Source organism: Streptomyces sp. NPDC030862, from assembly GCF_055571835.1.
In genome coordinates, this window is the sequence record NZ_JBVIEN010000002.1 from 573948 (window position 1) to 623417 (window position 49470).

Consider the following 49470-nt stretch of genomic DNA (forward strand, 5'->3'; position numbering starts at 1 on the left):
GACCTCGGAACCTCCACCCAGACCGGGCAGCCGGTGTGGAACGAGTTCATCCTGCGCTTCCCGGCCACGGTCGAACTCGGCTTGGCGGCGATGCTCATCGCTGTCGTCATAGGCATCCCGCTCGGCTATTTCGCGGCCCGCCGACGAGGAAGCTGGCTGGACGTCACGGCGGTTTCCGGCTCGCTGGTCGGCATCTGCATCCCGGTGTTCTTCCTCGCCCTGCTGCTCAAGGGTGTCTTCGCCGTGAACCTGGGCCTCTTCCCCAGCTACGGCCGGCTGTCGACCGGCATGGACGCCACCGAGGTCACCGGCTTCGCCGTCCTCGACGGGCTTCTGACCGGCGAGTTCGACGCCTCGTGGGACGCGCTCATGCACCTGGTGCTGCCGGCCGTCGCCCTCTCCTCCATCCCCCTGGCGGTCATCGTCCGCATGACCCGCGCCAGCGTCCTGGAGGTGCTCGGCGAGGACTACGTCCGCACCGCCGAGTCCAAGGGCCTGGAGAAGCGCGTCGTACGCGGCCGGCACGTGCTGCGCAACGCGCTGCTGCCGGTGGTCACCACGATCGGCCTGCTGACCGGATCGCTGCTGTCGGGCGCGGTGCTCACCGAGTCCGTCTTCTCCTTCGGCGGTATCGGCTCCTTCATCCGCACCGCAATCGATGCGCGCGATTACCCCGTGCTCGTCGGTTTCATCATGTTCATCGCCATCGTGTACGTCCTCATCAACCTGCTGGTCGACCTGGCGTACAGCCTCATCGACCCGAGAGTGCGGGTGCACTGACGTGAGCACAAAGACCGACAAGATCGACCGCCTCGCCCAGCTCACCATACGCAGCGAGGCCACCGCCGGCGGAAGCCTGTGGCGCGAGGCCTTCCGCCGCCTGAAGTCCAGCAAGATGGCCATCGTCGGCGCCGTCGTCATCGCGCTCTTCGTGGTCGTCGCCGTCATCGGGCCGTGGATCGCTCCGTACGGCCCCATCGCGCAGACCTGGCGCGGTGAGGTCTTCCCCAACCAGGGCAAGTTCATCGGGCCGCGCGGAGAGAACTGGTTCGGCCTGGACCACCTCGGCCGCGACCAGCTGTCCCGGTTCCTCGTCGGTGCCCGGCAGACCCTGCTGGTGGGTGTCGTGTCGATGCTCATCGGCCTGGTCGTGGGCGCGCTCATCGGCCTGCTCTCCGGCGCCGCGGCGACGCTCGGCGGCCCGGCGGGCCGCCGGATCGACACCGTCGTCATGCGCATCACCGACATCATGCTGTCGCTGCCGTCGCTGCTGCTCGCCGTCTCCATCGCCGCGGTGATGGGCCAGTCCCTCACCACCGTGATGATCGCAGTCGGTGTGGTGCAGGTGCCGATCTTCGCGCGGCTGCTGCGCGGTTCGATGCTCACCCAGGGCGGTTCCGACTACGTGCTCGCGGCCCGGGCGCTGGGCGTGCGCAAGCGGCGCATCGTCATGACCCAGATCCTGCCGAACTCCCTCAGCCCCGTGATCGTCCAGGCGACCCTCAGCCTCGCCACCGCGATCATCGAGGCGGCGGCCCTCTCCTACCTCGGTCTCGGCAACCCGGACCCGGCCGTCCCCGAGTGGGGCGTGATGCTCTCCCAGGCGCAGCGGTTCTTCGACAACGCGCCCATGATGTCGCTCTTCCCGGCGGTCGGGATCATCATCACCGCCCTCGGCTTCACGCTGCTCGGCGAGGCCATGCGCGAAGCACTCGACCCGAAGCTGCGAGGCTGAACTGCCATGCCACTGCTCTCTGTTGACGAACTCACCGTCACCTTCGGCGGGCGCGGCCGTACGCCCTCGACGGCCGTGGACGGCGTCTCCTTCGACGTCGACCAGGGCCAGGTCGTCGGCCTGGTCGGCGAGTCGGGCTGCGGCAAGTCCGTGACCTCGCTCGCGCTGATGGGCCTGCTGCCGCGCAAGGGCGTCACGGTCACCGGCCGCGCCGCGTTCGACGGCGCCGACCTGCTGACCATGAGCCCCAAGCAGCTGCGCGACATGCGCGGCAGCCAGCTGGCGATGATCTTCCAGGACCCGCTGTCGTCGCTGAACCCGGTCGTACCGGTCGGGGTCCAGGTCACCGAGATCCTGGAGCGCCACCGGGGCCTGAAGGGCGAGCCCGCCCGCAAGGAGGCCGCGTCCCTGCTCGACCGGGTCGGCATCCCGGACCCGGCCCGGCGCCTCAAGGAGTATCCGCACCAGCTGTCCGGCGGCATGCGCCAGCGCGCGCTCATCGCCATGGCGGTGGCGTGCGCCCCCCGCCTGCTCATCGCCGACGAGCCGACCACCGCCCTGGACGTCACCATCCAGGCTCAGATCCTGGAGCTGCTCAAGGAGCTGGTGGACCAGGAGGGCACCGCCCTGCTGATGATCACCCACGACCTGGGCGTCGTCGCGGGCCTGTGCGACCAGGTCAACGTCCTGTACGCGGGCAAGGTGGTGGAGTCCGCGGGCCGCCGCGAGCTGTTCGCGCACCCCACCCACCCGTACGCGCACGGCCTGCTCGGCTCCATCCCGCGCCTGGACGCGCCCCGCGGCGAGCCGCTCAACCCCATCCGCGGCTCCATCAACGACAAGATCGCCTGGGCCGACGGCTGCGCCTTTGCGCCCCGCTGCGACCACTACACGATGGAGTGCCTCACCGGCACCCCCGAACTGACCGAACCACGAGCGGCCGGACACCAGGTGCGCTGCGTCAACCCGGTCCTGCCCCCGGTCCTGCCCACGGCGGAGGTCTCGGCATGAGCCTGCTCGAACTCAACGACCTCAAGGTCCACTTCCCCATCCGCAAGGGCATGCTCTTCGACCGGACGGTCGGCCATGTGTACGCGGTCGACGGCGTCTCGCTGTCCGTCGAGGCGGGCCAGACATACGGGCTCGTCGGCGAGTCCGGCTGCGGCAAGACGACGCTGGGGCGCGCGGTGCTGCGCCTGGTCGACGTCACGGACGGCGAGGCCGTCTTCGACGGTACGGACCTGGCGAAGCTGCCGGACGAGGAGATGCGCCGCTTCCGGCGCCGCCTCCAGATGGTGTTCCAGGACCCGCTGGGCAGCCTGAACCCGCGCCAGAACATCGAGTCGATCCTCTCCGAGGGCATGGCCGCGCACGGGATCGGTGCCAACCAGGAGGAGCGCCGCGAGAAGATCAAGGCGATCCTCGCGCGGGTGGGCCTCCCGGACAACGCCCTGTCGCGCTATCCGCACGAGTTCTCCGGCGGCCAGCGCCAGCGCATCGGCATCGCCCGCGCGCTGGTCCTCGAACCGGACCTGATCATCTGCGACGAGCCCGTCTCCGCACTCGACGTGTCGATCCAGGCCCAGGTGATCAACCTCCTGGAGGAGCTCCAGGAGCAGCTCGGCCTGACGTACCTGGTCATCGCGCACGACCTGGCCGTGGTGCGCCACATCTCGGACGTCATCGGCGTGATGTACCTGGGGTCGCTCGTGGAGGAGGCGCCGAGCGACGCGCTGTACGCCGCGCCGAAGCACCCGTACACCAAGGCCCTGATGTCGGCGGTGCCGGTGCCGGACCCGGAGGTCGAGGACCGCCGCGAGCGGATCCTGCTCCACGGCGACCTGCCGTCGCCCGCGAACCCGCCCACCGGGTGCCGCTTCCACACGCGCTGCCCGTGGAAGCAGGACACGCGGTGCGCGACGGACCGGCCGGAGCTGCGGGACGTGGGCGGCGGGCACAAGGTGGCCTGCCACTTCGCGACGGAGATCGAGGCGGGCACGGTCGAGCGGACCCGCGCGACGGGCATCGAGGCGGTCACGGAGACGGCGGCGGTGGCGTCGGAGCCCGAGGCGCCGGCGTCCGGGGAGCCGGCCGCCAAGGTGGAGGACAAGGCCGACGAGGTCGTATGACGGTCCGGAGCACCGGACCATGTAGAACTGTCCGGTGCTCCAGGAACTCTTCACGCCCTCTGTCCAACACGCGCTCGAGCTCGTCGGGATCTTCGTCTTCGCGATTTCCGGCGCGCTGCTCGCCGTACGCAAGAACTTCGACGTGTTCGGCATCGCGGTCCTCGCGGAGGTCACCGCGCTGGGCGGGGGGCTGTTCCGGGACCTCGTCATCGGCGCCGTACCGCCCGCCGCCTTCACCGACCTCGGCTACTTCGTGATGCCGCTGGTCGCCACGGTCCTGGTCTTCTTCCTGCACCCGCAGGTGGAGCGCACCCAGACGGCCGTGAATGTCTTCGACGCCGCCGGCCTCGGCCTCTTCTGCGTGTCCGGCACGACGAAGGCGTACGAGCACGGCCTGGGTCTGACCTTCTCGGCCGTGCTCGGCCTCGCCACCGGCGTCGGGGGCGGCGTGCTGCGCGATGTGCTCGCGAACGAGGTGCCCTCGCTGCTGCGCTGGGACCGGGACCTGTACGCGGTGCCCGCGATCGTGGGCGCCACCATGGTCGCGCTCTGCATCCGCTTCGAGATGCTGAACCCCTTCACCAGCGGGCTCGCCGCCCTCACCACATTCGTCCTGCGCCTGCTCGCCCTGCGGTTCCACTGGCGTGCGCCGCGCGCCTGGAACCGGCGCTCGGCCCGGTCCGAGGACGAACTCCCGCAGAAAGCTACCGCTTAGTAGTTTCCTGCTGTACGGTTCCGTGCCATGAAGAGCGAGTTCGAGTCCGAGTTCGAGTACGAGTTCGACCGCGACACCGCGGTGACCCTGCGCGAGCCGGGCGTCTACGACGCCGAGCTCTCCGCCGGCTGGACGATCATCCACGCCGTCAACGGCGGCTACCTCCTCGCCCTGCTGGGCCGCGCCCTCGGGGAAGCCCTGCCGCACCCCGACCCGTTCACGATCTCGGCGCACTACCTCACGCCCTCGGTACCCGGACCCGCCGTCATCCGGACCGAGACCGTCCGCACCGGCCGGACCCTCTCCACCGGCCAGGCGTCCCTCTTCCAGTACGCGGACGACGGCTCCGAGGTCGAGCGCATCCGGGTCCTCGCCTCCTACGGCGACCTCGACGCCCTCCCCGACGACGTCCGCACCACCGCCAAGCCGCCCGCCATCCCGCCGCGCGAGCACTGCTTCGGCCCCTCCGACGGCCCGGCCCCGCAGATCCCGGGCTCGTCCGCGATCACCGAGCGCCTCGACATCAAGCTCGACCCGGCGACCCTCGGCTGGGCCCTCGGCGCCCCGTCCGGCAAGGGCGAGATGCGCGGCTGGTTCGGCCTCGCCGACGGCCGCGAGCCCGACCCGCTGTCCCTGCTCCTCACCGTCGACGCGCTGCCACCGACCTCCTTCGAGCTGGGCCTCAAGGGCTGGACCCCGACCGTCGAACTCACCACCCACATACGCTGCCGCCCCGCCCCCGGGCCGCTGCGGGTCGCCATCACCACGCGCAACCTCGCCGGCGGCTTCCTGGAGGAGGACGCCGAGGTCTGGGACAGCGCCGACCGCCTGGTCGCCCAGTCCCGCCAACTCGCCCGCGCGCCCAGGGGTTGATGCGATGAGCTCCGCACCGCTGGTGTGCCGTGATCGGGTCTGCCCGCGTGAACGCTTATCCGGCGGAAACCTGGACGCTCGCGACCCAGCGGATGGACCTCGGCGCCTCAATCCGAAAATGACCCTCACGCGCGGTCGCGAGGTCGAATTGGTTGGCGCTGATACGGATCTCGTCGCTTGTGCAATCGATGGGAAACGTCCCCAGTGTTCCTATCGTGAGCACGATAAGCGGAGAGCCTGACTCGGATACGCAATTTACGTCTATCCAGTTCACTCCTTTTCGGAGCTTCACGGTCCCGAAATCCCAGTTTCCCTCCGTCGGCCCTGCCGAAGCTATTTCGTTGAAACCTGGACGCACTTCCGGGCGGGTCAGGACGGCTGCGGCATCGGGCGACTTCGCCGTAGGCGATGAACCCGTCCCGTCTGAATCGGGCATTCCGTCCGCCTTCTCGGCGCCGGTGCATGCGGTGGTCGCGGCTGCCAGGGCCGCGACCGCCAGCACTGCTGCTATGGACCGCTTCAGCTTCTCGTCTCCCAGTACTTGTAGCCGACGGCGGTGTTGGCCACCTTCACCGAACCCGAGGTGCGCTGCGTCTTGCTGCAATTGGGAAGCTCGTAGTACTTCTCCCAGGTGGCGGTGTGCCCCCAGGATCCGTACCGCACGTTTCCGTACTTGCCGTTTGAGATTTTCCGTGAGTACGAGTGGTTCGAACCCCACGTTATGGAGGCTGTGGCGGCAATGCTGACCTCTGCCTTCGCCTCGGCGACGGCAAAGTCGACGGATACACCTCCGGTGCCGGTCACCGTGGTGCTCAAGGTTCCCGAGGCGTGTCGGCTGACCGTCAGGGTCCCCCCCGGCCCGTCCTTGTAGGTGGGCCCCTTGGCGAGATGGGTCGCCGAGTAGCCGTAGACGTTACTCCGCCAGCCCCCGCTGCACACTCCGAAGGTGGACGGCTCTCCCGTCTCTGCCGCATGTGCGGTTACCGGCATGCCGAATGCCGTCATCGCCATAGCGATAACCGCTATACGCGTAGGTGCCATTTCGAGCCCCTCCTGGTGGGAAGCGAGTTGAATTGCTCGCTTGGCCGTCACTCAATCATCACGGGCCCCCGGAATGTTGTCGTCCGTGGCCTCGTTATCGCATCGTGATTGCTTGAGCTTATCTTGAGGTTCCATCGAGGGCGCCGGGGTACGCCCGAAAGTGTCTACAGAAGGATGGTCTGAGTCCTCGGTGATCTTGAACGGGGTGGTTCATTAATTGCCTTGATTTCGTGTTGACATTCATATTCCGGAGCTGCGAATGCATGCGATCGAATGCTGTGTGAAGAGTGACGGGGAGGGGCGACATGGCGTGGCTTGGTGGCATCGACCGGGATGGAGGCGTGCGCGGACCTGCCGCGGCAGGCCGCCGCGGCACCCGCGCTGCTTGAGGGTGAACGTGGGTGCCGGGTGAGAGGTGAGGGGTGGCGGACCAGCCAGCGCCGCCGCCCCAGGGTGCCCCGGGAAACGGGTTGGACAGCCGGTTCGTGCCCATCTCTCGGAGCAGCAGGTCGAGTCAGCGCCCCGGACGCTGGCAGTACGGCCGAGGCCGCGTTCTTCGCCGGTCTTCTAAGCCCTTGGGGAGGAGCGTCCTCCTCGCGCCCCACGGCCATCGGTCTCGCTGCCCTCGCGCCGCGTTTGCGGGACCGCGCACAGCGGGCGTGCCCTGCCCGGTATGGGGATCGGCCTGCCGAACTGGTCGTCCATGCCGTCCCGGCTCGCTCGAAGGCACCATCTCCCGGAGCATCGCCTGGTGCAGCCCCGACCGCGTGCCGCGCCGCCTCGTAGAATCGAGGCACCATGGCCTACCTCGACCACGCCGCGACGACTCCGATGCTCCCGGAGGCGATCGAGGCGATGACCGCCCAGCTCCCCGTCACCGGCAACGCGTCCTCGCTGCACTCCGCCGGGCGCCGGGCCCGCCGTACCGTCGAGGAGGCCCGCGAGACCCTCGCCGAGGCGCTGGGGGCCCGCCCCAGCGAGGTCGTCCTCACCTCCGGCGGCACCGAGGCCGACAACCTCGCTATCAAGGGCCTCTTCTGGGCCCGCAGGGCCGCCGACCCGCGTCGTGTGCGGGTGCTCGCCAGCCCCGTCGAGCACCACGCCGTCCTGGACGCCGTGCACTGGCTCGGCGAGCAGGAGGGCGCCACGGTCGAGTACCTGCGCGTCGACGCGTACGGGCGCGTCCACCCGGACGCCCTGCGCGAGGCCATCGAGCGGGACCCGGACAGCGTCGCGCTCGCCACCGTGATGTGGGCCAACAACGAGATCGGCACCGTCATGCCGGTCGCCGAACTCGCCGCCGTCGCGCGGGAGTTCGGTGTCCCCCTGCACTCCGACGCCGTGCAGGCCCTCGGCCAGGTCCCGGTCTCCTTCGCCGACTCGGGCCTCGCCGCCATGACGGTCTCCGGCCACAAGATCGGCGGCCCGTACGGCATCGGCGCCCTGCTGCTGGGCCGCGAGTACACCCCCGTCCCGGTGCTGCACGGTGGCGGCCAGGAGCGCCACGTCCGCTCCGGCACCCTCGACGTGCCGGCCGTCGCCGCCTTCGCCGTCGCCGGGCGGCTCGCCGCCGAGCGCCGCGAGGCGTACGCCCGCGAGGTCGGCGCCCTGCGCGACGCGCTGATCGACGCCGTCCGCACGGCCGTCCCGGACGCCGTCCTCGGCGGCGACCCCGACCCGGCGGGCCGCCTGCCCGCCAACGCGCACTTCGCCTTCCCCGGCTGCGAGGGCGACTCGCTGCTGCTGCTCCTGGACGCCCAGGGCATCGAGTGCTCCACCGGCTCCGCCTGTACGGCCGGCATCGCCCAGCCCAGCCACGTCCTGCTCGCCACCGGCACCGACCCCGACCTGGCGCGCGGCACCCTGCGCTTCACGCTCGGCCACACGTCCACGTACGCGGACGTCGAGGCGGTCGCGAAGGCCATCGGCCCGGCGGTGGAACGGGCGCGGACGGCGGGCCTCAGCTAAGCGGAGGGCCTCAGCGAGCGGGGCCTCGGTCGGCAGACGGCCTGAGCGAGCCGGGCCTCGGCCAGCAGACCGCCTCAGCGAGCGGCCGAGGCCCCGGAACCCGCCCCGGCGGCCGCGGCGGCGCGCACCAGCTTCATGTACCGGTCCCAGTCCCAGTGCGGGCCCGGGTCGGTGTGGTCCGTGCCCTCCACCTCGACATGGCCGATGATGTGCTCCCGGTCGGCGGGTATGCCGTACCGCGCGCATATCCCGGCCGTCAGCCGCGCCGACGCTTCGTACATCGCCGCCGTGAAGTCCTTCGGGCGGTCGACGAAACCCTCGTGCTCGATGCCGATGCTGCGCTCGTTCATCTCCCGGTCGCCCGCGTGGAAGGCCACGTCGAGCTCGCGGATCATCTGGGCGATGTGCCCGTCCTTGCGGACGACGTAGTGGGTCGCGGCGCCGTGCCCCGGGTTCTTGAAGACCCTCAGGGCGGTCGGATAGCTGCCCTGGACGACATGGATCACGACCCGGTCGATGGTGTAGTCGTCCGGGCGGTCCGCGCGCCGCCAATTGGCCCGCGCGGCCGCCGTCCACTCCGCGCCCTGGTGGTCCAGCTCGCCCTCGACGCGCTTCTTCTCCATGCCGGGCAGCCGCCACCAGGCACGCTCCAGCTCGTCACGGGCCAGCACCGCCGCGCCCGCCACGGCCGCGCCGCCGCCGATCAGCACCGCGCGCCGGCCGACCCGCCGCTTCCCCGCCCCGTCCGTACGCCCCATGTGATCGTGAACGCACGCGCGTACGTATTCGGTTCCCGGACGCTCCACCCGGACCCGTACCCTGAGAGGGCTATGACTCAGACTCCGCAGCGGACCACCCCCCAGCGCCCCCTCCGTGTCCTCGCCGCCATGTCGGGCGGTGTGGACTCCGCCGTCGCCGCCGCCCGTGCCGCCGAGGCCGGCCACGACGTGACCGGGGTGCACCTGGCCCTCTCCGCGAACCCCCAGTCCTTCCGCACCGGCGCGCGCGGCTGCTGCACCATCGAGGACTCGCGGGACGCGCGCCGCGCGGCCGACGTCATCGGCATCCCGTTCTACGTGTGGGACCTGGCCGAGCGGTTCCGCGAGGACGTCGTCGAGGACTTCATCGCCGAGTACGAGGCGGGGCGCACGCCCAACCCCTGCCTGCGCTGCAACGAGAAGATCAAGTTCGCGGCGCTGCTGGACAAGGCGCTCGCGCTGGGCTTCGACGCGGTCTGCACCGGCCACTACGCGACCGTGGTCACCAAGGAGGACGGCACCCGGGAGCTCCACCGCGCCTCCGACATGGCCAAGGACCAGTCCTACGTCCTCGGCGTCCTCGACGAGAAGCAGCTCGCCCACGCCATGTTCCCGCTGGGCGACACGCTCACCACCAAGGACGAGATCCGCGCGGAGGCGGAGCGGCGCGGCCTCGCCGTCGCGAAGAAGCCCGACAGCCACGACATCTGCTTCATCGCCGACGGCGACACCCAGGGCTTCCTGGCCTCGCGCCTCGGCAAGGCGGAGGGCGACATCGTGGACGAGTCCGGGACCAAGCTCGGCACCCACGAGGGCGCGTACGGCTTCACCATCGGCCAGCGCAAGGGCCTGCGCATCGGCCACCCGGCGCCCGACGGCAAGCCCCGCTACGTCCTGGACATCTCCCCGGTGAACAACACCGTCACCGTCGGCCCCGCCGAGGCCCTCGACGTCACCGCCCTCACCGCGATCAAGCCCCGCTGGTGCGGCACGGCCCCCTCAGCCCCCGGCACCTACACGGCCCAGCTCCGCGCCCACGGCGGCGAGACCCCGGTGACGGCGGCCCTCGTCGGCGACGAGCTCCACGTCACCTTCGCCGAGCCGGTCCGGGGCGTGGCCCCGGGCCAGGCGATCGTCCTCTACGACGGCACCCGCGTGGTCGGCTCCGCGACGATCGCGACGACGACGCGCCGCGAGGCGCCGGAGCCGGCCACGACGGCCTGAGCCCCGCCCCGCCTCAGCCGGTGGCTTCCGCGAAGAAGCGCCCCAGCACCGGCGCCAGCACCTGCGGTGCCACCTCGTGCGTCTGGCCCGTCAGCGTGGTGTGACGGGCGCGCGGTACGGCGGCGGCCACCGCGCGGGCCGTGTCGCGCGTACGGGCCGGGCTCGCGCCGCCGTCGAGGACCAGCACGCGCGCGGTGACGGCGGCCAGCAGGGCGGAGGGCGGGGCCGGGTTCCCCGGCGCCGCGGCGCCCGCGCCCACGAGCGGGGGCAGCGGGGAGAGCGCGGCGCCGTACGGCGGCTCGTACACCGACAGCCGGCGGATGGGCAGCCCGGCAGCGGCCGCCTCCAGGGCGAGCACACCGCCCGAGGCGGTGCCGTGTACGTACGCGCTGCCGCCCGCCTCCGCGATGAGCGCCGCCAGGTCGCCGAGCTCGGCCGCGCCGCCGCGCCGGTCATAGGTGTACGTGGTGAAGCGCGGCGCCAGCAGCCGCGCGAGCGCCGCCTCACCCGCGCCCGCGTCCGTGCCCGGCGCACCGCCCACCAGGATCAACGGCGGCCCGTCGCCGCGCCGTTCGTACGCCGGCACCGTCCTGTTCAGTTTCTCCATACGGGGGCAGACCGGAGCCGGACGCGAAACTCATCGGCGCGGCGTCACACCACCTCTGTTTCGTAGAAACAGAGGTGGTCCTTGATCGGGGCGACCTCCGCCTTGGGGTCGGGATACGCCCAGACCGCGTCCTTCGCCCCGGCCAGTGACCAGTAGGACGCCGTCCCCTTGAACGGGCAGTACGTGTGCGTGTCGGAGGGGGACAGCAGATCCATCCGTACGTCCGCCGGCGGCAGGTAGTAGCGCACGGGGCAGCCCGTCTCGCGCAGCACCAGCGGCCGCCGGCTCTCGGCGATCACCCGGCCCCCGTGCAGGACCCGTACGTGCTCCGTGCCCGGCTCGACGGTGATGCGGTGTCCCTGCTCCTGTCCCTGCTCCTGTCCCTGTCCCTGTCCCTGTCCCTGTCTCTGTCCTTGTCCCTGTCCGTGACCTGTCGGTCCTGTCGTCGTCATGACCGGTCCAACGGCGGCACCCCGGCCCCGATTCCCCGTACCGTGGCGCCATGAACATCTGCGTCTTCCTCTCCGCCGCGGACCTCGACGACCGCTACACCGTGCCCGCCCGCGAATTCGCCGAGCTGCTCGCCAAGGGCGGCCACACGCTCGTCTGGGGCGGCTCCGACGCCGGTCTGATGAAGGTCGTGGCGGACGGGGTCCAGGAGGCGGGCGGGCGGCTGGTGGGGGTCTCCGTGGAGTTCCTGGTCCACAAGGCCAGGAGCGGAGTGGACGAGATGGTCGTCGCCAAGGACCTCGCCGAGCGCAAGGCGCTGATGCTCGCCAAGTCCGACGCGGTCGTCATCATGGTCGGCGGCACCGGCACCCTGGACGAGGCCACCGAGATCCTGGAGCTGAAGAAGCACGGCCTGCACACCAAGCCCGTGGTGCTGCTCAACACGGCGGGCTTCTACGACGGCCTGAAGGAGCAGTTCCGGCGGATGGACGCGGAGGGCTTCCTGCCCGTGCCCCTCACCGACCTGGTGTTCTTCGCGGAGGACGGCGTCGCGGCCCTCGCGTACCTGGAAGAGGCCGCCGGGATCCGCTGAGGCGCCGGGTGATGCGAGCATGGCCCGTATGGCTACACATCTGATCACCGGGGCAGGGTCCGGCATCGGCGCGGCGGTCGCGCGACGGCTGCACGCGCGGGGTGACGACCTCGTCCTGCTGGCCCGCGACGCCGGGCGCGCCAAGGAACTGGCCGAGACCTACCCCGGCGCCCGTACGCTCGTCGGCGACCTCGCGACCCCCGACCGCCTCTCCTGGGCCTTCTCACACCAGTCCCTCCCGGACCGGCTCGACTCGCTGCTGCACGTCGCGGGCGTCGTCGACCTCGGCCCGGTCGGCGACCTGACCCCCAAGACCTGGCGCCATCAGCTCGACGTGAACCTGCTCGCCCCCGCCGAGCTCACCCGGCTGCTCCTGCCCCAACTGCGGCTCTCCCAGGGGCACGTCGTCTTCGTCAACTCCGGCGCCGGGCTCAACGCCCACGCCGAGTGGGCCGCGTACGCCGCCTCCAAGCACGGCCTGAAGGCCCTGGCCGACGCGCTGCGCCACGAGGAGCACGCGAGCGGCGTACGCGTGACCTCGGTCTACCCGGGCCGTACGGCCAGCCCCATGCAGGCCAAGGTGCACCAGCAGGAGGGCAAGGAGTACGACGCCTCCCGCTGGATCGACCCGGAGTCCGTCGCCACCGCGATCCTCACCGCCATCGATCTGCCGCGCGACGCGGAGATCAACGACCTGTCGGTGCGACCGGGACGGTAGCGCCGACCGCGGGAGACGCCGGCCCTCATGCCGGCGCGTACGCTTCCCGGGTGAGCGAGAACAACGACTTCAGCTGGGGCCCGGCGACCGGGGTCGGGTCCATGCCGGGCGGCGACGCGCGTGAGGCCGTCAAGACCGTCACCGGGTCCTTCGAGACCTTCCCGCACCTCCCCGAACTCCCCGCGCGCGGCCCCGGCGCAGACATGGTCGGGCGCACCCTCGGGATGCTGGTCGAGATGTACGCGCACGTCGAGCCGAGCGGCTGGCGGATCAGCGACCGCCCCGGCCGTGACACCCGGCGGGCCAGGTCCTGGCTCGGGGAGGACCTCGACGCCCTGGAGGAGTTCACCCAGGGGTACGAGGGCGTGCTCAAGGTGCAGGTCGCCGGCCCGTGGACGCTGGCCGCCGCGCTGGAGCTGCGCGGCGGCGAGGCGGCGCTCGGCGACCCCGGCGCGTGCCGGGACCTGGCGGAGTCGCTGGCCGAGGGGCTGCGGGCCCATCTCGCGGAGGTACGGCGCCGGGTGCCGGGCGCGCGGGTGGTGCTGCAGCTGGACGAGCCGTCCCTCGCCGCCGTCCTGCGCGGGCAGGTGCGGACCGCGAGCGGCTACCGGACCTACCGGGCGGTGGACCGGCAGGTGGTGGAGGGCGCGCTGCGGGACGTCGTCGGGGTGAACGACGGTCCGGTGATCGTGCACTCCTGCGCCGCCGACGTGCCGTTCGCCCTGCTGCGCCGGGCGGGCGTCGCGGGCATCTCGTTCGATTTCTCCGCGCTCACCGAGCGTGACGACGACCAGATCGGTGAGGCGGTCGAGGGCGGCACGAAGCTCTTCGCGGGCGTCGTGGGGTCCACCGACGGCCCATTGTCGGACCCTGCCGGTAGCGTCATGGGTGTCAGGACGCTGTGGCGCAGGCTGGGGCTGCATCCGGGGGCTCTCGCGGAGTCGCTGGTGATCACCCCGTCGTGCGGGCTGGCGGGCGCCTCGCCCGCGTACGCCCGGGCGGCGCTCGCCCACTGCGTCAGGGCGGCGAGATCGCTCGCGGACAACCCTGAGTAACGTAGGCAACGGGAGGATTACGGTGGCTGTCGAACAGCAGGACGCGGTGCCGGCCGAGGCACGGGAGAAGCACGCGCAGCTGGCCGAGCAGGTGGAGGAGCACCGCTTCCGGTACTACGTGAAGGACCAGCCGGTCATCAGTGACGCGGAGTTCGACAAGCTGCTGCGCTCGCTGGAGGCGCTGGAGGAGGAGTACCCGGAGCTGCGGACGCCCGACTCGCCGACCCAGAAGGTCGCCGGGGCGTACGAGACGGAGTTCACCGCCGTCGAGCACCGCGAGCGCATGCTCTCGCTGGACAACGCCTTCGACGACGAGGAGCTGGCCGCCTGGGCGGACCGCGTCGCCAAGGAGGTCGGCACCTCCGCGTACCACTTCCTGTGCGAGCTCAAGGTCGACGGTCTCGCCGTGAACCTGACGTACGAGAAGGGGCGCCTGACGCGCGCCGCGACGCGCGGCGACGGGCGCACGGGCGAGGACATCACGCCGAACATCCGCACCATCGCGGACGTCCCGGACCGGCTGAGGGGCGACCGGATCCCGGACCTCGTCGAGATCCGCGGCGAGGTCTACTTCCCGATGGAGAAGTTCGAGGAGCTCAACGCCCGCCTGGTGGAGGCCGGCGACAAGCCCTTCGCCAACCCGCGCAACGCCGCGGCCGGTTCGCTGCGCCAGAAGGACCCGAAGATCACCGCGACGCGCCCGCTGCACATGGTGGTGCACGGCATCGGCGCCCGCGACGGCCTGGAGATCGGCCGGCTCTCGGAGGCGTACGGCCTGCTGCGCGAGTGGGGCCTGCCGACCGCCCGGCACAACAACGTCGTCGACGGCATCGAGGGCGTACGGGAGTTCATCGCGTACTTCGGCGAGCACCGCCACTCCGTGGAGCACGAGATCGACGGCGTGGTCGTCAAGCTCGACGAGATCCCCCTCCAGGGGCGCCTCGGCTCCACCTCGCGCGCGCCGCGCTGGGCGATCGCCTGGAAGTACGCGCCGGAGGAGGTCAACACCAAGCTGATCAACATCAGGGTGGGCGTGGGCCGCACGGGCCGGGTCACGCCCTACGCCCAGGTCGAGCCGATCACGGTCGCGGGCTCCGAGGTCGAGTTCGCCACCCTCCACAACCAGGACGTGGTCAAGGCCAAGGGCGTGCTCATCGGCGACACGGTGGTGCTGCGCAAGGCCGGTGACGTCATCCCGGAGATCCTCGGCCCCGTGGTGGACCTGCGGGACGGCACCGAGCGGGAGTTCGTGATGCCGTCCGAGTGCCCCGAGTGCGGCACGCCGCTGCGCCCGATGAAGGAGGGTGACGTCGACCTCCGCTGCCCCAACGGGCAGACCTGCCCCGCCCAGTTGCGCGAGCGGCTCTTCTACCTCGGCAGCCGCAAGGCCCTCGACATCGAGAACTTCGGCTATGTGGCGGCGGCCGCGCTGACCAGGCCCCTGGAGCCGGCCGAGCCGCCGCTGGTCGACGAGGGCGACCTGTTCGACCTGACGATCGAACAGCTGCTGCCCATCAAGGCGTACGTCCTGGACCAGGACAGCGGTCTGCCCAAGCGGGACCCCAAGACGGGCGAGGAGAAGATCGTCACCGTCTTCGCCAACCAGCAGGGCGAGCCTCGCAAGAACGCCCTGGCGATGCTGGAGAACATCGCGGCGGCCAAGCAGCGTCCGCTGGCCCGGATCATCACGGGCCTGTCGATCCGTCACGTCGGCCCGGTCGCGGCGGAGGCGCTGGCACGCGAGTTCCGCTCCCTCGACCGCATCGCGCAGGCGACCGAGGAGGAGTTGGCGGCCGTCGAGGGTGTCGCCGACACCATCGCCGCCTCGGTCAAGCAGTGGTTCGAGGTGGACTGGCACCGCGAGATCCTGCGCAAGTGGCGGGCCGCCGGGGTCCGGATGGAGGAGGAGAGCACCGGGGAGGACGAGGGGCCGCGCCCGCTGGAGGGACTGACGGTCGTCGTGACCGGCACCCTGCAGAACTACACCAGGGATGGCGCGAAAGAGGCGCTCCAGAGCCGCGGAGCGAAGGTGACGGGTTCCGTTTCGAAGAAGACGTCCTTCGTGGTGGTCGGCGACAATCCCGGTTCCAAGTACGACAAGGCCATGCAGCTGAAGCTTCCGGTTCTGGACGAGGACGGCTTCACCGTCCTGCTGGAGCAGGGTCCTGACGCAGCGAAGGACGCGGCGCTCCCGCTCGAGCAGTAGCCACGAAAGGGCGGGTTCCGGACACGGAACGATGGGAAATCATCACCCGTTCAGCGCATACCAGATGGATAAGGGTGGCCGGGTCGCATTCGGGCAAGAGCTGTAGAGCGGTGCCCGTCGAAGCCTTCCGCGGCCTACTGTTGAGACGTGCGCCTGTCGTGCACGGCCGCGGAGACCGGTTTCGGCCGTGGTGGCATGACAACAGGGCCATCACGTGGCAACGGCACAGCCGGCTGTGAGAGGGACGGAATGAAACCGACCGAGAGCGCCGCCCCGGTCTCACGGCCGTGTGTGTACGCGGCCTGCGAGGGCATCGCAGCAAGGCTCCCCGCCATGGTGGTGGTCCTGGCCGGGCTGCTGCTCGCGACCGGGCTCGTCAGCGCGGTCCGCGACGGTCACGCGCTCTTCCCCGGCGGCGCGGAGGGCTGGTCGCTCGCCGTGCTCACCGGCATCATCGTCGGCCACCTGGTGGCCCTGGGCCGCGACCGCTGGTGGGGCGGCACCGGCTCCGGCGCCGCGCTCACCCTCGCGGTGCTGCTGCTGTACGGATGGGTGCCCGCCGGACTGGTCAGCCTCGCCGTCGTCGTCCTGGTGGGCGTGGCCCGGCGTCACCGCTGGCGGCAGGGGCTGCTGCACGGCGCCGCGGACATCCTCGGCATCGGGGCTGCGGCCCTGGTGCTCGCCGCCTTCGGTGACGTACCGAGCGTCGAGCGCCCGTGGCGGCCCCTCGAATGGGGGATCGAGGCCGTACCGGAGGTGGCGCTGGCGGCCACCGCGTATCTGGTGGTGACCCGGCTCCTGCTGTGGTACACGCTCGCCCCGCCGAGCGGCGGACTGCCCACGGCCGCCCGCACGGCGCTGCTGCGCCAGGGGCTCGTGGCGGTCGCCCTGCTCGGCATCGCGCCGCTGATCTGCGTGGTCGCGGTCTCCCTGCCGGTGCTGCTGCCGTTGTTCGCCGTCCCGCTGATCGCGCTGGACTCCACGCTGTGGATCGCCCGCGCGCGGGCCGAGGAGCAGCTGCGCGACCCGCTGACCGGGCTGCCCAACCGCCAGTGGCTGCTGGAGCGGACCTGGACCGCCCTGGAGGACGCGGAGGGCGAGGGGGTCCGGGCCGCGCTGGTCCTGATCGACCTCGACCGTTTCCGGTCGGTCAACGACACGCTCGGCCACCTGGCGGGTGACCGGCTGCTGCTCCAGATCGCCGACCGGCTCCGGCTGGCGTTGCCGCGCGGCGCGGAGGCGGCCCGGCTCGGCGGCGACGAGTTCGCCGTCCTCCTGCCGACCGCCGACTCCACGACCAGCGCCCAGCGCGTGGCCCGCCAGCTCGCCGCCGAGCTCTCCTCGCCACTCGACCTCGACGGGCTCACGCTCGTCCTGGAGGCCAGCGCGGGCGTCGCGGTCTTCCCCGACCACGCGCGCGACGCCGAAGGGCTCCTCCAGCGCGCCGACGTCGCCATGTACCAGGCCAAGCGGGACCGCACGGGCGTGGAGGTGTACGAGTCCAAGCGCGACTCCAACACCCCGGACCGCCTCGGCCTCCTCGGCGACCTGCGCCGCGCCCTGGACGCCGGCGAGGTCGAGCTCCACTACCAGCCCAAGGTCGGCTTCGACGGGCACGTGGCCGGCCTGGAGGCCCTGGTCCGCTGGGTGCACCCGGAGCGCGGACGGGTCCCCCCGGACGAGTTCATCGCCATCGCCGAGTCCTCCGGCCTGATGCCCCACCTCACCGAGTACGTCCTGGAGACGGCCCTCGGCCAGGTCGCCAAGTGGCGCGCCCAGGGCCTGGAGGTCCCCGTCGCGGTGAACGTCTCCCCGCGCGACGTCCACAGCCCCGGCTTCGCCGGCGCCGTCGCCGCCCGGCTGGCCCGCCACGGGGTGCCCGCCGGATCCCTGCAACTGGAGATAACCGAGCACGTCCTCCTGGAGGACCCCCAGCGCGCCGCCGACACCCTGGCGGGCCTCACCGGCCACGGCGTCAAGATGTCGCTGGACGACTTCGGCACCGGCTACTCCTCCCTGGTCCACCTGCGCCGCCTCCCGGTGAGCGAGCTCAAGATCGACCGCTCCTTCGTGGCGCGCCTCGCCGTGGACAACGAGGACGCCGAGATCGTCCGCTGCACCGTCGACCTCGCCCACTCCCTCGGCCTCCTCGTCGTCGCCGAGGGCGTCGAGGACGACGAGACCTGGGAGCGCCTGCGGGACCTGGGCTGCGACGCCGTCCAGGGCTGGCTCGTCGCCGCCGCGATGCCCCCCGCCGAAACCACCGCCTGGCTCCGCGCCCGCGACCCCCAGACCCCCGCCCCGGCGCCCCTCGCCCCGGCCGAACTCCCGGCCGCCGCGCCCCCGTCCCCGCAGAACGCGGACCAGGTGGTCCAGTAGCCCCGCCCCGTGGGGCCCCCGTCGGGGGGCCGCCCGGCAAACCGTTTCACGGGCACGGGGCCCGGCCCCATAGGATTGGGCCAAAACCATCACACTCACCCCTGAGGATCGCTGCATGCCTGGCATCACGCGCGAGGAGGTCGCCCACCTCGCCCGGCTGGCGCGTCTGGAACTGAAGGGCGAAGAGCTCGACCACTTCGCCGGACAGCTCGACGACATCATCGGCGCGGTCGCCCGCGTCTCCGAGGTCGCCGACCAAGACGTACCGCCGACCTCCCACCCGCTGCCGCTGACCAACGTCATGCGCCCGGACGAGGTCCGTCCTTCGCTCACCCCCGAGCAGGCGCTCTCCGGCGCGCCCGCCCAGGAGCAGCAGCGTTTCAAGGTGCCGCAGATCCTGGGGGAGGACTAAGACCATGACGGACATCGTCAAGCTCACCGCCGCCGAGATCGCGGAGAAGATCGCCTCCGGCGAGCTCACCGCCGTCGAGGTCACCGAAGCCCACCTCGCCCGGATCGAGGCCGTCGACGAGAAGGTCCACGCCTTCCTGCACGTCGACCGCGAGGGCGCCCTGGCCCAGGCCCGCGCCGTCGACGAGAAGCGCGCCAAGGGCGAGAAGCTCGGCCCCCTCGCGGGCGTGCCCCTCGCCCTGAAGGACATCTTCACCACCCGGGACATGCCGACCACCGTCGGCTCCAAGATCCTGGAGGGCTGGATCCCGCCGTACGACGCGACGCTCGTGCAGAAGCTGCGCGCGGCCGACGTCGTCATCCTCGGCAAGACCAACATGGACGAGTTCGCCATGGGCTCCTCCACCGAGAACAGCGCGTACGGACCCACGGGCAACCCGTGGGACCTCACCCGCATCCCCGGCGGCTCCGGCGGCGGCTCCTCCGCCGCCCTCGCCTCGTACGAGGCCCCGCTCGCCATCGGCACGGACACCGGCGGCTCCATCCGCCAGCCCGCCGCCGTCACCGGCACGGTCGGCGTCAAGCCGACGTACGGCGGCGTCTCCCGCTACGGCATGGTGGCGTTCTCGTCCTCCCTCGACCAGGGCGGCCCCTGCGCCCGTACGGTCCTGGACGCGGCGCTGCTCCACGAGGTCGTCGCCGGCCACGACCCGCTCGACTCCACCTCCATCGACGCCCCGGTCCCGCCGGTCGTCGAGGCGGCCCGCAACGGCTCCGTGCAGGGCATGCGCGTCGGCGTGGTCAAGCAGTTCCGCGGCGAGGGCTACCAGGCCGGCGTGCTCCAGCGCTTCGACGAGTCCGTCGAGCTGCTGCGCGAGCTGGGTGCCGAGATCGTCGAGCTGGACTGCCCGTCCTTCGACCTCGCCCTCTCCGCGTACTACCTGATCGCCCCGTCCGAGTGCTCCTCGAACCTCGCGCGGTTCGACGGCCTGCGCTACGGCCTGCGGACCGGCGACGACGGCACGCGCTCCGCCGAGGACGTCACCGCCCTCACCCGCGAGGCCGGCTTCGGCCCCGAGGTCAAGCGCCGCATCATGCTGGGCACGTACGCGCTCAGCTCCGGCTACTACGACGCGTACTACGGCTCGGCGCAGAAGGTCCGCACGCTCATCACCCGGGACTTCGAGAAGGCCTTCGAGCAGGTCGACGTGATCGTCTCCCCGACGACCCCGACCACCGCCTTCCCGATCGGCGAGCGCGCCGACGACCCGATGGCGATGTACCTCGCCGACCTGTGCACCATCCCGACCAACCTGGCCGGCAACGCCGCCATGTCGCTGCCCTGCGGCCTCGCCCCGGAGGACAACCTCCCGGTCGGCCTGCAGATCATCGCCCCCGCCATGAAGGACGACCGCCTCTACAAGGTCGGTGCGGCCGTCGAGGCCGCCTTCGTGGAAAAGTGGGGGCACCCGCTGCTGGAGGAGGCTCCGTCGCTGTGAGCGCACTGACCAAGGCCAAGGGCTTCAAGAAGTCCAAGACCGGTACGTATCTGTCCATCGGCACCACCGCTTTCGGCGCCGTCAGCGTGGTCAAGCAGCTGCGCAAGGCCCGCGGTGAGAGCGACTCGCTCCTGCTGCTCGACGCCGTCGTGTCCGCCGCCGCCATCGCCACCGGCCTCGCCATCCTGCTGCGCGAGCTCAAGCGCGCCGGTGACGACGACGTCCTGCTGGGCTGAGAGGGAAAGTTTCACCGTGACCGTCATCACCGAACTGGTGCCGTACGAGGACGCCCTCGCCGCCTACGACCCCGTCATGGGCCTCGAGGTGCACGTCGAACTCGGCACCAGGACCAAGATGTTCTGCGGCTGCTCGACCGAGCTGGGCGCCGAGCCCAACGCGCAGACCTGCCCGACCTGCCTCGGCATGCCGGGCTCGCTGCCGGTGGTCAACGCGACCGCCGTCGAGTCCGCCATCAAGATCGGCCTCGCCCTCAACTGCGAGATCGCCGAATGGTGCCGCTTCGCCCGGAAGAACTACTTCTATCCGGACATGCCGAAGAACTTCCAGACCTCCCAGTACGACGAGCCGATCGCCTTCAACGGCTACCTGGACGTCCAGCTGGAGGACGGCGAGGTCTTCCGCGTGGAGATCGAGCGCGCCCACATGGAGGAGGACACCGGCAAGTCGACGCACGTCGGCGGCGCCACCGGCCGTATCCACGGCGCGTCCCACTCCCTGCTCGACTACAACCGCGCCGGCATCCCGCTGATCGAGATCGTCACCAAGCCGATCACCGGCGCCGGCGAGCGCGCCCCCGAGGTCGCTAAGGCGTACGTCGCCGAGCTGCGCGAGCTCATCAAGGCGCTCGGCGTCTCCGAGGCCCGCATGGAGATGGGCCAGATGCGCTGCGACGTGAACCTGTCGCTGCGCCCGCACGGCGTCGAGAAGTTCGGCACCCGCAGCGAGACCAAGAACGTCAACTCGCTGCGCTCCGTGGAGCGGGCCGTCCGCTTCGAGATCAGCCGCCACGCGGGCGTGCTGAACGCCGGCGGCACGGTCATCCAGGAGACCCGCCACTTCCACGAGGAGGACGGCTCCACGACCTCCGGCCGGGTGAAGGAGGAGGCCGAGGACTACCGGTACTTCCCGGAGCCGGACCTCGTCCCGGTCGCCCCGTCCCGCGAGTGGGTCGAGGAGCTCCGCCAGGGGCTGCCGGAGCTGCCGCGCGTGCGCCGCAACCGGCTGCGCGAGGAGTGGGGCGTCTCCGAGCTGGACATGCAGGCCATCCTCAACGCGGGCGCGGTCGACCTGATCGTCGCCACGACCGAGGCGGGCGCCCCGTCCGACCAGGCCCGCAAGTGGTGGATGGGCGAGCTGGCGCGCAACGCCAACGAGTCCGGCACCTCCCTGGACGCCCTGCCCATCACCCCGGCGCAGGTCGCCCGCATCACCGAGCTCGTCGCGTCCGGAGACCTCAACGACAAGCTGGCCCGCCAGGTCATCGAGGGCGTGCTCGCGGGCGAGGGCGACCCGGACACCGTCGTCGAGAAGCGCGGCCTGAAGGTCGTCTCCGACGAGGGCGCGCTGGGCGCGGCCGTCGACGAGGCGATCGCCGCCAACGGCGCCATCGCGGACAAGATCCGCGGCGGCAAGGTGGCCGCGGCCGGCGCCCTGGTCGGCGCGGTCATGAAGGCCACCCGCGGCCAGGCGGACGCGGCTCGCGTGCGCGAGCTGATCCTGGAGAAGCTCGGCGTGACCGAGGGCTGACCCGCCCCTGGCGACCCCGGCCCCGACCCCCGGCCCCCGTACTCCCGCGCGGAGTGCGGGGGCCGGGCGCGTTCCGCCCCCGGCAAGGGTGCGGCCCCCTGCCGCCGGGGGGAAGAGCGACAGGGGGCCGTCGGTGAGGGACGGATCACCGTCCCAGAGGGGGCTGCCGTGCTTGTGCCCCGGATCGCCCGGCCCATGCCTGCGCCGCGCCGGGTTTTCTTCGTTCCACCGCCGCCGACTCGAAGACGTGTGCGCCCGCCGGAGCGGGGCATACGGCGGAGCGGAGGTGGAAAACAATGGTTCCCTTGCTTCTCGTTCTTCTTCTCGCCCTGATCCTCTTCGGTGCGGGATTCGCACTGAAGGCTCTGTGGTGGATAGCCGTCATCGTTCTCGTGGTGTGGCTGCTCGGTTTCGTGATGCGGTCCACCGGGCCGACCGGAACGCGCGGTCGCTGGTATCGCTGGTAGGCGGTTCCGGTGCCCCGGGACAAGGAGCTGCTGAACGGGCTGACCGTCGATGACAGTCGGCCCGAGCAGCCCATCCTGCTCGACGGGGACGGGAAACCCATCCGTACGTGGCAGGAGAATTACCCGTACGACCGCAAAGTGCGGCGCGCGGAATACGAGCACGCCAAACGCGTGCTGCAGATCGAGCTGCTGAAGCTCCAGCGGTGGATCAAGGAAACCGGTGGGCGGCTGGCCGTGATCTGCGAAGGCCGGGACGCCGCGGGCAAGGGCGGGACCATACAACGGTTCATGGAACGCCTCAATCCCCGCGGCGCCCGGGTCGTCGCCCTGGACAAACCGACCGAACGGGAGGCCGGACAGTGGTATTTCCAGCGTTACGTCTCCCATCTCCCGGGACCCGGTGAGATCGTTTTCTTCGACCGGTCCTGGTACAACCGGGCCGGCGTGGAAAAGGTGATGGGCTTTTGCACGCAGGAGCAGTACGAACTGTTCCTGCGGCAATGCCCCCAATTCGAGCGGCTGCTGGTCGAGGACGGGGTCATCCTGGTCAAATTCTGGTTCTCGGTCTCCCGCGCCGAGCAGCGGACCCGATTCGCGATCCGCCAGGTGGATCCCGTACGGCAGTGGAAACTCTCGCCGACGGATCTCGCGTCCCTCGACCGGTGGGACGACTACACCGAGGCGAAGGTCGCCATGTTCCGGGCGACCGACACGGCGGAGGCGCCGTGGACGGTCGTCAAGTCCAACGACAAGCGCCGCGCGCGGCTGGAGGCGATGCGGCACCTGCTCTGGCGCATCGACTACGACCGCAAGGACCCGGAGGTGGTCGGAGAGCCCGACCCGTTGATCATCGGGGCCGCGCAGACGCTGCTGGAGCCCGGTGAGGAGGACAGCGCCCTCTCGCCCACGCCACTGGCGGACAACATCACCGGACCGGGGGAGCACCCACCGCGCTGAGCGGTCTCACCGGAGCCGCTCGTGATCGAGATCCAGAACCTGAGCACGTCCTACGGCCCGCGCGCCGCCCGGCACTACCGGCGCGCGCGGGTCGCCCGGTCCCGGCGGCGGCGCTCGCCACCCGTGTGGGGTGGAGCGGCGCCGCGGCCAGGGACCGGGCGATGTCCCGTGGGGGGTGAGGATCTGCTGCCCACTGTCGCGCGCGGCATGCGTACATGGCGTGTTCTGGCCAGGAACCGGCGGCCCGGTGGCGCCAATGGTCCGGCCCGGAACCACCCGCCGCCCCGTCCGTCCGGCCCTCGTCCCTCGCTTGGACTTCCCGCACGACCTGTTGGACGTTCACCTTCCGTCCCTCCCGGGGCCTTCCCAGGTCCACGTGGGCTCACTACCGTCCGGCCCGTACCGCTCAATGGATCGCACCCGGACCATTGGGTGACCATGGGACGTCGACTGGGAGGTCGGGCTTGTCACCGGAGAACCCGCGGGGGACATCGCGCAGGAACGTGCTCGCGCTCGGGGGAGGCGTCCTCGGTGCCGCTGCCGCCGGCTCGCTCCTGCCGCCGTCGTTGCGGTCCGCGCTCGCCGCCGAGCCGGCCGGCGGCGGGCTGCGCGCCGTGAAGCACGTGGTGGTCCTGATGCAGGAGAACCGTTCCTTCGACCACTACTTCGGCACCCTGCGCGGCGTCCGCGGCTTCGGAGACCGCAACGCCGTCGAACTGCCCTCCGGCAGGCCGGTGTTCGAGCAGCCCGCGCCGCTCGGCCGCACCGTGCTGCCCTTCCCCGTCCGGGACGCCGCCGAGGCGCAGAAGAAGGACCTCCAGTACATCGGCGACCTCGACCACTCCTGGGGCGGCGGCGCCAAGGCGTGGCGCGACGGCTGGATGGACGGCTGGGTCTCGGCGAAGACCGCCGCCACCATGGCGTACTACGACCGGCGCGACATCCCGCTGCACTACGAGCTCGCGGACACCTTCACCATCTGCGACGCGTACCACTCCTCCATCCACACCTCCACCAGCCCCAACCGCAACCACCTGTGGTCCGGCTGGACCGGCTTCGAGGCCGACGGGTCGCGCGCCGTGACGAACGCCGCGTACGCCGAGGGCACCCACCCCGGCTACCCGTGGCCGACCTACGCCGAGCGCCTGGAGAAGGCGGGCCGCAGCTGGAAGACGTACACGGAGTGGGAGAACTTCACCGACAACAACATCGAGTTCTTCACCACCTTCAAGAAGATCGCCCGCAAGGCCCTGGCCCGCACCGGCGGCCACACCTACATGGAGTCGTTCTACGCGGCCGTGCGCGACACCGGCGACGCCGCCGAGCGGGCCCGGCTGCTCGCCGCCCTGGAGGAGGGCGTCGCCACGCTCACCCCGCCGGAGCGCTCCCTCTTCGAGCGCGGGCTGCGGCGCGTCGAGTCCGGCACGCTCGCGGACGCCTTCCGGGCCGACGTGGCCGCGGGCGCGCTCCCCGAGGTCTCCTACCTCGTACCGTCCGCGATCGACTCCGAGCACCCCGGCTCCTCGTCCCCGATCGCGTCGGCCACCCTCGTCTACAAGGTCCTGGACGCCCTCGCCTCCCACCCCGAGGTCTGGCGCCACACCGTCCTGCTGATCAACTACGACGAGAACGACGGCTTCTTCGACCACGTCCCGCCGCCCGTGCCGCCCGCCGACGACACCGACGAGCGGTGGAAGGGCCTGCCCACCGGGCTCGGCATCCGGGTGCCGCTGCTCGTCGTCTCGCCCTGGACGGTCGGCGGCTACGTCTGCTCCGAGGTCTTCGACCACACCTCGGTGATCCGCTTCCTGGAGAAGTGGACCGGGGTGAAGGAGCCCCAGATCACGCCCTGGCGCCGCCGGGTCACCGGCGACCTCACCTCCGCCTTCGACTTCCGGCGCGGCCGCCCGCAGCCGGAGGTCGACCGGCCGGGCGCGGTCCCGCCGTTCACCGGCCGCTGGCGGCCGCAGCCCCCGCTCGTCCAGCACATGCCCGTACAGGAGCCCGGTACCCGCCCCGCGCGCCCGCTGCCGTACCAGCCGGACGCGTACGGGCGCGTCGACGGCGACACCCTGACCGTCACGCTCAGCAACAGCGGCGCGGCCAGTGCCCCGCTCGCGCTCTATCCGTACGCGGGCGAGTTCGCCACCCCGCAGCACCGCGATGTAAGGGCCACGGCGCAATGGAGGGTGCCCCTTACCGGGCTCCCCGGGGGCGCCTACCGCTTCACGATCACCGGCCCCAACGGCTTCCGCCGCGAGTTCGCCGGCCCGGTCTCCGGCGGTGCCCAGGTCACCTCGTACCTCGACCCGGCCGAGCGCGACGTCCACCTCACGCTGCGCAACGACGGCACCGCCCCCGCCGCCTTCACCGTCCGCCCGCTCGGGTACGTCGACGAGGCCGACCTCGGCGACTGGACCCGCACCCTCACCGTGAAGCCCGGCCGCAGCCGTACCGTCGTGCACTCCGCCGCCGACGCGCACGGCTGGTACGACATCGAGGTGACGGGCCCCGACGGCTTCCGGCGCCGCCTCATGGGCCACATCGAGAACGGGCGCACGAGCGTCTCGGGCTGAGTCCGCGTGGGCCTGCTCACAGCCGTCGCGGGTCGGCGCTGTGAGTAAGCCCACGAAACGGACAAACGATCATTTTAGGCTGCCAGAGTGACTATCCGAAGGTCATGCGTTCTTTGCGGGCAGTTCCCGATAAAGAGCAAGAACCACTCAGGGAGCAAACCCGTTGGCAGCCCTCGCACGGTGGTGCATCAACCACCGCCTCGTCGCCGTCCTGCTCTGGCTCCTTGCCTTCGGCGGCGTCACGGCGGCCGCGAGCGCCGCGGGCCCCGCGTACTCCAACGACTACGGCGTCCCCGGCACCGAGTCCGGACGTGCGGCGGCCCTCCTGGAGGAGGGCTTCGGCGCCCCCGGCGGTGACGGCGACACCATCGTCTGGCACACGGACCGCGGCAGCGTCCGCGCCACCGCTCTCGAACAGCGCATGACCGACATGCTGGACGAGGTCGCCGAGCTCCCCGGGGTCGCCGCCGTCACCAGCCCGTACGGCGCCGCCTCCGGCCAGATCAGCGAGGACGGCCGCACCGCCTACGCCACCGTCACTTTCGAGCACCCCGTCGACGACATCCCCGAGGAGCAGGCCCAGGCCGTCGTCGACACCGCCCGCGAGGCCGCCTCCGACGGCGTCCGGGTGGAGCTCGGGGGCAGCGCCATCGCGCTCACCGAGGCCCCCACCTCGCACACCGCCGAGATCGTCGGCGTGGCCGTCGCCGCCGTCGTCCTCTTCCTCGCCTTCGGCTCGCTCGCCGCCAGCCTCCTGCCCATCGCCACCGCGATCGTCGGCGTCGGCACGGCGTACGCGGGCATCGGACTGCTCGGCCACGCCATGACGGTCGCCGACTTCGCCCCCATGCTCGGCATGCTCGTCGGTCTCGGCGTCGGCATCGACTACGCGCTCTTCATCGTCACCCGGCACCGCAAGGGCCTCAAACGCGGCCTGTCGGTCGCCGAAGCCGCCGAGAACGCCGTCGCCACCACCGGCCGGGCCGTCGTCTTCGCCGGCGCCACCGTGTGCATCGCGCTGCTCGGCATGCTCATCCTGCAGCTCGGCTTCCTCAACGGCGTCGCCCTCGCCGCGTCGCTCACCGTCATCCTCACCGTCGCCGCGTCCATCACGCTCCTGCCCGCACTGCTGTCCCTCATCGGCATGCGGGCCCTCTCGCGCCGCGAACGCCGCCGCCTCGCCGAGCACGGCCCGCAGCCGGAGCTGCCCACCGGCTTCGCCGCCCGCTGGTCCGCCTTCGTCGAACGCCACCCCAAGCTGCTCGGCTCCCTCGCCGCCGTCGTCATGCTGGTCCTGGCCCTGCCCACGTTCGGCCTGCACCTGGGCACCTCCGACCAGGGCAACAACCCGGCCGGCACCACCACCCGCAAGGCGTACGACCTCCTCGCCGAGGGCTTCGGCCCCGGCGTCAACGGGCCCCTCACCCTGGTCGCCGAGCTCGACGGCGCCGACGACCGGATCGCGCTGGCCCGGCTGCCCGAGGTGCTGCGCGCCACCAAGGGCGTCGAGGCGGTCAGCCCGGTCGCGTACAGCGGCAGCGGCAACACCGCCGTCCTCACCGTCGTACCGGACTCCGCGCCGCAGTCCCAGCACACCAGCGAGCTCGTCGAACGCCTCCGCGGCGACGTCCTGCCGAGCGCCGAACACGGCACCTCCCTGGAGGTGTACGTCGGCGGCATCACCGCCGGCTACGACGACTTCGCGCAGGTCATCGTCGGCAAACTGCCGCTCTTCGTCGGCGTCGTCATCGCGCTCGGCTGTCTGCTGCTCCTGGTCGCCTTCCGCTCCCTCGGCATCCCGCTCAAGGCCGCCGCGATGAACATCGCCGCCGTCGCCGCCGCCTTCGGCATCGTCGTCGCGATCTTCCAGTGGGGCTGGGGCAGCGAACTCCTCGGCCTCGGCCGGGCCGGCCCCATCGAACCCTTCCTCCCGGTGATCGCCGTCTCGGTCCTCTTCGGCCTCTCCATGGACTACCAGGTCTTCCTCGTCAGCCGGATGTACGAGGAGTGGCTGGAGACCGGCGACAACCGCCGCGCGGTCCGCGTCGGCCTCGCCGAGACCAGCCGGGTCATCAACTCCGCGGCCGTCATCATGATCGCCGTCTTCCTGGCCTTCGTCCTCTCCGGCGACCGCGTCATCGCGATGTTCGGCATCGGCCTCGCCGCCGCCGTCGCCCTCGACGCCTTCGTGCTCCGCACCCTGCTGGTCCCGGCCCTCATGCACATGCTCGGCGGCGCCAACTGGTGGCTCCCCCGCTGGCTCGACCGCCTCCTGCCCCGCATCAGCATCGAGACCCCCGACCGCCGCGCCACCACCCCGACGAAGATCGCCGGCCAGCGCGCGAGCGAGGACGGCGAACTGGTGCCGTGAGCCTTACCCGGGGGCTTGCTCACTTCACCGATGCGGGAGGTTCATCCGGGATCGTGGGTTTGTTCTCGCAGTCGAGCGACGCAGCCATGACTCGCGCAGAGTGCAGCAGATGGCGGAAGTGGACGCGGGCGCTGGTGTCCCTCGTGAGGGTGTCCGACATCATTCCTTCGAGCGGCACCTGGTCCTCCTGTGCGGATGGCGTTCCGGACACCTTGCAGGCGACGAATACGACGTATTCGACGTTGTCGTCGGCGATTCGTCGCAGGAGCCGGACATCAGAATTCACCGGTGTCTCGAGCAGCTTCGAGTCCGCGGTGCCGGTAATGGGTGCATCCAACGGTAGAATCGACGGGCCGTATTCGATGGAAATCCTTCCCCGGGCTCCGCTAGCCGTGCACACGTCGGCCTCCGCGTAGGAAGGAACGCCCTTCCGGCCGGGAGTCCAATCCTCGACCTGTCCGCGAAACAGTGAGCTCGCCGCAGTCACAGTGTGGCGGCTCTCCATCCGTACACTTTCCCGGCCGCCCCCGCCACTCAGCAACCACTCCACCCCAGCGGATCCAAGAAGCTCCTCACACGTCGAGGAGTCCACCTCGGCTGCGTCAACGTTTTCGCCACCAGAGCTGCAGGCGGTCACCGCGGTGAAGGCCAGTGCAATGGCGGGGAACATGATGGAACGCCTCGGCATCAGTGTCCTCGCGTATTGTCCGTGTCGGTCCGACCGGTGCCGACCTGGTATTCCCGCTCAGCCGCGACCATGAGATCCCATATCTCGTCCGATGACATCTTCTGTGTCGCAGCCCAATTCAGAAGCGGGACCATGGCGTTGTGTTCGCCTTCCTGTCGCGCCTCGTCGACGCCCTTAACAGAGTCGTCGCTGTTGTCGTACTCGTTCTCCTTCAGCCATTCCATTGTTTGGGTTTCGAAATACGTCTCGGCCGCGCCACCCACGACCTCGAAGGCCAGCGGAACGGCGATAGCAGCCGCCGCGCCGGTGGGAACTACGACAGCCGCTCCGACCCCAACAGCTGTACCAATAACAGCCGAGGCTGCGAAATCGCGCCAGGCGCCCTGCTGTTCGAGCTCGAGATTGCGCTTCTCCTTGTCCTCGGCGAATTCCGCCCCGATTGCTTCGCTGCGTACTTCGTCCAGCATTCCGTGCATCTTCACACTGTGCATGCCTATCCGCTTGGCATCTCCCGCGTCATCACCTTGGCCAGCCATGGCGCTGGAACTGTAAATCTGCTGTGCAGCGGAAACGGTCTCGTATGCTTCCTTCTCAGTGGCGACTGCTCTGAGGAAGCTCGTGCTTGACATCTGGTCGAAATCGCGCAGGAAGTTTGTTTTCGCCCCGAAGAGGTCGTCGCGCCCGGAAAGCTCACCGCCGCCGCCGAAGTTGGCCGTGGAGTAGTTCAGACTGTCGATGTGGCCCGCCGCCATTCTGGCCAGGCTTTCACGGATTCCATCCTGCTCATCAATCATGCTCGAGGACTGATAATGTCCCACGACGCGGTCCATTAGAAGGGTGCGTTGCTCTCGCGCCTCGATCTGCTCTACCGTCTGCATCTGCGGAATGGACGGGTTCTTGTCATCGTAGGTATAGCCAAGCGTGGCAGACTCCAATGCATGGCCGAGGAACTGGTATCCCGTTACTTTCCCGTCGTCATCCTGCGGCCATGCCCGCGAACCTTCACCGCCTTGGTCCACGAGGTAGTCCCAGTTACTGATCTCGCTCAACCCGTCCTTTTCGGCGCGGCCCGACGCGCCGTTGAAGAACTGGAGCGAAGCTTCAGGGTTGTGTCCCAGAGCTTCCAGTAAATGGGCTACCGGATCCCGCTCCGAGTCGGTGCCCGGAGGGTAGCTCAGTTGAGCCGGGTTGTACTGGTTCTTCCAGAGCAGGTCCGGGGAACCTAGAACTGCGTCCTTCGCTTTTCCGCGTTCAAAGTCGATCAGCCTCTCGCCGTACTTGTTCAGGAATCCGGGGTCCCACTTACCCTCGCGCATGAGCGGGCCTAGAACCTGGAACCCGAACGGAGCGCTCCTCACACCATCCGGCCCCTGAATCCGGTCGTCGCCAAGGGCAATAATGCTGTCCTTCCATTCGTGCATGGCGGGCGAATCGACACGTGTGGCGTTGGCTAGGGTGATGCCGAGATTTTTCTGTACGGAAGCTAGAATGTCGGCACGTTCACCCGTAGGCGTGCGACCTTGCCCGGGATCGGCCAGTGTACGCCAGAAAGCCAAGGTTTCTTGAGCACCGAGTTTGGTGGCGAATCGCTCTGCGAAGGCCGGGTTGTCTCGGTGATACTTGCTGATTTCGTTGAATCGTTCGAGATCGGCATCCGACATGCCGTCGCGTTTACCGGCGAGCTTGACCAGGAGGTCGGCATCGGCGATGCCCTGCTGTCGGTCGGCGTCCTGAAGCCCTTTGTAACCCTTCTCGTCGAAGTCGTACTTACTATTGGCGTGCTCACGCAGGGCGCGGGTTGTGATGCGATCGGTCTCGTTGGCCGCTGCCACAATTCTGTTAATCGCGGTCTGTGCCGTGTCCAGCTCTTCCTGGGTCGGCGGTTTTGGGGCGCCTTCCAGCTCTCGCGTGGGTCCCGAGTACAAGGCGGTACCCTTGCTGTCGATGTAAATATTGCGTTTCAGCCAGGCTTCGACGGTGACGCGTAGGTCCTCCTTATGCTTTCGTAAGTTTGCCTCGGCGTCACGAAGGATGCTGTGGATGCTGCGAGCCTCAGTGACCATGTCGTTGAATTGACGTGCCGTTGTGGTCGTGAAGCTCTTCGTGACGGTAGCGTTGTCGCCCTTCCAGTCTGCAGCGTTTGCCTTGCGCTCGAGGTCGGCGGCATTGACACCGCCATCGCCCCCCTCGGCGAGTAGGATCAGTTTCTTCAGCATCTGTTCCCACTGCGTGACTGCGATGTGCAGTTTGCTGAGATTTAGATCGGATAATTCCTGATATGTCACCATGACTGAACCTTCCCGGTTGCTGACCTAATGGGTATTCCGGAATGCCTGCTGCTTTCCGCTATTTAAAAAGATCGTAAATCCGGGAAACGGTCATGGTGTCTCCCCCCGCCGTTTTCATGTCCAAAGCGATCTTCTGCTCGGTCTTCACCTGAGAGGCTCGTGAATAATCAAGATGATTGGAAATGTGTCCGCAAGCCTCCTTGAGTGTGGCCAACTTGGTGAGCCATGCCTCATTCACTTCAAGAAGGCCGGCACCCATTTCGAGACCATCGTTGGAAAGAGCCGTGGCGGCCTCGGAGGTGGCTGCGCGGGCGTGGTCACCGTTGCTGGACAGCTGGTCTCGAAGGGCACGCGCTATATCGCCCAACTTGCCGAGGGCTTCGTCGTACACCACCAGATCAGTGCTTGAGCTCCCCTTGCCGGGGGTCTGGTTCAGTTGCGTGCTAGCAGTGCTGGACCGGTGCCCTGCCGTGGTCACGGCCCGATTCCACTCATCCCAAGACATCTTCGCGGCCTCCCGTTGCCAGTTGCGGCTGTGACGTGCCAGGACTGGGGTCTGCGTCTTGGGCGGGAGCAAGGATGCTTGACATTGCTTCCACGCCCAGCACAACTGCCGTCACAGCGTGCGCTCCTGACGTCACAGTACAAGCGTGCGGCGGGGGATTGGCTGTGTCGCCAGAACGCGGAACGACTTCGGGCCAGGTATCCGGTCCTGGTTTGCACGCGGCGCGTTCGATGTCAGTAGTACCGGGGCACCTGTGGTCCTGGCCGCGGTCGACGGTTGAGTTTGCTGCCCGACCGAGAAACGTCTAAGGCACTCTCCTGCCGTCCGGTACGGGCCTAAGGCCCCCCGGGGCCCCAACATGCGGCACTCTCCCGATGTGGGAGCACCCCCTGGGACGCGAGAGTTGAGGCATGCGGCAAGCGCGCCGCGAACTACACCTCGCTCAGGACTCAGGGAGACCGAGATGCTCACGTACGAACCGCACCGGGACCGCCACGCCGAACTTCTCCGCGAGGCCGACGCCGAGCGGCTGGCCCGGGCCGCGCGCAAGGCGCGGCGTACCGCCCGCCGCCGGTCCGGCGGCCACGGGCCCGAGGGGCGGGTGAGTACCGGCGGCGGCGGAGAGCGGGAGCGATTCGCCCCCGCCGCCTGAACTCCACGCCCGACGGAGGCAGTCGGGAAGCCGGGCCCCGTCGGGGGATCGGGGCCCGGCCCGGCGTCCGCCCGGCCCGGCGTCCGCCCGGCCCGGCCTCCGGACCGGTACGGGTACCGGTTCCCCGGCGGGACCGGGCCCCGTCCCGGTATGCGGACCCCTCCGGAGAAACAGGTCCCGCGATGTCAGACGCCTGTGCGATGCTCGGCATCGTGGAAACCAGGTCCGTCAGCCCGGTGTTCGTCGGCAGAGCCGGTGAACTGACCGCGCTCACCGAAGCGCTCTCCCGCGCCGCCGCGGGGGAGCCGCAGGCGTTGGTCGTCGGCGGCGAGGCCGGCGTCGGCAAGACCCGCCTGCTGGAGGAGTTCCTCGGCGAGGCGTGCCGGCAGGGTGTCGTGGTCGCCGTCGGCGGCTGTGTCGAGATCGGCGCCGACGGCCTGCCCTTCGCCCCGTTCTCCACCGCGCTGCGCTTGCTGCGCCGCCGGCTCCCCGAGGAGCTGGCCGCCGCCGCCGAAGGCCAGGAGGGCGAGCTCGCCCGGCTGCTGCCCGAGCTCGGCGGCGACGCCTACGGCCACGAGCCGTACAACGAGGACAGCACCGCCCGCCTCTTCGAGCTGACCGTCCGCCTGCTGGAGCGCATCGCCACCGACCACACGGTCGTCCTCGCCCTGGAGGACCTCCACTGGGCCGACGCCTCCACCCGCCACCTCCTCGCCTACCTCTTCCGCACCCTGCGCCGCGGCCGGCTCGTCGTGGTCGGCACCTACCGGTCCGACGACATCCACCGCCGCCACCCGCTGCGGCCCCTCCTCGCCGAGCTCGACCGGATGCGCACGGTGCGCCGCATCGAGCTGTCCCGCTTCACCCGCACCGAGGTGCACCGCCAGCTGACCGGCATCCTCGCCGCCGAGCCCGCCCCCGCCCTCGTCGACGACATCTTCGGCCGCTCCGACGGCAACGCCTTCTTCGTCGAGGAGCTCGTCGTCTGCCGTGAGAGCGGCGCCCCCGGCGAGCTCAGCGACTCCCTGCGCGACCTGCTGCTGGTCCGCGTCGAGCGGCTCTCCGAGGACGCCCAGAAGGTCGTCAGGATCGTCGCCGAGGGCGGTTCCACCGTGGAGTACGGGCTCCTCGCCGCCGTCGCCCGGCTCCCCGAGGACGACCTCATCGAGGCCCTGCGCGCCGCCGTCAACGCCAACATCCTGCTCGCCGTCCCCGACGGCGAGGGTTACCGCTTCCGCCACTCCCTGGTGCGCGAGGCCGTCAGCGACGACCTGCTGCCCGGCGAGCGCTCCCGCCTCAACCGCCGGTACGCCGAAGCCCTGGAGGCCGACCTCTGCCTCGTACGGGCCGACGAGCGCTCCACCCGGCTGGCCAGCTACTGGTACCACGCCCACGACGCCAGCAAGGCCCTCCCCGTGGTCCTGCGGGCCGCCGCCGAGGCCCGCAAGCGGCACGCCCACGCCGAGCAACTGCGGCTGCTGGAGCGGGCCATGGAGCTGTGGGACGACGTCCCCGCCCAGGTCCGCGCCTCCCTGCGGCCCATCGACTACGCCGACGCCTACCCCGCCTGCGGCTGCGACCCCGACAACACCCCCCTCAGCTACCTCGACCTCCTGGCCGAGGCCGCCGTCGCCGCCCGGCTGTGCGGCGAGCGCGAACGGGCCCTGAAGATAGTGAAGCGCGCGCTGCGCCTCCTCGACGGCGACACCGACCACCTGCGCGCCGCCTGGTTCTGGACCGAGCGCTCCCGCCTCATCTCGAACCTCGGGCGGGGCGACGGCTGGGCCGAGATCGCCACCGCCCAGGAGCTGGTACGCGGCCTGCCGCCGTCCGCCGTGCACGCCCAGGTGCTGGCCGTCGCCGCCGGCTGGGGCATGCTGCACGCCCCCGGCCCCGAAAGCCTCGCCGCCGCCGAACAGGCCGTCGAGTACGCCCGGCTCGTCCAGGCGGAGCCGATCGAGCTCAACGCCCGCCTCACCCTCGGCGGCCTCATGGTCGACGCCGGTGACATCGAGTCGGGCCTCGCCGCGATGTACGCGGTACGCGACCGGGCCAGGGAGCTGTCCCTGCGCACCGAGGCCGGCCGCGCCTACATCAACCTCTCCTCCTCCCTGGAGGCCTCCGGCCGCTCCCGCGAGTCGGCCCGCATCGCCACCGAGGGCATCGAGTACGCGCGCACCCGCGGCCTCCTCGACAGCGAGGGCTGGGTCCTGGGCAACCTCATCGAGGCCCAGATCTCCCTGGGCCGCTGGGACGAGGCGAGCGAGGGCGCCGAGCGGCTCCAGCGCATCGCCTACAGTCCCAGGCCCCGCGGCACCGCCCACCTGAAGCGCGCCCAACTCGCCCTGCGCCGTGGTGAACTGACCCTGTGCGAGGAACACCTGGCTCTCGCCCGGGAGGCGTACGGCACGCACGACCCGATGATGCAGTACCAGCTACCGGTGATCACCCTCGAAGTCGCCCTCGCCGCCGCCCGCGGCCGTCTCGCCGACGTACGGGCCCGACTGGCCGACACCGCCGGAGGTGGCTTCCCGACCACCGGCAGCTACCGGTACGCCTGGCCGCTGCTCCTCACCGCCGCCACCGCCGAGGCGGACGCCCTCGGCCTGCCCGCCGCGGCCGAAGGGCGCCCCGAGGTGCTGGACCTCATCCGCACCCAGGCCAGGCGGCTCGCCACGCCCGTCGCCGTATGGCGGGCCTACAGCCTCTTCGTCGCCGCCGAACTGGACCGTGCCGGGGGCAACGGCCGCGCCGACCGCTGGGCCGAGGTGGCCGCCGCCTTCGGCCCGCTGGAGCGCCCGTACGAGCTCGCCCGCGCACGCCACCGCTGGGCCGACGCGCTGCTGGCCGAGGGCGGCGGCCGGGACCGGGCCGCCGAGCTGCTGCGGGAGGCCCACCCGGTCGCCGTCCGCCTCGGCGCCCGCCCGCTGCGCGAGGACCTCGAACTGCTCGCCGCCCGCGCCCGCCTCCCCCTGACGGCGCCCGCTCCCGGCCCCGCCGCCGAGCCGCGGGAGGAGGAGCCGGACGCCGGTTTCGGGCTCACGCCCCGCGAGCAGGACGTCCTGCGCCTGGTGGCGATGGGCCGGACGAACCGCCAGATAGCCGAGGAGCTCTTCATCTCGCCGAAGACGGCGAGCGTCCACGTCTCCAACATCCTCGCGAAGCTCGGCGTCTCCGGCCGCGGCGAGGCGGCCGCCCTGGCCCACCGCCTCCGCCTCCTCCAGGAGACCCCGGCCTGACCCCTCGCCCCGCGGCAACCTCGACGGCCTCAGCGACGACCAGGGTGTGCAACCGGTATCCGGTCTTCGACGGCGAAGGGCCACGCGATGACGAGGACGACGAGAACGAGGACGGGGAGAACGACGACGAGCACGCCGGGGAAGAGACGAACGGCCGCACTCCGACTCTCCGCGGCACTGGCCACCGGGGCCCTCGTGGCCGCGGCCGGTGTGGCGCTGTCGGTACCCGAGGCGTCGGCGGCGACCGCCGGCGCCACCGGCTACGCCACCCAGAACGGCGGCACCACCGGTGGCGCGGGCGGCCAGACGGTACGGGCGACCACGGGAACCGCGATCCACGCGGCCCTGTGCGGCCGGGCGAGCAGCAGCACCCCGATCACCATCCAGGTCGAGGGCACCATCAACCACGCCAACACCGGCAAGGTGTCGGGCCCCAGCTGCAGCACCGCCGACGGCGTGATCGAGCTCAAGCAGATCAGCAACGTCACGCTCGTCGGCGTAGGCGGCGGTGCCGTCTTCGACCAGCTGGGCATCCACATCCGCGACGCCCGCAACATCGTCATCCAGAACGTGACCGTCCGGAACGTCAAGAAGTCCGGCTCACCCACCTCCAACGGCGGCGACGCCATCGGCATGGAGAGCAACGTCCGCAACGTCTGGGTCGACCACGTCACCCTGGAGGCCTCGGGCGGGGAGTCGGAGGGGTACGACGGCCTCTTCGACATGAAGGACAACACCCAGTACGTGACGCTGTCCTACAGCATCCTGCGCAACTCCGGCCGCGGTGGCCTCATCGGGTCCAGCGAGAGCGACCTCTCGAACGGCTTCGTCACCTTCCACCACAACCTGTACGAGAACATCGACTCCCGCGCACCGCTGCTGCGCGGCGGCACGGCCCACCTCTACAACAACCACTACGTGCGCCTCAACGACTCCGGCATCAACTCCCGCGCCGGCGCTCGCGCCAAGGTGGACAGCAACTACTTCGAGGACTCCAAGGACGTCCTGGGCACGTTCTACACGGACGCGGCCGGGTACTGGCAGGTGAGCGGCAACGTCTTCGACAACGTGACCTGGTCCAGCCCCGGTACCGACTACAACCCGGCCGGCCCGAACCCTCGGTCCACCACCACGGTCGCCATCCCGTACACGTACGCCCTCGACCAGGCCGCCTGCGTGCCGGGCGTCGTGAGCCGGACGGCGGGCGCCGGCAAGGGGCTGCGCGTCTCGGACGGCGCCTGCTCGCCGCAGACCCCCACCCCGACCCCCACACCCACCCCGGGGCCGACCCAGCCAGGCGGGACCAACCTCAGCATCGGGGCCGGCTCCGACGGCTCCGGCAAGGCCGACGGGACCAGCTACGGCAACGAGTTCGAGACCTACGCCGGGTAGCACCGCGCCCGGCGACGGCTCAGGAGCGGCTCAGGAGCGGCTCAGGAGCGGGTGACGGCCTGTTCGAGCAGGCTCTGCAGGACTCCCTGCTGCTCGGCGGTGAGTCCGGCCAGCGGGGAGTCCTGGACCAGCAGCGCGAGGAGCCGCTCCCGCAGGGCCTCGCCCGCAGGGGTGAGCACGAGGTGCTTGGCGCGGCGGTCGGTGGGGTGGGCGCGGCGCTCGACCAGGCCCCGCTTCTCCAGCTTGTCGATGACGAAGGTGGCGTTGGACGGCTCGCAGCTCATGCGCTCGGCGAGCTCCCGCATCGTCATCGGCCCGGTCATCTCCCGCAGGGCCGTCGCCTGAGCCGCGGTGAGGCCCAGGGTGACGGCGCGTTCGCGCACGTGCTCGGTGATGCGCTGGGCCAGTCCGTTCACCAGGCCGCACAGCTCGCGCTCGGCGGCGGCGGCCCGCGCTTCCGGCCGGGCGTCCAGCTGGGTCTCCGGCTGCTTCGTCATGGGCTCATGCTAGCAAGTCCATCAAGCCAGAATAATTAAAACTTGCATGGTTCTAGCTTGATGCTTATGGTGGCGTCGTCGCTCCGGCAGGGGGCGGCGACGCCACCAACGGCCCATGGGGAGAAGGCTGATGACGAACACCACGAGGGAGCGGCATGCGCCGGGCGAGCGGTCGCGACGACCGGCGGGCATCCGCTCGGTGCGGCTGGGCGACCTGAAGGTGACGTACGTACCGGACGGCGATGTGCGCCTCCGGCCGCGCGACCTGCTCCCGGACACCACCGACGCCGTGTGGGCCGCCCGCCCGGAGTTCCTGGACGCGTCCGGCTTCCTGGTGGCGAGCATCGGCGGCCTGCTGGTGGAGCACGGTGACCGCGCCCTCCTGATCGACGCCGGGTTCGGCCCGCGGGAGTGGCCGGCCGATCCGCGGGGCCCGCGCGGTCGGATCCACGGCGGTGCGCTGCTGGACAACCTGGCCCGACTGGGCCGCCGCCCCGAGGACGTCGAGGCCGTCGCCTTCACCCACCTCCACGCCGACCACACCGGCTGGGCCTCGTACGCAGCCCCGGGCGCGGACCGGCCCGCCTTCGCCCACGCCGCGCATCTGGTGACCGCACCGGAATGGGCCCCTCACGCGGCATCGGCGGCACGGGGCGACGCGGACGAGGAGACCGCCGCCCTGGCGCCCCGCGTCCGTACGGTGGCGGACGGGGAGGAGGTGTTCCCCGGCGTACGGGTACGGCTCACCCCGGGCCACACGCCCGGGCACGCCGCGTACACCCTCAGCTCGGGCGGACAGCGGCTGATCGCCTTCGGCGACGCCCTGCACTCCCCGATCCAGGCCGGCCACCCCGCATGGTCGTCGGCCTTCGACGGCGACCCCGTCCGCTCAGCGGCCCACCGCCGCCGTCTCGTCGCCGAGTTGGAGCGCCCCGACACGATCGGCTTCGGCATCCACTTCGCCGACGTGCAGTTCGGACGGGTCCGGCGCGGCGGGGACGGCCCCGCCTGGCACCCCCTGGACACCTGACCCGGCACGACGACCGCTGTCCGGCACGACGACCCGTGCCCGGCAAGACGACCGGTGGCCCCGCTACCGCTCCTCCCGCTCCTCCCGGGTCTCCCGCGCCTCCCGTGCCGGGGCCTCGACGCGGATCGTGACCTTGCCCGAGCCGAGGTCTATCGGGCCGCGCGAGGGATCGTTGTCCCCGAGGTCCTCGCGGGTGAGCGCGAGCCGGCGCTCCTCGTCGCGGGTGTGCTTGCGTCCCGGTGCGAAGAGCTCCTCCATCAGGTTGAACACTGGCTGCCGCCTCTCAGGTCACCTCCAGCAGGAGGATCTTGTCGTCGCCAGGCCCCGGCGTGCCCCTCGTGTCCGTCTCGCTCGTGACCAGCCAGAGCTTGTTCCCGCCCGCCGGCACCACCGTGCGCAGCCGGCCGTACTCCTCTCCCAGGAACTCCTGCGGCTGCGCGGAAGGTTCCGCTCCGGCCAGCGGGACGCGCCACAGCCGCTCGCCCCGCAGCCCCGCCAGCCAGACCGAGCCCTGCGCCACGGCGATACCGCTCGGCGAGGCCTCGGCCGGCTTCCACTGGGCGACCGGGTCGAGGTACCCCGACCGCCCGGCCTTGCCCTCGGCCTCGGGCCAGCCGTAGTTCCCGCCCGGCTGGATCGCGTTCAGCTCGTCCCAGGTGTTCTGCCCGAACTCGGCCGCCCACAGCCGCTTGTCGGCGTCCCACGCGAGCCCCTGCACATTGCGGTGCCCCCACGAGTAGACGACGGAGTCCGCCGAGGGGTTGCCGTGGACCGGCTGCCCGTCCGGGGTCATGCGCAGGATCTTGCCGCCCAGGGACGCCCTGTCCTGCGCCAGGCCCGTCTCACCGGTCTCGCCGGTGCCCGCGTACAGCATCTTGTCCGGGCCGAAGGCGATCCGCCCGCCGTTGTGGACCGTCCCCTTGGGGATGCCCCGCAGGACCGTGTCCGGCGCGCCGAGCTGCTGCCCGGCCGGCTTCTTCTCGTCGTACAGCATGCGGGCGATGCGGTTGTCCGACTCGGTGGTGAAGTACGCGTAGACGAGGTGGTCCGAGGCGTACGAGGGTGAGAGCGCGAGGCCCATCAGCCCGCCCTCGCCCGCCGGGGCCACCCCGGGTACGGAGCCGAGCACGGTCTGCTCGCCGCTCTCCCCGTCGACGCGCGTGATCGTCCCCTCGTCCCGGGAGGAGACCAGTAGATCGCCGTCGGGCAGCGCGGCCAGCCCCCACGGCGACTTCAGCCCCTCGGTGAGCGTCCGCACCACCTTCACCGTGCCCTTCGCGGGCGGCGCCGCGGGGGACGGGGAGGCGGGGGAGGCCGGTGCGGACGTGGCGGGCGCCGGGGACGCGGCGCTCCGGCCGTCCGTCGGACCGGCGCCGCCACCCCCCGAACAGCCGGCGGCCAACACGAGCGAGGCTGCGGCCGATACGGCCAACCCGGCCCTCACATCAGGACGTTGCACAGTACGAATCCCTTCGCCGGCGGCGGTGCGAGCTGCACGACACTCTTGATACACCGCGCGCGCCGCTCAGGCCGCCACGTGCGTGCGGTCAGTCCCACGAACCCTGCGCCGGCGGCAGCGCCGCGATCTCCGCGAGGTCCTCCGGCGCCAGCCTCAGCGCGGCCGCGCCCGCGTTCTCCACCGCCCACCGCTCGCGCTTCGTACCCGGTACGGGCACCACGTGCGGTCCGCGCGACAGCGCCCACGCCAGCGCCACCTGCGCCGGAGTCACCCCGGCCGCCGGTCCGCCGTGCCGCGCGGCGACCCGGCGCAGGCCCGCCACCACCGGCTGGTTCGCCGCCATCATCTCGGCCGTGAACCGCGGGTGCCGGGCCCGCAGGTCCTCCGGCTCGAAGCCGCTGCCCGGCGTCAGCGTCCCGGTCAGGAAGCCGTTGCCCAGCGGCATCGCGGCCAGGAAGCCCACACCCCGCGCCTCGCACCACGGCAGCAGCCGCCGCAGCGCCTCCGGCGACCACACCGACAGCTCCGCCTGTACGGCGCTCACGGGGAAGACCTGCTGCACCCGCTCCAGCTGGCGAATCGTTCCGTCGTAGAGATCCGCACCCGGCCCGGCGGCCCCCCGCCGCCCCGACCGCACCGCCATCGCACACAGCCCCAGCGCCCGCACCTTGCCGGCCGTCACCAGCTCCGCCATCGCCCCCCACGTCTCCTCGACGGGCACCTCCGGGTCGGCGCGGTGCAGCTGGTACAGGTCGATGACGTCCGTCTGGAGCCGTCGCAGCGAGGCGTCGCACGCCCGCCGCACGTACCCCGGGCGGCCGTTGGCCACGATGTGCTGTTCGCCGACCAGCAGTCCGCACTTCGTCGACACGAAGGCGTCCGCGCGCCGCTCCTTCAGTACCCGCCCCAGCAGCAGCTCATTGGTGAACGGCCCGTACATGTCGGCCGTGTCGAGCAGGGTCACACCGGCGTCGAGCGCGGCGTGCACGGTGCGCAGGGAGCGCTCGCCGTGCTGCTGAGAGGCGCTGTACGCCCAGCTCATCGGCATGCAGCCCAGGCCGACCGCCCCGACCTCGAGCGCTGTCGCCCCGATTGTCCTGCGCTCCAACTCCCCGTACCCCTCCTCGTGCCGTTTCCCAAACTAACCTCCTGACCATGACTGCTGACGTGTGGCTCCCCGTTCCCGCCGACGAGATCGACGGCCTGCCCGCTCCCGCCGAATCCGGCCTGACCTACCGGTTCTGGGACGGCGCCCCCGCCTTCCCGGCCGACCCCGCCGACTGTGCCTTCTACGTCGTCCCGTACATGAAGCCGAGCGAGATCGCGGTGCGCCCGCTCGCCGCCATGACCTCCGTGCGCGTCGTCCAGACGCTCTCCGCCGGGATAGACCACGTGACCCCGGGCCTCGGCTCGCTGCCGCCCGGCGTGGCGCTGTGCAACGCCAAGGGCGTCCACGAGGCCAGCACCGCCGAGCTCACCCTGGCGCTGATCCTCGCCTCGCTGCGCGGCATCCCCGGCTTCGTACGCGGCCAGGACCGCGAGGAGTGGCGGGCCGGCTTCTACCCGGCACTCGCGGACAAGTCCGTGCTGATCGTGGGGTACGGGTCCATCGGCGCCGCCATCGACGACCGGCTCGCGCCCTTCGAGTGCGCGCGGGTCATGCGCGTCGCGCGCTCCGCCCGCACCACCGAGCGCGGGCCCGTCCACGCGCTCACCGACCTGCCCTCGCTCCTCCCGCAGGCCGACGTCGTCGTCCTCGCCACGCCCCTCACCCCCGAGACCCGCCACCTCGCCGACGCGGGCTTCCTGGCCCGCATGAAGGACGGGGCCCTCCTCGTGAACGTCTCGCGCGGCCCGGTCCTCGACACCGACGCGCTCCTCGCCGAGGCCGAGCGCGGCCGGATCACGGCCGCCCTGGACGTCACCGACCCCGAGCCGCTGCCCGCCGCACACCCGCTGTGGCACGCTCCCGGCGTCCTGATCAGCCCCCACGTCGGCGGCTCCACCTCCGCCTTCATGCCCCGCGCCAAGCGGCTGCTGGCCGAGCAGCTCACCCTCTTCGCCAAGGGCGAGCCGCTGCGGAACGAGGTGCTCATTACCACGTGAACACGCTGCGCAGCCAAACGCGCGCGGTACGCACCCGTAACTCAGATGATCGTTACGCAGCGTAGATAGGCCCTGTCCCTGCGTGACGGATCTGGTGTATCGTCCCGATCTGGGGGCACGCGTCGACATGGAATGACGCAGGGGAGCGACGTGATTGCCGATCAGAATCCGAGGGGGGCGACGGGCGATGCACGGTCGATGGACCAACGAACCGACGCGACGGGGCACTCGGCTGCGATCCCGCCGCACACCGGTCGGCGCACCAGCCGGTGCCCCGGCGAGCGCGCCGGCGCCCGCGTCGGCGCCGATCCGGCCGCCCCGGCGGCACACCCGTGCCGGAGCGTTCCGATGAGCGCCCCGGGCATGCTGATCGAGCGCCCCTCCGTCGCCCACGGCAGCGGTCACGGGCCGGGAAGGGGCGGTGAGGCGGGCGGCGCGGGCAGCCTGGTCTGCCAGTTCGCCCTCGCCCTCGTCTGCGCGGCCTACGCCACCGGCGCCGCCCTCGGCTGGGGCTCCGACAAGATGGCCCAGGTGATGGGCGACTTCGGCCTCAGCGCCGCCGCGATCACCGCCTCCGTCTCCTGCTTCCTGTACGCCCGTGCGCGGGGCAGCCGCTTCCGCCCGGCCTGGCTCCTGTTCGCGTTCTCCTCCGCCATGGCCGCCGCCGGGAACTGCGTCTGGGGCTGGTACGAAGTCGTCCTGGGCCGGCCGGTACCGAGTCCGTCCCTCGCCGACCTGTTCTTCCTGCTCTTCGCGCCGCCCGCCATCGTCGGGCTGCTGGTCCTCGCCAAGCGCCCGGTCACCCGGGCGGGCTGGGTCTGCCTCGGGCTGGACTCCTGGCTCATCGGCGGCTCCCTGCTCACCCTGTCCTGGAGCCTGGCCCTCACGCACACGGCCCGCTTCGAGGGCGAGAGCGTCGCCCGGGCCGCGCTCTCGCTCGCGTACCCGCTGCTCGACATCGTGCTGGTGAGCATGGTCCTGGCGCTGCACTTCCGGCGCTCCCAGGCCAACCGGTCCGCCGTCCACACGGCCATCGCGGCCCTCGCGCTGACCGTCCTGTGCGACGCCCTGTTCACCTCACCGCTGCTGCGCGAGAACTACCGCTCCGGCCAGCTGCTGGACGCCGGCTGGTTCGCCGGGTCGCTGCTCCTCGCGTACGCCCCCTGGGGCGCACGCCGCACCGTCGAGAGCGCCGCGCCGCCGCGCGGTCCGCGCCACCTGGGGCACCCGCGCCACCCGGGCCGGCCCGTCGCGGGCTCCCTCGCCGCCCTCACGCCGTACCTGGCAGCGGCCGTCTGCACCCTGGGGATCCTCTACAACGTCATCGAGGGCCGCCGCGTGGACCGCGTCGTGGTCTTCACCGGCTGCACCGTCGTCCTCGCCCTCGTCGTACGGCAGGGCATCATGCTCGTCGACAACATCGCCCTCACCCACGAACTGGCCCAGAAGGAGAACCACTTCCGGTCGCTCGTGCAGGGCTCCAGCGACGTCATCATGATCGCCGCGCCCACCGGTGTCCTGCGCTACGTCAGCCCGGCCGCGTCCGGGGTGTACGGGCGCGAGGCCGACGAGCTCATCGGCTCCGAGCTCGCCTCCCTCATCCACCCCGACGACCTCGGAGCCGTGGTCCACGAGGTGCGGCGCTTCCTGGCCGCCTCCCCCGCGGAGGAGCCCACGACCCGCATCGAGTGCCGCTTCAAGTCCGGCACCGGCGAGTGGCTCAACGTCGAGTCCACCGTCAACCGCCACCAGGGCGGCCTGATCTTCAACAGCCGGGACGTCACCGAACGGGTCCGCCTCCAGGCCCAGCTCCAGCACAACGCCGAGCACGACCCGCTCACCGACCTGCCCAACCGCGCCCTGTTCACCAAGCGCGTCCGCCAGGCCCTCAGCGGCCGCCGGGCCGGCGACTCCGGCACCGCCGTGCTCTTCATCGACCTCGACGGCTTCAAGGGCGTCAACGACCGCCTCGGCCACCAGGCCGGTGACGAACTGCTCGTCCAGGCCGCCCGCCGCCTCCAGGACTCCGTACGGGCGGGGGACACCGCCGCCCGGCTCGGCGGCGACGAGTTCGCCGCGCTCATCCTCGGCGACGGCGGCCACGAACAGGGCGAACGCGAGATCCAGGTCCACGAGATCGCCGACCGCCTGCGGCTCACGCTCTCCGAGCCGTACCGGGTCGAGGGCCAGGAGGTGCGCGTCGCCGCCTCCATCGGCGTCGCCTTCGCGGAGCCCGGCATCAGCGCCGGGGACCTCCTGCGCAACGCCGACCTCGCCATGTACCGCGCCAAGGCGGGCGGCAAGAACCGCGTCGAGCTGTACGCCCCCCAGATGCAGGCCGAGGTCGTCCGCCGTACGACCCTGGCCACCCGGCTGCGCAGCGCGCTGAAGGACGGCGAGTTCGCGCTGCTCCACCAGCCCGTGATCGACCTCGCCACCGGCCGGGTCGCCGCCGTCGCCGCCCAGGCCCGCTGGCGCTCCCCCCAGGGCATCCTGTTCACCCCGGCGGAGTACCTCCGGGTCGCCGAGGACGGCGAGCGCACCGGCGAGCTCAGCCGCTGGCTGCTCGAAGCGGCCGTCGACGCGGCCGCCGAGCGCGGCCGCAGCGGCCACCACGTGCCCGTCACCGTCCGCCTGCCGGCCCGCGGGCTGCTCGACCGGTCCCTGCCGCTGTCGACCGTCGAAGCGCTGCTCACCCGGCACGCCCTGCCCTCCGGCGCCCTGATCATCGAGCTGGCCGACAGCGATCCGCGGCTCTCCTTCGACGAGCTGGAGCACCGCCTGGTGGCCCTGCGCCGCCTGGGCGTACGCGTCGCCCTCGACGGTTTCGGCAGCGGATACGCAGCCATCACCGCGCTTCGCCGCCTCCCCGTGGACATACTGAAACTGGACAGAGGTCTGGTCGAAGGTGTGGTCGAGTCCCCTCGGCTGCACAAGATCACCAGCGGGCTGCTCCGCATCGCCTGCGACCTCGGCATGCAGTCGGTCGCCGAGGGCGTGGACGTACCGGAGCAGGTGCTGGCGCTGCGCGCGATGGGGTGCACGCATGGACAGGGAATGGCCTTCTCCGGGCCGCTCGACGAGTACCGGCTGCGCCGTGCGCTGGTCCGGGACGAGTTCCCGGTGCCCGGCGGCGTCGCCCTCCCCGTCCTCACCGGCTCCACCACGGGCTGCGCGACCGGGTCCACCGTCGGCTCCACCGTGCCCGCGACCCTGCCCGTCCTGCCCGCGTCCCTTCCCCCGATGCGCTCACATAATGAGACGCGTGTCCCACCCACTTGACACTCATGGTGCGCCGGGTGGAGGGTCAATGCCATGCGCACCCGAATTCTCGTACTTGGAAAGCGCGTCGGCTGAGCACGGCCCCTCGATGGCCGTGCGGACCCACACCGGCGCGCTCCCCTCGCTTGCCTCACGGCACGAGGGGTTTTTTGTTGCACTGGCACCCCGCCGAACCAGCTAAACCCACGCAAAAACCCTCAGCTTCGAGAAGAGAATGCCGATGACCGAGCAGGCCACCGGGGCCCACCATCCGCAGCCGCGGCCCCGTACCGGCGGACAGGGAACCTCCTCCGCCACCGTTGAGCACGTCACGGGTGCGCAGTCCCTCATCCGCTCTCTCGAGGAAGTGGGCGCCGACACGGTATTCGGCATCCCCGGCGGCGCCATCCTCCCCGCCTACGACCCGATGATGGACTCCACCAAGGTCCGTCACATCCTGGTCCGCCACGAGCAGGGCGCGGGCCACGCCGCGACCGGCTACGCCCAGGCCACCGGCAAGGTCGGCGTCTGCATGGCGACCTCGGGACCCGGCGCCACCAACCTGGTCACCCCGATCGCCGACGCCCACATGGACTCCGTCCCGCTGGTCGCGATCACCGGCCAGGTCGCCTCCAAGGCGATCGGCACGGACGCCTTCCAGGAGGCGGACATCTGCGGCATCACCATGCCGATCACCAAGCACAACTTCCTGGTCACCAAGGCCGAGGACATCCCGAAGACGATCGCCGAGGCGTTCCACATCGCCTCCACCGGCCGCCCCGGCCCGGTGCTGGTCGACATCTCCAAGGACGCCCTCCAGGCCAAGACCGTCTTCAGCTGGCCGCCGCAGCTCGACCTGCCCGGCTACCGCCCGGTCACCAAGCCGCACGCCAAGCAGATCCGCGAGGCGGCCAAGCTGATCACCCAGGCCAAGCGCCCCGTCCTGTACGTCGGCGGCGGCGTCCTGAAGGCCGGCGCCACCGCCGAGCTGAAGGTTCTGGCCGAGCTGACCCAGGCCCCGGTCACCACCACGCTGATGGCGCTGGGCGCCTTCCCCGACAGCCACCCGCTGCACGTCGGCATGCCCGGCATGCACGGCGCCGTCACGGCCGTCACCGCCCTGCAGAAGGCCGACCTGATCGTCGCCCTCGGCGCCCGGTTCGACGACCGCGTCACCGGCAAGCTGGACAGCTTCGCCCCGTTCGCCAAGATCGTCCACGCGGACATCGACCCGGCCGAGATCGGCAAGAACCGCGCCGCCGACGTCCCGATCGTCGGCGACGCCCGCGAGGTCATCGCCGACCTGGTCCAGGCCGTCCAGGCCGAGCACACCGAGGGCAACACCGGCGACTACAGCGCCTGGTGGAAGGACCTCAACCGCTGGCGCGAGACGTACCCCCTCGGCTACGACCAGCCCGAGGACGGCACCCTCGCCCCGCAGCAGGTCATCCAGCGCATCGGCCAGCTCGCCCCCGAGGGCACCATCTACGCGGCCGGCGTCGGCCAGCACCAGATGTGGGCCGCCCACTTCATCGACTACGAGAAGCCCGCCACCTGGTTGAACTCCGGCGGCCTGGGGACCATGGGCTACGCCGTCCCGGCGGCCATGGGCGCCAAGGCCGGCATGCCGGACCGCACGGTCTGGGCCATCGACGGCGACGGCTGCTTCCAGATGACCAACCAGGAGCTGGTCACCTGCGCGCTGAACAACATCCCGATCAAGGTCGCCATCATCAACAACGGCGCCCTCGGGATGGTCCGCCAGTGGCAGACCCTCTTCTACAACCAGCGCTACTCCAACACCGTGCTGCACTCCGGCCCGGAGGCCACCGGCAAGGAGCCCAGCGCCGGCACCCGCATCCCGGACTTCGTGAAGCTGTCCGAGGCCATGGGCTGCGTGGCGCTGCGCTGCGAGCGCCCGGAGGACCTGGACAAGGTCATCGCCGAGGCCAACGCCATCAACGACCGCCCGGTCGTCATCGACTTCATCGTCCACGAGGACGCCCAGGTCTGGCCCATGGTCGCCGCCGGCACCTCCAACGACGAGGTCATGGCCGCCCGTGGTGTCCGCCCCGACTTCGGCGACAGCGAAGACGACTGAGAGAGAGCTGAGTCAAGAAACATGTCCAAGCACACGCTCTCCGTCCTGGTGGAGAACACCCCCGGCATCCTCGCCCGGATCGCCGCCCTGTTCTCCCGCCGCGGCTTCAACATCGACTCGCTCGCCGTCGGTGTCACCGAGCACCCCGACATCTCCCGCATCACCATCGTGGTCAATGTCGAGGACCTGCCGCTGGAGCAGGTGACCAAGCAGCTCAACAAGCTGGTCAACGTCCTGAAGATCGTCGAACTCGAGCCGAGCGCCGCGATCCAGCGCGAGCTCGTCCTGGTGAAGGTCCGCGCCGACAACGAGACCCGCTCCCAGATCGTCGAGATCGTCCAGCTGTTCCGCGCCAAGACCGTGGACGTCTCCCCCGAGGCGGTCACCATCGAGGCCACCGGTTCGAGTGACAAGCTCGACGCCATGCTGAAGATGCTGGAGCAGTTCGGCATCAAGGAGCTGGTCCAGTCCGGCACGATCGCCATAGGGCGTGGTGCCCGGTCCATCACGGACCGCAGCCTGCGGGCCCTGGACCGTTCCGCGTAACCCTGGTTTCTCGCGTAGCGAGACCCCTCAACTTTCACATCCCTCCCCGCCGTACGGTGGGACGCACCATCAGCACACCAAGGAGAAACCCAGTGGCCGAGCTGTTCTACGACGACGACGCCGACCTGTCCATCATCCAGGGCCGCAAGGTCGCGGTGATCGGATACGGCAGCCAGGGCCACGCCCACGCGCTGTCGCTCCGTGACTCGGGTGTCGACGTCCGCGTCGGTCTGCACGAGGGCTCGAAGTCCAAGGCCAAGGCCGAGGAGCAGGGCCTGCGCGTGGTCACGCCGGCCGAGGCCGCCGCCGAGGCCGACGTCATCATGATCCTGATCCCGGACCCGATCCAGGCCCAGGTCTACGAGGAGTCCGTCAAGGACAACCTCAAGGACGGCGACGCCCTGTTCTTCGCCCACGGCTTCAACGTCCGCTTCGGCTTCATCAAGCCCCCGGCCGGCGTCGACGTCGCGCTCGTCGCCCCGAAGGGCCCGGGCCACCTGGTCCGCCGCCAGTACGAGGAGGGCCGCGGCGTCCCGGCGATCGCCGCCGTCGAGCAGGACGCCACCGGCAACGCCTTCGCGCTCGCCCTGTCGTACGCCAAGGCCATCGGCGGCACCCGCGCGGGCGTCATCAAGACGACCTTCACCGAGGAGACCGAGACCGACCTCTTCGGCGAGCAGGCCGTGCTGTGCGGCGGCGCCAGCGCCCTGGTGAAGGCGGGCTTCGAGACCCTGGTCGAGGCCGGCTACCAGCCGGAGATCGCCTACTTCGAGTGCCTCCACGAGCTGAAGCTGATCGTGGACCTGATGTACGAGGGCGGCCTGGAGAAGATGCGCTGGTCGGTCTCCGAGACCGCCGAGTGGGGCGACTACGTCACCGGCCCGCGCATCGTCACCGACGCCACCAAGGCCGAGATGAAGAAGGTCCTCGCCGAGATCCAGGACGGCACGTTCGCCAAGAACTGGATGGACGAGTACCACGGCGGTCTGAAGAAGTACAACGAGTACAAGACCCAGGACTCGCAGCACCTGCTGGAGACCACCGGCAAGGAGCTGCGCAAGCTCATGAGCTGGGTCGACAACGAGGAGGCGTAAGCCCCTTGGCGGGGGGGGGGGGGGGGGGGGGGGGGGGGGGGGGCGGGGGGGGGGGGGGGGGTGGGGGGGGGGGGGGTGGGGGGGCGGGGGGGGGGAGGGTGGCGGGCGTGCGGG

General features: G+C 71.0%; 40 protein-coding genes and 1 pseudogene (1 of these 41 cut by a window edge). 30 read left to right on the top strand and 11 right to left on the bottom strand.

What is annotated here, in order from left to right; genetic code table 11:
• The 6 genes in view from ACZ42X_RS06865 to ACZ42X_RS06890 are tightly spaced (at most 34 nt apart) and all read left to right on the top strand, a layout consistent with a single transcriptional unit that may run on beyond the window.
• Positions 1-780, top strand: the 3' portion of a protein-coding gene (locus ACZ42X_RS06865; protein WP_468285028.1) for an ABC transporter permease. The gene continues 225 nt to the left of window position 1, outside the view; the window shows 780 of its 1005 coding nt (coding positions 226-1005); the start codon falls outside the window, past its left edge; it ends in the stop codon at positions 778-780.
• Between the two features lies 1 nt (position 781).
• The gene (locus ACZ42X_RS06870; RefSeq protein WP_468285031.1) at positions 782-1735 is read left to right on the top strand and encodes an ABC transporter permease; all 954 of its coding nucleotides are present in this window, start codon (positions 782-784) and stop codon (positions 1733-1735) included.
• A 6-nt stretch (positions 1736-1741) separates the two neighbouring features.
• The gene (locus ACZ42X_RS06875) at positions 1742-2746 is read left to right on the top strand and encodes an ABC transporter ATP-binding protein (RefSeq protein WP_361418694.1); all 1005 of its coding nucleotides are present in this window, start codon (positions 1742-1744) and stop codon (positions 2744-2746) included.
• Positions 2743-3864: an ABC transporter ATP-binding protein gene (locus tag ACZ42X_RS06880; RefSeq protein ID WP_468285034.1), complete on the top strand. Its 1122-nt coding sequence runs from the start codon at positions 2743-2745 to the stop codon at positions 3862-3864. The genes ACZ42X_RS06875 and ACZ42X_RS06880 overlap by 4 nt, the downstream gene beginning before the upstream one ends.
• Positions 3865-3898: 34 nt before the next feature.
• Positions 3899-4579: a trimeric intracellular cation channel family protein gene (locus ACZ42X_RS06885; RefSeq protein ID WP_355358540.1), complete on the top strand. Its 681-nt coding sequence runs from the start codon at positions 3899-3901 to the stop codon at positions 4577-4579.
• A 27-nt stretch (positions 4580-4606) separates the two neighbouring features.
• Positions 4607-5452 (top strand): thioesterase family protein, encoded by an 846-nt coding sequence (locus tag ACZ42X_RS06890; protein WP_468285037.1) that lies wholly within the window; start codon positions 4607-4609, stop codon positions 5450-5452.
• A gap of 519 nt (positions 5453-5971) precedes the next feature.
• Here the strand turns inward: ACZ42X_RS06890 and ACZ42X_RS06895 are convergent.
• Positions 5972-6457 (bottom strand): hypothetical protein, encoded by a 486-nt coding sequence (locus tag ACZ42X_RS06895; protein WP_468285040.1) that lies wholly within the window; start codon positions 6455-6457, stop codon positions 5972-5974.
• An 834-nt stretch (positions 6458-7291) separates the two neighbouring features.
• Between ACZ42X_RS06895 and ACZ42X_RS06900 the strand changes: the two genes are divergently transcribed.
• The gene (locus ACZ42X_RS06900; protein ID WP_468285043.1) at positions 7292-8461 is read left to right on the top strand and encodes a cysteine desulfurase family protein; all 1170 of its coding nucleotides are present in this window, start codon (positions 7292-7294) and stop codon (positions 8459-8461) included.
• Between the two features lie 74 nt (positions 8462-8535).
• On the opposite strand, the gene ACZ42X_RS06905 is transcribed toward ACZ42X_RS06900, so the two are convergent.
• The gene (locus ACZ42X_RS06905) at positions 8536-9219 is read right to left on the bottom strand and encodes an N-acetylmuramoyl-L-alanine amidase (RefSeq protein WP_468285046.1); all 684 of its coding nucleotides are present in this window, start codon (positions 9217-9219) and stop codon (positions 8536-8538) included.
• Positions 9220-9291: 72 nt separating this feature from the next.
• On the opposite strand from ACZ42X_RS06905, the gene mnmA reads away from it, so the two are divergent.
• On the top strand, positions 9292-10443 hold the full coding sequence (gene mnmA, locus ACZ42X_RS06910; protein WP_468285048.1) for a tRNA 2-thiouridine(34) synthase MnmA: 1152 nt from the start codon (positions 9292-9294) through the stop codon (positions 10441-10443).
• A 13-nt stretch (positions 10444-10456) separates the two neighbouring features.
• Here mnmA and ACZ42X_RS06915 read toward each other — a convergent pair whose 3' ends face one another.
• Entirely contained in the window at positions 10457-11050 is a 594-nt protein-coding gene (locus ACZ42X_RS06915; RefSeq protein ID WP_468285051.1) for an alpha/beta fold hydrolase, read from the bottom strand.
• A gap of 44 nt (positions 11051-11094) precedes the next feature.
• Positions 11095-11400 carry a DUF427 domain-containing protein gene (locus tag ACZ42X_RS06920; protein ID WP_468285658.1) on the bottom strand — a complete coding sequence of 102 codons (306 nt, stop codon included), beginning with the start codon at positions 11398-11400 and terminating at the stop codon, positions 11095-11097.
• Positions 11401-11552: 152 nt separating this feature from the next.
• Between ACZ42X_RS06920 and ACZ42X_RS06925 the strand changes: the two genes are divergently transcribed.
• The 13 genes from ACZ42X_RS06925 (at position 11553) to ACZ42X_RS06985 (ending at position 28498) form a co-directional block, all read left to right on the top strand.
• Entirely contained in the window at positions 11553-12092 is a 540-nt protein-coding gene (locus tag ACZ42X_RS06925; RefSeq protein WP_361418670.1) for an LOG family protein, read from the top strand.
• Between the two features lie 28 nt (positions 12093-12120).
• Positions 12121-12810 (top strand): SDR family oxidoreductase, encoded by a 690-nt coding sequence (locus ACZ42X_RS06930; RefSeq protein WP_468285054.1) that lies wholly within the window; start codon positions 12121-12123, stop codon positions 12808-12810.
• Between the two features lie 50 nt (positions 12811-12860).
• The gene (locus tag ACZ42X_RS06935) at positions 12861-13865 is read left to right on the top strand and encodes a methionine synthase (RefSeq protein ID WP_468285056.1); all 1005 of its coding nucleotides are present in this window, start codon (positions 12861-12863) and stop codon (positions 13863-13865) included.
• Between the two features lie 22 nt (positions 13866-13887).
• Positions 13888-16071, top strand: coding sequence for an NAD-dependent DNA ligase LigA (ligA, locus tag ACZ42X_RS06940; RefSeq protein WP_468285058.1), 2184 nt, complete (start codon positions 13888-13890; stop codon positions 16069-16071).
• 333 nt (positions 16072-16404) lie between these two features.
• Positions 16405-18450, top strand: a complete 2046-nt coding sequence (locus tag ACZ42X_RS06945; protein WP_468285061.1) for a putative bifunctional diguanylate cyclase/phosphodiesterase — start codon at positions 16405-16407, stop codon at positions 18448-18450.
• A 115-nt stretch (positions 18451-18565) separates the two neighbouring features.
• Positions 18566-18862, top strand: coding sequence for an Asp-tRNA(Asn)/Glu-tRNA(Gln) amidotransferase subunit GatC (gene gatC, locus ACZ42X_RS06950; RefSeq protein ID WP_355363428.1), 297 nt, complete (start codon positions 18566-18568; stop codon positions 18860-18862).
• Positions 18863-18866: 4 nt separating this feature from the next.
• Positions 18867-20360 (top strand): Asp-tRNA(Asn)/Glu-tRNA(Gln) amidotransferase subunit GatA, encoded by a 1494-nt coding sequence (gene gatA, locus ACZ42X_RS06955; RefSeq protein WP_468285064.1) that lies wholly within the window; start codon positions 18867-18869, stop codon positions 20358-20360.
• Positions 20357-20596, top strand: a complete 240-nt coding sequence (locus ACZ42X_RS06960) for a hypothetical protein (protein ID WP_468285067.1) — start codon at positions 20357-20359, stop codon at positions 20594-20596. The genes gatA and ACZ42X_RS06960 overlap by 4 nt, the downstream gene beginning before the upstream one ends.
• 16 nt (positions 20597-20612) lie before the next feature.
• Positions 20613-22127, top strand: coding sequence for an Asp-tRNA(Asn)/Glu-tRNA(Gln) amidotransferase subunit GatB (gatB, locus tag ACZ42X_RS06965; RefSeq protein ID WP_361418647.1), 1515 nt, complete (start codon positions 20613-20615; stop codon positions 22125-22127).
• Positions 22128-22423: 296 nt separating this feature from the next.
• A complete protein-coding gene (locus ACZ42X_RS06970) occupies positions 22424-22594 on the top strand; it encodes a DUF5670 family protein (protein ID WP_361418644.1) in 171 nt (56 codons plus the stop codon).
• A 9-nt stretch (positions 22595-22603) separates the two neighbouring features.
• Positions 22604-23551 carry a polyphosphate kinase 2 gene (gene ppk2, locus ACZ42X_RS06975; RefSeq protein ID WP_468285070.1) on the top strand — a complete coding sequence of 316 codons (948 nt, stop codon included), beginning with the start codon at positions 22604-22606 and terminating at the stop codon, positions 23549-23551.
• Between the two features lie 503 nt (positions 23552-24054).
• Positions 24055-26127 (top strand): phosphocholine-specific phospholipase C, encoded by a 2073-nt coding sequence (locus ACZ42X_RS06980; protein ID WP_468285073.1) that lies wholly within the window; start codon positions 24055-24057, stop codon positions 26125-26127.
• 163 nt (positions 26128-26290) lie between these two features.
• Positions 26291-28498, top strand: coding sequence for an MMPL family transporter (locus ACZ42X_RS06985; RefSeq protein ID WP_468285076.1), 2208 nt, complete (start codon positions 26291-26293; stop codon positions 28496-28498).
• Positions 28499-28517: 19 nt separating this feature from the next.
• Here the strand turns inward: ACZ42X_RS06985 and ACZ42X_RS06990 are convergent, their stop codons facing one another.
• From ACZ42X_RS06990 to ACZ42X_RS07000, 3 genes are read right to left on the bottom strand one after another with little or no spacing between them, the layout of a single operon-like run.
• Positions 28518-29168, bottom strand: coding sequence for a hypothetical protein (locus tag ACZ42X_RS06990; protein ID WP_468285079.1), 651 nt, complete (start codon positions 29166-29168; stop codon positions 28518-28520).
• A gap of 17 nt (positions 29169-29185) precedes the next feature.
• Positions 29186-31474 (bottom strand): hypothetical protein, encoded by a 2289-nt coding sequence (locus tag ACZ42X_RS06995; RefSeq protein ID WP_468285081.1) that lies wholly within the window; start codon positions 31472-31474, stop codon positions 29186-29188.
• A 58-nt stretch (positions 31475-31532) separates the two neighbouring features.
• The gene (locus ACZ42X_RS07000; protein ID WP_468285084.1) at positions 31533-31952 is read right to left on the bottom strand and encodes a hypothetical protein; all 420 of its coding nucleotides are present in this window, start codon (positions 31950-31952) and stop codon (positions 31533-31535) included.
• 490 nt (positions 31953-32442) lie between these two features.
• Here ACZ42X_RS07000 and ACZ42X_RS07005 point away from each other — a divergent pair, with 490 nt between their 5' ends.
• From ACZ42X_RS07005 to ACZ42X_RS07015, 3 genes and pseudogenes are all read left to right on the top strand, one after another.
• Positions 32443-32631, top strand: coding sequence for a hypothetical protein (locus ACZ42X_RS07005; protein WP_361418635.1), 189 nt, complete (start codon positions 32443-32445; stop codon positions 32629-32631).
• Positions 32632-32831: 200 nt separating this feature from the next.
• On the top strand, positions 32832-35870 hold the full coding sequence (locus tag ACZ42X_RS07010; protein WP_468285661.1) for a helix-turn-helix transcriptional regulator: 3039 nt from the start codon (positions 32832-32834) through the stop codon (positions 35868-35870).
• Between the two features lie 87 nt (positions 35871-35957).
• Positions 35958-37238 (top strand): annotated as a pseudogene (locus ACZ42X_RS07015) (pectate lyase family protein); the annotation flags it as partial.
• A gap of 65 nt (positions 37239-37303) precedes the next feature.
• On the opposite strand, the gene ACZ42X_RS07020 reads toward ACZ42X_RS07015, so the two are convergent.
• Positions 37304-37759, bottom strand: a complete 456-nt coding sequence (locus tag ACZ42X_RS07020; protein ID WP_468285087.1) for a MarR family winged helix-turn-helix transcriptional regulator — start codon at positions 37757-37759, stop codon at positions 37304-37306.
• A 130-nt stretch (positions 37760-37889) separates the two neighbouring features.
• Here ACZ42X_RS07020 and ACZ42X_RS07025 point away from each other — a divergent pair, with 130 nt between their 5' ends.
• Complete coding sequence (locus tag ACZ42X_RS07025) at positions 37890-38789, top strand: MBL fold metallo-hydrolase (RefSeq protein ID WP_468285090.1); 900 nt, start codon at positions 37890-37892, stop codon at positions 38787-38789.
• A 63-nt stretch (positions 38790-38852) separates the two neighbouring features.
• Here the strand turns inward: ACZ42X_RS07025 and ACZ42X_RS07030 are convergent, their stop codons facing one another.
• From ACZ42X_RS07030 to ACZ42X_RS07040, 3 genes are all read right to left on the bottom strand, one after another.
• Complete coding sequence (locus ACZ42X_RS07030) at positions 38853-39059, bottom strand: DUF6191 domain-containing protein (RefSeq protein ID WP_468285093.1); 207 nt, start codon at positions 39057-39059, stop codon at positions 38853-38855.
• Positions 39060-39072: 13 nt separating this feature from the next.
• The gene (locus ACZ42X_RS07035) at positions 39073-40248 is read right to left on the bottom strand and encodes a PQQ-dependent sugar dehydrogenase (RefSeq protein WP_468285096.1); all 1176 of its coding nucleotides are present in this window, start codon (positions 40246-40248) and stop codon (positions 39073-39075) included.
• An 88-nt stretch (positions 40249-40336) separates the two neighbouring features.
• Positions 40337-41356, bottom strand: a complete 1020-nt coding sequence (locus tag ACZ42X_RS07040; RefSeq protein ID WP_468285099.1) for an aldo/keto reductase — start codon at positions 41354-41356, stop codon at positions 40337-40339.
• A 47-nt stretch (positions 41357-41403) separates the two neighbouring features.
• On the opposite strand from ACZ42X_RS07040, the gene ACZ42X_RS07045 reads away from it, so the two are divergent.
• The 5 genes from ACZ42X_RS07045 (at position 41404) to ilvC (ending at position 49356) form a co-directional block, all read left to right on the top strand.
• Positions 41404-42354: a 2-hydroxyacid dehydrogenase gene (locus tag ACZ42X_RS07045; RefSeq protein ID WP_468285102.1), complete on the top strand. Its 951-nt coding sequence runs from the start codon at positions 41404-41406 to the stop codon at positions 42352-42354.
• A gap of 348 nt (positions 42355-42702) precedes the next feature.
• A complete protein-coding gene (locus ACZ42X_RS07050; protein WP_468285105.1) occupies positions 42703-45636 on the top strand; it encodes a putative bifunctional diguanylate cyclase/phosphodiesterase in 2934 nt (977 codons plus the stop codon).
• A gap of 214 nt (positions 45637-45850) precedes the next feature.
• Positions 45851-47716 carry an acetolactate synthase large subunit gene (locus ACZ42X_RS07055; RefSeq protein WP_468285108.1) on the top strand — a complete coding sequence of 622 codons (1866 nt, stop codon included), beginning with the start codon at positions 45851-45853 and terminating at the stop codon, positions 47714-47716.
• A gap of 21 nt (positions 47717-47737) precedes the next feature.
• The gene (ilvN, locus tag ACZ42X_RS07060) at positions 47738-48262 is read left to right on the top strand and encodes an acetolactate synthase small subunit (protein WP_019889675.1); all 525 of its coding nucleotides are present in this window, start codon (positions 47738-47740) and stop codon (positions 48260-48262) included.
• A gap of 92 nt (positions 48263-48354) precedes the next feature.
• The gene (gene ilvC / locus ACZ42X_RS07065; protein ID WP_361418605.1) at positions 48355-49356 is read left to right on the top strand and encodes a ketol-acid reductoisomerase; all 1002 of its coding nucleotides are present in this window, start codon (positions 48355-48357) and stop codon (positions 49354-49356) included.
• The last annotated feature ends 114 nt before the right edge of the window (positions 49357-49470 follow it).

What these genes read in the sequence shown, in the direction of transcription:
- ACZ42X_RS07055 (WP_468285108.1), top strand. Translation starts at nt 45,851, where the DNA reads ATGCCGATGACCGAGCAGGCCACCGGGGCCCACCATCCGCAGCCGCGG.
- ilvN (WP_019889675.1), top strand. Translation starts at nt 47,738, where the DNA reads ATGTCCAAGCACACGCTCTCCGTCCTGGTGGAGAACACCCCCGGCATC.
- ACZ42X_RS06875 (WP_361418694.1), top strand. Translation starts at nt 1,742, where the DNA reads ATGCCACTGCTCTCTGTTGACGAACTCACCGTCACCTTCGGCGGGCGC.
- ACZ42X_RS07020 (WP_468285087.1), bottom strand. Translation starts at nt 37,759, where the DNA reads ATGACGAAGCAGCCGGAGACCCAGCTGGACGCCCGGCCGGAAGCGCGG.
- ACZ42X_RS06995 (WP_468285081.1), bottom strand. Translation starts at nt 31,474, where the DNA reads ATGGTGACATATCAGGAATTATCCGATCTAAATCTCAGCAAACTGCAC.
- mnmA (WP_468285048.1), top strand. Translation starts at nt 9,292, where the DNA reads ATGACTCAGACTCCGCAGCGGACCACCCCCCAGCGCCCCCTCCGTGTC.
- ACZ42X_RS06900 (WP_468285043.1), top strand. Translation starts at nt 7,292, where the DNA reads ATGGCCTACCTCGACCACGCCGCGACGACTCCGATGCTCCCGGAGGCG.
- ACZ42X_RS07050 (WP_468285105.1), top strand. Translation starts at nt 42,703, where the DNA reads ATGAGCGCCCCGGGCATGCTGATCGAGCGCCCCTCCGTCGCCCACGGC.
- ACZ42X_RS06925 (WP_361418670.1), top strand. Translation starts at nt 11,553, where the DNA reads ATGAACATCTGCGTCTTCCTCTCCGCCGCGGACCTCGACGACCGCTAC.
- ACZ42X_RS06890 (WP_468285037.1), top strand. Translation starts at nt 4,607, where the DNA reads ATGAAGAGCGAGTTCGAGTCCGAGTTCGAGTACGAGTTCGACCGCGAC.
- ACZ42X_RS06905 (WP_468285046.1), bottom strand. Translation starts at nt 9,219, where the DNA reads ATGGGGCGTACGGACGGGGCGGGGAAGCGGCGGGTCGGCCGGCGCGCG.
- ACZ42X_RS07045 (WP_468285102.1), top strand. Translation starts at nt 41,404, where the DNA reads ATGACTGCTGACGTGTGGCTCCCCGTTCCCGCCGACGAGATCGACGGC.
- gatC (WP_355363428.1), top strand. Translation starts at nt 18,566, where the DNA reads ATGCCTGGCATCACGCGCGAGGAGGTCGCCCACCTCGCCCGGCTGGCG.
- ACZ42X_RS06970 (WP_361418644.1), top strand. Translation starts at nt 22,424, where the DNA reads ATGGTTCCCTTGCTTCTCGTTCTTCTTCTCGCCCTGATCCTCTTCGGT.
- ACZ42X_RS07010 (WP_468285661.1), top strand. Translation starts at nt 32,832, where the DNA reads ATGCTCGGCATCGTGGAAACCAGGTCCGTCAGCCCGGTGTTCGTCGGC.
- ACZ42X_RS07025 (WP_468285090.1), top strand. Translation starts at nt 37,890, where the DNA reads ATGACGAACACCACGAGGGAGCGGCATGCGCCGGGCGAGCGGTCGCGA.
- gatA (WP_468285064.1), top strand. Translation starts at nt 18,867, where the DNA reads ATGACGGACATCGTCAAGCTCACCGCCGCCGAGATCGCGGAGAAGATC.
- ACZ42X_RS07005 (WP_361418635.1), top strand. Translation starts at nt 32,443, where the DNA reads ATGCTCACGTACGAACCGCACCGGGACCGCCACGCCGAACTTCTCCGC.
- ACZ42X_RS06945 (WP_468285061.1), top strand. Translation starts at nt 16,405, where the DNA reads ATGGTGGTGGTCCTGGCCGGGCTGCTGCTCGCGACCGGGCTCGTCAGC.
- ACZ42X_RS06880 (WP_468285034.1), top strand. Translation starts at nt 2,743, where the DNA reads ATGAGCCTGCTCGAACTCAACGACCTCAAGGTCCACTTCCCCATCCGC.
- ACZ42X_RS06895 (WP_468285040.1), bottom strand. Translation starts at nt 6,457, where the DNA reads ATGACGGCATTCGGCATGCCGGTAACCGCACATGCGGCAGAGACGGGA.
- ACZ42X_RS06930 (WP_468285054.1), top strand. Translation starts at nt 12,121, where the DNA reads ATGGCTACACATCTGATCACCGGGGCAGGGTCCGGCATCGGCGCGGCG.
- ACZ42X_RS06990 (WP_468285079.1), bottom strand. Translation starts at nt 29,168, where the DNA reads ATGTTCCCCGCCATTGCACTGGCCTTCACCGCGGTGACCGCCTGCAGC.
- ACZ42X_RS06915 (WP_468285051.1), bottom strand. Translation starts at nt 11,050, where the DNA reads ATGGAGAAACTGAACAGGACGGTGCCGGCGTACGAACGGCGCGGCGAC.